33 protein-coding genes (2 of these 33 only partly in view) are annotated in these 42,460 nt (G+C 40.3%); 14 read left to right on the top strand and 19 right to left on the bottom strand.

Features of this window, described 5'->3' with window-relative positions; translation table 11 throughout:
• The 6 genes from IEE83_RS10615 to rbsK all read right to left on the bottom strand — a co-directional run.
• On the bottom strand, positions 1–489 hold the 5' portion of the coding sequence (locus IEE83_RS10615; RefSeq protein ID WP_194120563.1) for an aminopeptidase P family protein. Its footprint begins 900 nt before the window's first position; 489 of the gene's 1,389 nt are visible here — the first part of the coding sequence; its start codon is at positions 487–489; its stop codon lies off the left edge, out of view.
• A 43-nt stretch (positions 490–532) separates the two neighbouring features.
• Positions 533–2,320, bottom strand: a complete 1,788-nt coding sequence (locus tag IEE83_RS10610) for a DUF885 domain-containing protein (RefSeq protein WP_228101763.1) — start codon at positions 2,318–2,320, stop codon at positions 533–535.
• 296 nt (positions 2,321–2,616) lie between these two features.
• Positions 2,617–4,701 carry a sialate O-acetylesterase gene (locus IEE83_RS10605; RefSeq protein WP_194120562.1) on the bottom strand — a complete coding sequence of 695 codons (2,085 nt, stop codon included), beginning with the start codon at positions 4,699–4,701 and terminating at the stop codon, positions 2,617–2,619.
• Positions 4,702–5,022: 321 nt separating this feature from the next.
• Positions 5,023–7,329 carry an NADP-dependent malic enzyme gene (locus IEE83_RS10600; RefSeq protein WP_194120561.1) on the bottom strand — a complete coding sequence of 769 codons (2,307 nt, stop codon included), beginning with the start codon at positions 7,327–7,329 and terminating at the stop codon, positions 5,023–5,025.
• Between the two features lie 180 nt (positions 7,330–7,509).
• A complete protein-coding gene (locus tag IEE83_RS10595; protein WP_194120560.1) occupies positions 7,510–8,448 on the bottom strand; it encodes a nucleoside hydrolase in 939 nt (312 codons plus the stop codon).
• 1 nt (position 8,449) lies between these two features.
• Positions 8,450–9,346 carry a ribokinase gene (rbsK, locus tag IEE83_RS10590; RefSeq protein ID WP_194120559.1) on the bottom strand — a complete coding sequence of 299 codons (897 nt, stop codon included), beginning with the start codon at positions 9,344–9,346 and terminating at the stop codon, positions 8,450–8,452.
• Positions 9,347–9,716: 370 nt separating this feature from the next.
• Here rbsK and IEE83_RS10585 point away from each other — a divergent pair, with 370 nt between their 5' ends.
• Both IEE83_RS10585 and IEE83_RS10580 read left to right on the top strand, forming a co-directional pair.
• A complete protein-coding gene (locus tag IEE83_RS10585; RefSeq protein WP_194120558.1) occupies positions 9,717–12,362 on the top strand; it encodes a DUF7133 domain-containing protein in 2,646 nt (881 codons plus the stop codon).
• A gap of 151 nt (positions 12,363–12,513) precedes the next feature.
• Positions 12,514–14,406 (top strand): CocE/NonD family hydrolase, encoded by a 1,893-nt coding sequence (locus IEE83_RS10580; protein ID WP_194120557.1) that lies wholly within the window; start codon positions 12,514–12,516, stop codon positions 14,404–14,406.
• A 93-nt stretch (positions 14,407–14,499) separates the two neighbouring features.
• Here IEE83_RS10580 and IEE83_RS10575 read toward each other — a convergent pair whose 3' ends face one another.
• Both IEE83_RS10575 and IEE83_RS10570 read right to left on the bottom strand, forming a co-directional pair.
• Positions 14,500–15,423, bottom strand: coding sequence for a S1C family serine protease (locus IEE83_RS10575; RefSeq protein WP_194120556.1), 924 nt, complete (start codon positions 15,421–15,423; stop codon positions 14,500–14,502).
• A 262-nt stretch (positions 15,424–15,685) separates the two neighbouring features.
• Positions 15,686–16,075 carry a hypothetical protein gene (locus tag IEE83_RS10570; RefSeq protein WP_194120555.1) on the bottom strand — a complete coding sequence of 130 codons (390 nt, stop codon included), beginning with the start codon at positions 16,073–16,075 and terminating at the stop codon, positions 15,686–15,688.
• Positions 16,076–16,792: 717 nt separating this feature from the next.
• Here IEE83_RS10570 and IEE83_RS10565 point away from each other — a divergent pair.
• On the top strand, positions 16,793–18,175 hold the full coding sequence (locus IEE83_RS10565) for a glycoside hydrolase family 140 protein (RefSeq protein WP_194120554.1): 1,383 nt from the start codon (positions 16,793–16,795) through the stop codon (positions 18,173–18,175).
• A gap of 37 nt (positions 18,176–18,212) precedes the next feature.
• Here IEE83_RS10565 and IEE83_RS10560 read toward each other — a convergent pair whose 3' ends face one another.
• From IEE83_RS10560 to IEE83_RS10550, 3 genes are all read right to left on the bottom strand, one after another.
• Entirely contained in the window at positions 18,213–18,683 is a 471-nt protein-coding gene (locus IEE83_RS10560; RefSeq protein ID WP_194120553.1) for a GNAT family N-acetyltransferase, read from the bottom strand.
• Positions 18,684–18,747: 64 nt separating this feature from the next.
• The gene (locus tag IEE83_RS10555) at positions 18,748–19,662 is read right to left on the bottom strand and encodes a helix-turn-helix domain-containing protein (protein WP_194120552.1); all 915 of its coding nucleotides are present in this window, start codon (positions 19,660–19,662) and stop codon (positions 18,748–18,750) included.
• 103 nt (positions 19,663–19,765) lie between these two features.
• Positions 19,766–20,605 (bottom strand): class I SAM-dependent methyltransferase, encoded by an 840-nt coding sequence (locus IEE83_RS10550; protein ID WP_194120551.1) that lies wholly within the window; start codon positions 20,603–20,605, stop codon positions 19,766–19,768.
• A 575-nt stretch (positions 20,606–21,180) separates the two neighbouring features.
• Between IEE83_RS10550 and IEE83_RS10545 the strand changes: the two genes are divergently transcribed.
• Both IEE83_RS10545 and IEE83_RS10540 read left to right on the top strand, forming a co-directional pair.
• Positions 21,181–21,987, top strand: coding sequence for a metallophosphoesterase family protein (locus IEE83_RS10545; RefSeq protein WP_194120550.1), 807 nt, complete (start codon positions 21,181–21,183; stop codon positions 21,985–21,987).
• Positions 21,988–21,992: 5 nt separating this feature from the next.
• The gene (locus tag IEE83_RS10540) at positions 21,993–22,589 is read left to right on the top strand and encodes a hypothetical protein (protein ID WP_194120549.1); all 597 of its coding nucleotides are present in this window, start codon (positions 21,993–21,995) and stop codon (positions 22,587–22,589) included.
• Between the two features lie 41 nt (positions 22,590–22,630).
• Here IEE83_RS10540 and IEE83_RS10535 read toward each other — a convergent pair whose 3' ends face one another.
• The 5 genes from IEE83_RS10535 to IEE83_RS10515 form a co-directional block, all read right to left on the bottom strand.
• Positions 22,631–23,614 (bottom strand): amidohydrolase family protein, encoded by a 984-nt coding sequence (locus IEE83_RS10535; protein WP_194120548.1) that lies wholly within the window; start codon positions 23,612–23,614, stop codon positions 22,631–22,633.
• Positions 23,615–23,687: 73 nt separating this feature from the next.
• A complete protein-coding gene (locus IEE83_RS10530) occupies positions 23,688–24,101 on the bottom strand; it encodes a DUF2251 domain-containing protein (protein WP_194120547.1) in 414 nt (137 codons plus the stop codon).
• A gap of 12 nt (positions 24,102–24,113) precedes the next feature.
• Entirely contained in the window at positions 24,114–25,172 is a 1,059-nt protein-coding gene (locus tag IEE83_RS10525; RefSeq protein ID WP_194120546.1) for a PD-(D/E)XK nuclease family protein, read from the bottom strand.
• 41 nt (positions 25,173–25,213) lie between these two features.
• Entirely contained in the window at positions 25,214–26,335 is a 1,122-nt protein-coding gene (locus IEE83_RS10520; RefSeq protein WP_194120545.1) for a hypothetical protein, read from the bottom strand.
• Positions 26,336–26,419: 84 nt separating this feature from the next.
• Positions 26,420–27,454, bottom strand: a complete 1,035-nt coding sequence (locus IEE83_RS10515) for a LacI family DNA-binding transcriptional regulator (protein WP_194120544.1) — start codon at positions 27,452–27,454, stop codon at positions 26,420–26,422.
• 126 nt (positions 27,455–27,580) lie between these two features.
• On the opposite strand from IEE83_RS10515, the gene iolB reads away from it, so the two are divergent.
• The 8 genes from iolB (at position 27,581) to iolE (ending at position 38,064) form a co-directional block, all read left to right on the top strand.
• Complete coding sequence (gene iolB / locus IEE83_RS10510; RefSeq protein WP_194120543.1) at positions 27,581–28,450, top strand: 5-deoxy-glucuronate isomerase; 870 nt, start codon at positions 27,581–27,583, stop codon at positions 28,448–28,450.
• A 59-nt stretch (positions 28,451–28,509) separates the two neighbouring features.
• Entirely contained in the window at positions 28,510–29,517 is a 1,008-nt protein-coding gene (gene iolC, locus IEE83_RS10505) for a 5-dehydro-2-deoxygluconokinase (RefSeq protein ID WP_194120542.1), read from the top strand.
• 155 nt (positions 29,518–29,672) lie between these two features.
• Positions 29,673–31,139 carry a CoA-acylating methylmalonate-semialdehyde dehydrogenase gene (locus tag IEE83_RS10500; protein ID WP_194120541.1) on the top strand — a complete coding sequence of 489 codons (1,467 nt, stop codon included), beginning with the start codon at positions 29,673–29,675 and terminating at the stop codon, positions 31,137–31,139.
• A gap of 146 nt (positions 31,140–31,285) precedes the next feature.
• Positions 31,286–32,314, top strand: a complete 1,029-nt coding sequence (gene iolG / locus IEE83_RS10495) for an inositol 2-dehydrogenase (protein WP_194120540.1) — start codon at positions 31,286–31,288, stop codon at positions 32,312–32,314.
• Positions 32,315–32,339: 25 nt separating this feature from the next.
• A complete protein-coding gene (locus IEE83_RS10490; RefSeq protein WP_194120539.1) occupies positions 32,340–33,950 on the top strand; it encodes a sodium/sugar symporter in 1,611 nt (536 codons plus the stop codon).
• A 43-nt stretch (positions 33,951–33,993) separates the two neighbouring features.
• Positions 33,994–34,935 carry a class II fructose-bisphosphate aldolase gene (locus IEE83_RS10485; RefSeq protein ID WP_194120538.1) on the top strand — a complete coding sequence of 314 codons (942 nt, stop codon included), beginning with the start codon at positions 33,994–33,996 and terminating at the stop codon, positions 34,933–34,935.
• A gap of 262 nt (positions 34,936–35,197) precedes the next feature.
• Positions 35,198–37,063, top strand: coding sequence for a 3D-(3,5/4)-trihydroxycyclohexane-1,2-dione acylhydrolase (decyclizing) (iolD, locus tag IEE83_RS10480; protein ID WP_194120537.1), 1,866 nt, complete (start codon positions 35,198–35,200; stop codon positions 37,061–37,063).
• Positions 37,064–37,161: 98 nt separating this feature from the next.
• Positions 37,162–38,064, top strand: coding sequence for a myo-inosose-2 dehydratase (gene iolE / locus IEE83_RS10475; RefSeq protein WP_194120536.1), 903 nt, complete (start codon positions 37,162–37,164; stop codon positions 38,062–38,064).
• Positions 38,065–38,159: 95 nt separating this feature from the next.
• Here the strand turns inward: iolE and IEE83_RS10470 are convergent, their stop codons facing one another.
• Positions 38,160–39,047, bottom strand: a complete 888-nt coding sequence (locus tag IEE83_RS10470; RefSeq protein WP_194120535.1) for a retropepsin-like aspartic protease — start codon at positions 39,045–39,047, stop codon at positions 38,160–38,162.
• Positions 39,048–39,338: 291 nt separating this feature from the next.
• Between IEE83_RS10470 and IEE83_RS10465 the strand changes: the two genes are divergently transcribed.
• A complete protein-coding gene (locus tag IEE83_RS10465; protein WP_194120534.1) occupies positions 39,339–40,787 on the top strand; it encodes a S41 family peptidase in 1,449 nt (482 codons plus the stop codon).
• A gap of 289 nt (positions 40,788–41,076) precedes the next feature.
• Here the strand turns inward: IEE83_RS10465 and IEE83_RS10460 are convergent, their stop codons facing one another.
• Positions 41,077–41,577 carry a hypothetical protein gene (locus IEE83_RS10460; protein ID WP_194120533.1) on the bottom strand — a complete coding sequence of 167 codons (501 nt, stop codon included), beginning with the start codon at positions 41,575–41,577 and terminating at the stop codon, positions 41,077–41,079.
• Between the two features lie 30 nt (positions 41,578–41,607).
• Positions 41,608–42,460 carry the 3' end of a helix-hairpin-helix domain-containing protein gene (locus IEE83_RS10455; protein WP_194120532.1) on the bottom strand. It continues 857 nt past the right edge of the window, so only the last 853 of its 1,710 coding nucleotides appear in the window; the start codon falls outside the window, past its right edge; it ends in the stop codon at positions 41,608–41,610.

Here is a 42,460-nt window from a genome sequence, read left to right as displayed (position 1 = left end):
CTGAGCAATTACAGCTTTTATAAATGTTATAGAAGCTCTTTCTTGCACCGCAGCATTAGGAATTTCTAAAATATCACTAAGTTTGATAACTGCATCAGATCTGTAAGGTGGCAGATAATGAATGGTTTGTCCTGACGATAACGATTTTTTAATCAAAGTTTTAAGTGAAGCAGATTCAGCCACTTTATTGATTCCGGTTTGGGCCGCGATATCAGTCAACGAAGGTTGTGTTCCCATCCAAACAATGTCATCAATCGTCGGCTCGTTACCTATCAGTATTTCAACATCCTCATCAACATTAATTATTGCAGCCAAACCAGGCTTGTCCAAACCAAAAAAATAAAGAAAAGAGCTGTCCTGGCGGAAATAATATGTGTTGTCCTTATAATTCATGCCCACTTCTTCATTCCCTAAGAATAAAATAAGTCCGTTACCAACAGCCTTTTTTAATTCATTTCTTCTTTCCTTATATATAGCAATATTAAACATTTCCCTTTTCTATTAAATTAGTTATTGTTCAAGTTATTCCATTTTACTTTTCCAGCATCAATTCCTTAATGTACTTAACAGGGGCACTGCCATAACTAAGGAATTTTTCATGAAAAGATTTCAGATCAAACTTATCTCCTAGTTTCGTTTTATAATCCCGGCGCAAGTCTATGATTTCTTTGTATCCAGTATAGTAACTTGTCAGCTGCACATTACTTACACTTACTCTTTTCCATTTACCTTCCGCCTCAGCCTGCTGCTGAAACGCTTCCTTGATTAAAAGATGTAATGCTTCTTCCTTTGTCATATTTCCAGCATGCACGCTGTAATCCAGAATTGTATTACAAACAGTTCGTAAATGCCATTTATACCACATCAGCCACATTTCAGGCTGATTATTTCCAAAACCATTTTCAAGCATCATTTGCTCGGTATAAACAGCCCAGCCTTCAATCATCGCTCCATTTCCTAAAAGCGATTTTATCAGACTCGGCGATTGATTAGCATAAACAAGCTGGGTATAATGCCCCGGAATTGCTTCATGGATATCCAGAATCTGCATTATATAACGATTGTATTCCCGTAGATAACTTTCCGCTTTTTCTTTTGGCCAGTTTGCAATACTTCCCACATTATAATATGTATTTCCACCTTTATCATACGGTCCCGGCGCGCTGATTGAAGCTCCTGCAACACCAGCCATATATGCAGGCTCTTTCCTGACAATAAGAGGTTTTGTCGGATCAAGGGTTATCAGTTTCTTTTCATTGATAAATTTAATCAGGCCGGGAATGATGTCGGAAATTGCTGTCTGAAAATCCTGCTGTTTAGCGTGATTGACCGAAAGCGTATCGATCATTTTCCCAATCAGTTCAAGTGAATCTTTTGGCATTGGCTTATTACCAAAATATTTTGGCCACAATTGTCTGCTTATTACGGCCATTTTTGACTGCACTTCCTCTTTCCTGGCAACGGCTGAATCATAAATCTGCTCTGCTGTGTATGCCGACTGAATATTATGAGCGAATTTTCTGCCGTACAGATCTTTTCCTAATCTGAAACTTCTCGGTTTATCGCTTTTTAATTCTTTAAGCCACTTTGCATAATCTTTTATGGCAGCAACAGCCTTTCCTGATCTTTCAATAATCTGTTTCTTATCGGCAGCATCAAGTTTTGATTTCTTTAACGAGTCCAGAAGATCATTTTCGAATATAGATAATCCGCCCAAATTCTGATCTACTGCCAAACCTAATAACTCGGGTACAGGGTTGGAGATGGTAGTTTTCGCAGCTTTATAGTATTCAGGTACATTGACCAATCGCCCTTTTATACTATTCAATCTTTCTTCCAGCGGTGCGTAATTTTCATTCAAAATAAATGCAAAAGTTCTGCTTACGTTATACGAGGAAGGATCCCATTGATATGATTTTAGTGTATCGGTATTCCACTGACTTTCTTTTAACAAATTTTGAATCAGATAAAAGTCGGTTTGATTTGCAGCGGACAGCTGTTTGGGATTGATTCCAGAAAGAGAATCCAGGTGGTTTTTGGCAAAAATATTTGCAGATTCAATAGATTTCTGATCCGGAATTACCAACACACTATCATATTTATGAAAACCAGCGGTTGTTGCCCAATCCGGATTTTGTTTCCACAATGCTTCAATAAAAGATTCTGAATACTTTTCAAAAACCTTATCGGCTTCGACATCTTTCTCTTCGGAATTCGAACTTTTACATCCTGTAAATAATAATGAAGATAAAAGGAAGGCAGACAACATGAATTTTGTAATGCCAAGTCTTCGCTTTAATGATTGCGGGTCTGATTCCATACAGCTTTTTACAGGAAATTTAAGTTTTTCTTTTATTCCAAAAAGTCAATTCTGAACATCAGCCAGCCTGGTTCAGATTGCCAAATTTAGAATTAAACCCCTGAATTTTCTCCTTGGTAATTAATAAGTTTTTAACCGATTTTATCCAGTACTGAAATATTGGAAATTGCGTAGATCTTAGCCTTTGTTTAAAAAACGAAGCAACTGTAAGCATTCCTGAAAGATTTTGAACGATAATATGTTTGACAATATCAATCAGTCAAATGAAAGAACTTCCACCGTTAACGGAGGTCATCTTATAATACCACAATCTGTCTTGTTACATCAATGCCAGGACCTTTTATCCGCACAATATATTTTCCGGAAGAAAGATTTCTAACCGGAATTTTAACCCGGCTTTTCATATCCTGCTTCTGGAAAGTCATAACTCTTCCCAAAAGATCATAAACTGTGATTTCGGCGCTGCTGATATCGTCACGGGATTCTACATAAATATTATCTCTTGACCCCGGATTTGGGAAAACGACAATATCAGATTCACCTTCTGTAATTACTTCCAGTTCATTTGAAAAAGGAGAATAACATGTCAGCAAGTTTGTACCAATGGCAAAAGTTTCTCTGGCTCGGGCGGAATATGTACCCGTTACATTTGTCCGGACACTGCTGGTTGTGGATGTCGTCAGAATCTGTTCGTCCCGTTTCCAGTCATATGATTCATTCAGGCCAGTTTCATTGATCGTTGCAGTTGCTGTGAAAGGTCCTGATTTTGCAATAACCGGCGTGGGAATTACAGGACGAACGATAAGTGATGAAACGTTGGAATTATCCGAAAGACAACCAAAAACGCTCTGGCTTCTGACAAAATAATTTCCACTTTCGGACACCGTAATGGAGTTTCCGCTGATTAAAGGATCATTGGAACCTTGTTTGTACCAGGTATATTGATCATTTCCTGCATTGATTGAAAAAGTAAAAGAAGAATCAGCACATACCTGTTGGGATCCCGACTGGACAATCGTTGGTGTGGCAGGTTTGATGGATGAACTGATCACCATCTTCTGGCTGAGAAGTGTGTTTCCGTAAGCATCCTTAACCCGGGCTATGTAGGTTCCGGTATTTGAAATATTAATCGTTCTACCACCGCCAATACTATTTAAGTTTCCGTTTACAACTGTATACCAGAAATAATTCAGATAGCCATCCGGTAAAGTGAGCGTAACGGAAGTATTATTTGCTGCGCAGGTACTGGTAATTTTTGGTTCATCTGAAACTGAAACAGGATTGACAGTTGAGAAAAAAGTATCGTTTAAAACGTCATTCCATGCGTTGGCAAGAATTGTTGTTCCCTCAACTCCCTGAAAATGTGTTCCATCTCCTCCACGACTTACATAAAGATTATCCGTTTCCGGGCCAGCATAAGCAACACCAGCAAGATCCTGAATTACAGCATTTTGAGCTGCAATAATTGATGGACTTGTAACTGAAACCTTATTTTGATTTGCAACTCTGGAAGTCCTGGCAATTACCCACGGTATTTTAAAATTAATATCGCTGCTCAACTTGTTGATCAGGTCCTGAAGACCGTTTTTATAATCGTTGAAATTGGTATTCAAAGGATAAGTGTCTGATTCTCCCTGCATCCAGAGAATTGCCCTGGCGCCATATTGTTTGACATAATGCTGCATGGAAAGACGCACATTCGCATACGGCATCTGGGGTGCAAATTGGATTAAACCACTGGCAACGTCCCATGTAGCTTCATTGCGACTGCTTTTATTCCAGTTGAGCATGGCTGTACCTTCCCAGGCTGTATTGACGAAAAGTACAGGAACATTTAATTTGACTGTTAGCAGATCGCCAAGAATTCCCCAACACCAGGTGCCATGTCCTCTAAGCCCCATGGTTATGTTACTATTGTTGAGCTGGGTAAATAAAGGTGGCGGCAGATTATCAAGTGAATTGGTAATTTCATTATTATGATCGATGTAATTGACTCGCTCATCGGTTGCTACCGGGCTTGTGTAATTGATGCCCTGAGCATTCGACTGGCCCGAAATGATAAACACTTCTCCTACACCAACCCGCGAAATCTTGGCAGGATCTCCAATGATCACGCCATTTTTTGAACCTCTGACCTCAATACTGTACCAGCCGCCGGCAATTCGGACAGTGCCACTGAAAACGCCTCCGGTCGGATTGGTTAACAATGTTTTCCATGGAATTTCTGTTCCCTGCGCGGGATTGACAGGTACTACATGCACTTCAATTTTGTCGACAGAAATGGAATAACTACCACTGATTGTAACATTTGCTGATTTATCTAAATCCCGCTGATAAACGGCTCGTTCCAAAGGAGCCGTCACGGTGACCTGTGCCCGCAAATAAAAAGGTAGAAAAATGAATAAAATCCCAGCTTTGCAAAAAGTCCCAAAGCGAATTTTTTCTATAAAGGAGTTTAAAGAATTTTTAAAGTATTTCATGAAGTGTGCAAAAATCAATAGAGTCACTGTGCAATTACTACGACACAAAGTATATAAAAAACGTTGTGGCGATCAATAAAAAACTATTAAGCGGATGAGGGTACTTATGCCTTTTATATAATTACGGATATCACTGCTGATTTGTTGCGCAGGCTAAATATAACCCGATTATAAAAATAATCCTGTCCGGGACAGATCGGGACAGGATCTAATTTATATCTCTTAAATCTTCCCGGGAATTTCGATATCTTTTGATTTACTCTTCATTTGAGCATCAATAACTGCTACAAGTGCCATGTTATAAATACTACGGACCGAACTCCCTAGCTGAAGAACATGAACAGGCTTTTTCAGGCCCAATAAAATCGGGCCAATGGCGTCAGCATTCCCAACTTCCTTCATTAAGTTATATGCAATATTGCCAGCAGCCAAATTTGGGAATATTAAGGTGTTGACATCCTGATTTACGAGCTCGCTAAAAGGATAACTGTCCTGCAAGTTTTTTGGATTGAGCGCCACACTTGCCTGCATTTCACCGTCCACAATTAAAGACGGCATTCGCTTTTTGATAAGCTTTCTGGCGTCCGACATAATTTTGGCCTCAGGAGAATTACTGCTTCCAAAATTGGAATAACTTAACAGTGCAATACGCGGTGTCAGGTTGAAATTTTGAACTTCTCTTGCGGCTAGTGCTGTAATATCTGCAACTTCTTCTGCGGTCGGATTGAAATTCACGGTTGTATCTGCCAGGAATAACGGACCTTTTTTAGTTATCAAAAGGTACATCCCCGCAATTTTTTTCACACCATCTTCTGTTCCTATGATTTGAAGTGCGGGGCGAATCGTGTCAGGATAATTTTTGGTAAGACCCGAAATCATTGCATCAGCATCGCCGGTTTCCACCATCATACAACCGAAATAATTCCTGTCTGTCATGGCTTTTTCTGCCTCGTACTCATTGATACCTTTACGCTGACGTTTATCAAAATAAAGTTTAGAATACCGCTTCCGGTTTTCCGCCTGCGAATCACTTCTTGGATCAATAATCACCATTCCTTCCAGATCAATTCCATTTGCGATAGCCAAAGATTTAATCTTGTTTTCTTCTCCTAAAAGAATCGGGAATGCTGCTTTTTCATCAAAAACCAATTGCGCTGCTTTTAACACTTTCCAGTTGTCCGCATCAGCGAATACCAATCTGCGCGGATCCAGACGCGCTTTGTTTCCGATCACACGAAGCAGCTGATTATCAAGGCCAAGTCTGTGATTCAGTTCCTCCTTATACGCTTCCCAATCCAGAATATGTTTTTTAGCCACGCCACTTTCCATAGCAGCAAGTGCTACTGCCGGTGCAACGGTTGATAATAATCTTGGATCAAGCGGTTTTGGAATGATATAGTTTTTTCCGAAAGAAATCGTCTTTTCGTTATAAGCTAGGTTCACGATGTCCGGCACAGCACTTTTAGCCAAATCAGCCAGTGCTTTTACGGCTGCCAGTTTCATTGCTTCATTAATCCGAGTTGCCCTTACATCAAGCGCACCACGAAAAATAAACGGGAATCCAAGTACATTATTAACCTGATTTGGATAATCACTTCTTCCCGTTGCCATAATTACGTCACTTCTAGCACCGGTTGCGGCTTCATAAGAAATTTCCGGATCAGGATTTGCCATCGCGAAAACAATTGGATTGTCCGCCATACTTTTGATCATATCGGGCGTCACCACATTTCCTACGCTTAGTCCTAAAAACACATCCGCATTTTTCATTGCCGAGGCCAGTGTCATTTCAGGCGTTGCAGAAATCGTATATGGAATTCTGTCTTCGCCAAGGTCTGTCCGGGAAGCATGAAGTACTCCGTCTTTGTCAAACAAAATAAAATTTTCAGGCTTTGCTCCCAGCGAGGTATATAAAAGCACACAGGACATTGCGGCTGCTCCTGCCCCACTAATTACGAATTTCGCAGTTTCAATTTCCTTTTTCTGTAATTCCAGGGCGTTCAACAAAGCAGCGCTGCTGATGATCGCAGTACCATGCTGGTCATCATGCATGACCGGAATTTTCATTTTTTGCCTTAATTGTTTTTCAATATAAAAACATTCAGGCGCTTTGATATCTTCCAGATTGATACCGCCGAAAGTCGGTTCCAGAGCCAAAACGATCTGGATAAATTTGTCGGGATCTGTTTCATTTATTTCAATATCAAAAACATCGATATCAGAGAAAATCTTGAACAAAACGCCCTTACCTTCCATAACCGGTTTACTGGCTTCCGGACCAATATTACCCAAACCAAGAACCGCAGTTCCGTTTGTAATTACGCCAACCAGGTTACCTTTGGCGGTGTATTTATATACTTCCTCAACATCTCTGAAAATTTCCTTGCAAGGCTCTGCCACGCCGGGAGAATACGCAAGAGACAAATCCCGCTGGGTTTTCGCATCTTTTGTAGGAATTACTTCAATTTTCCCCGGTCTTCCTTTGGCATGATAATCCAATGCCTGTTCTTTTCTTAATTGCTCCTTCATAATTAAATTTCAATTCACATCTCAATAAGCCATTTATACCGGCCTTCTTTGATCAGAAAATCTTTTAAACAACTCTTTTAATCTTTTTGATTGCGCAAAAGTATCACACTTTACTCCGAATACCTGTTAATGATTCATTGTTTTACTAATAATCTACCAAATACTTAGCCAAACGGACTGTCAGGGAAGATTTTTTATTGCGGCAGCCAGCATTTCAATGTATTGTTCACGATCAATATCATATACAACTTCCACATTTGGTTCTTTTTGCAGAACAGTGAAATAATCAACAACGGTGGCTCCCGAAGTAAGTTTCCCGTTAGTTTCTACGGCCACATAACATGGTTTTGATTTAAACATATCCGGGTTCAGAAGCCAGGCGATTGCGCAGGGATCATGTAGGGCCGCGCCGCCTTCCAATTCAATACGGTTTTCTCTGTAAAAAATGGAGAAGAATTCCAGCAAACCTGCGGCAGCCAAACCTGTCTTATTTCCAATGGATCTGAAAGTTTCGATATCTTTTTGAAATACAACCGCTTTATGGGTCACATCCAAACCACACATGGTAATTGGTATACCCGAATCATAAACAATTGCTGCCGCTTCCGGATCAGCATAAATATTGAACTCAGCAAGCGGTGTCATGTTGCCGCGGAAAATGCCTCCTCCCATCAGCGAAATCCTTTCGATCTTGTTTTTCAAATTTGGAAATGCCAAAAGGAAAGCTGCAATATTGGTAAGAGGTCCGGTAGGAACAATTGTGATTTTTTCTTCACTTTCTCTCAAAATATTGGCAATTCCTTCAACCGCCAAAATACTTTCGGCTTCTGAAACAGGTGCCGGAAAGACAGCACCATCCAGGCCACTTTCTCCGTGCACATGATCTGAAACCAGTAATTCTCTGAGCAGTGGTTTTTCACATCCACGGTAAACCGGCACTTTCACTTCCATTAGAGAAATCAATCTCAATGCATTAAAAAGCGTTTTGTCCTGCGTCTGGTTTCCTGCCGAAGTTGTTATTGCTTTTACATCAAACCGTCCGCTTCCAAAAGCGAGCATTAACATCAGCGCGTCATCAAGGCCAGGATCGCAATCTATAATTACAGGTATTTTTTTCATTTTAATTAATTTCATGTTGATAAGGAGCAGAACTTTGCGCACCCATCCGGGTGACAGAAATGGCGGAAGCTTTGCAGGCAAACTGGCAAGCGTCAATCCAGTTTTTGCCTTCTGCCAAAGCGCTTACAACAGCTCCATTAAAAATATCACCAGCCGCAGTCGTGTCAACCGCAAGGACCTGAACAGCCGGAATAATTTCTGAAAACTGTTCGTTGAAAAGATAGATACCGTTTTTCCCCAAAGTAATTATGACATTTTCAATTCCTTTATTCTGGAAAAATAAAGCCGCTTTTTTCATTGCCTCCGGAGAATCAGGAAGAATTCCGGTCAAAAGATGCGTTTCCGTTTCGTTTGGAGTAATCAGATAAATGCCGCTCAGCAGACTGTCAGGCAATTCCACTGCCGGAGCCGGATTGAGAACTACTTTAATTTTCAACTCGTTACATTTTGCAACTATATATTGAATTGTTTCAAGCGGGATTTCTAGTTGAAGTAATACAAGATCAATTTGATCAAAAATATTATCTCCCAGATCAGATGGTTTTAAATCCATATTAGCACCAGAGGCTACCACGATCTGATTTTCACCATTTTCATTAACAATAATGGAAGCGACGCCCGATGGAAAATCCTCAGTTTGCAGGATATATTTTGTATCCAAACCTTCCTTTTGAAATTCTTCAAGAGCCTCTTTCCCAAAAATATCCTTGCCGACTTTTGCGACGAATCTTACATCCGCGCCAAGTCGCGCGGCAGCGACTGCCTGATTAGCGCCTTTTCCACCCGGATTCATTAAGAAAGTTTGACCCAAAACGGTTTGACCTGGTTTGGGAAACTCCCCGGTTTTTATAACCATATCTGTATTGGAACTTCCTATGACAAGTATTCTGGCACACATATGCAATTATTTTCTAATAAATGACTCTTTAACATATTCCCAGTCCGAAAACCAAAAAGCTAAGTTATTGATTACGCCAAATATTCAGCGCTGTAATCGGGTCATTTAAAAATTAAAAAATATTGACACTTTTAGATTCTGCATAATATCAATGGACAAGAATTTTAAATCCTGTTTTGACTGCAAACAGAAATTGCGTTGAATAGGAGTTATTTCTTTTCTAATTTCGGCCAAAAATTTAACGTTTTTGGTAAAATGTGTTTTAAAGACACAACTTTGCTGATTCGATAAGTAATAAAAGTTTGTTACTGCTTTTTACATTAGCATTTAATTTTTCTGTTCATACTATTCCCGGATACCCTGTTTCATTATGTTAAAAATTACTTTGAGTCTGTTTTCCGCTTTTCTTATGTTTGCCTGGTATAATCCGCTGCATGAGAATGATGAACCCCGGAAAGCTCCGCAAACGCGTATCGATTCATTACCAAACGCATCCAGCTGGCCAAGTGAGCTGGTTCTTACCAATTTCACAGGACCTGATTTGACTCCAAGTCCTGCTTGTCTTGCTGTTGCTTCAACAGGTGAAGTTTTCGTTGGGGTTGATATGATCGGATCATTAGGAAAAGATCCTGGAAAAGGAAGTATTGTTAAACTGGTTGATAGTGACAATGACGGTAAAGTGGACAAACATACCGTTTTCGCCATGGCCGATGATCCGCGCGGAATTATTGCGATGGGTGACAAAGTTTATGTACTTCATACTGTTTTTTCAAAAGAAAATGGGCTGGCAACAGGAATGGATCTTGTTGTTTTTGAAGATAAAAATAAGGATGGCGTTGCGGATGGGCCATCAAAGCCACTGATCGAACATATCAGTAATCCAAAATTCCTGCAAAGCCGTGGTACTGACCACGCTACGAACGGAATTCGGATGGGTATTGACGGGTGGATTTATATTGCTGTTGGAGATTTCGGTTTCCATGATGCCATTGACCGTTCAGGCAAAAAAATGACAATGCTTGGTGGTGGAATCGTCCGCGTTCGTCCTGATGGTACCGAAATGGAAATTTACACGCACGGTATGCGTAACATATATGACGTCGCAATTGACCCATTTATGAACATTTTTACCCGTGACAATACCAATGACGGTGGTGGATGGAATATTCGTTTCAGCAATCAGATCCAATCCGGCGAATATGGATATCCTGTTCTTTTTCAACATCATACGGACGAAATTATTCCTGCACTGATTGATCTTGGCGGTGGTTCAGGAACTGGTTCTTTATATATGGATGAAGATACCTGGCCTGCAAAATACAATCACGTACCGATGATGGCCGACTGGGGAAGAAGTCAGGCGTATATTCACCGCGTAACGCCAGACGGAGCTACTTACACGCAAAAGGAAGAGGATTTTATAAAATTATCACAGATCACGGATTTAGATGTGGATGCTTCCGGTCGTCTTTACCTTGCTGCCTGGGATGGCGCGGGTTATTCAGGAAGTGCTTCCAAAGGATTTGTCGTTCGCGCGGTACCTAAAAACTGGAAATACAAAGCTTTTCCTGAGGTTAAGAATTTATCAATTAAGGAATTGGTAACCATTTTGAAATCAGGAAGTGCAACGGCGCGTCTGGATGCACAGCAGGAATTGATAACACGTCCGGCCAAACAGGCGACGGAAGCTGCATGGAAACTGGCTTCTGACAAAACGTTGCCGCTTTATACGCGTGTTGCAGGAATTTATGCTTATGAGCAAATCACTGGTGAAGCTGGCGTGGCTAATCTTGTAAAACTTGCTTCTGAAAATGATGTAAAAGAATACGTTTTACGCGCCTTGACAGATCGTAAGGGAAATCTTAAAAACGTCCCGACTGAATTATTTCTTTCTGCAATGAAAGATGCAAATCCACGTGTTCAGCTTGCCGCGGAGATCGGACTTGGCCGTTTGGGACGTCTTGAAGCAGCTCAGGCTTTGCTTGCTGTAAAAGTTCCTGCTTCGTTTGTTCCGCCTGCAAAAGATGTGGAAGGCCCGCATGCAACACCTAATTCCCCTATTATTTTGCCGCACATTGCCGTTCGCTCGCTTGTAAAATTAAATGCAGTGGACGCATCGGTAAAAGCTATCGGAACAGAAAATTCAACCATTGCACTTTGGGCATTGCGTTATATGCATGATCCAAAAGCGGTTGACGGACTTATTGCTGCTTACAAAAAATCAAGCGATCCGGAGTTGAAGAAACAGATTCTTGTGACTTTGGCAAGATTATACAAAAAAGAAGCTGACTACGACGGTTCATGGTGGTGGAGCACCCGTCCGGATTCACATGGACCTTATTATAAAGCGGTTACCTGGGAGTCTTCTCCTGAAATTAAAAATATCCTGACGGAAGAATGGAACAAAGCAGACGCGGCAGGAAAGCAGTTTTATGCTGATTTGAATGCCAGAAACCGTATGGAAATTACAGAATTTGGCGGTGAAGAAGTGGTAGCTGCCAAAGAAGAAGTAAAAGTTGACCTTGACAAAATCAGAAATAAAAAAGGCCAGGTTGGCGAATCTTCGATTGAAGATGTAATGTTGGCGATGGCAAAAATAAACGGAGACCCGGCATTGGGTAAAACTTTATTTACAAGACAAGGTTGTGTTGCCTGCCACAGTTTGACAAAAGGTGAAACGATGAAAGGACCTTTTATGGGACAAATTGGATCGATCATGAACCGTGAACAGATTGCTGAATCTATCCTGAAACCAAACGCGTCGATCTCGCAAGGATTTGCTTCGGTGGTTATTGAAGCAAAAGGCGGAAAATCTTATATGGGTTTCATTACGCAGGAATCCGCTGCGAAAGTGGTCATGAGAGATATTACAGGGCAGCTTTACACGATCAAAACTTCTGACATAGTTTCCCGTAAAGAATTGGAAGATTCGATGATGCCGACCGGACTTGCCAGCGCATTATCCTATGAAGAATTCGCTTCGCTGATTACTTTTCTTTCTCAGCAGAAGAAATAAATTTAAAAATTCGGTTTTGCAAAAAAGCAGATTTTCGCGAATCTGCTTTTTTGTTTTTCAGGTTGATGTAAAAATCTGCCATACCAGCATTTCCTTTTTCACAAAAACTTACTAGCTTGAAGATCACTTCCCATTACTTATCTGTCTTCCTATGAAAAATAAGATTACTTCATTATTAAGTTTTGTTTTAACATTTTTCATTTTTTCCACTTCACTTTTTGCGCAGGACGATGTTCTGAAAAAATTACAGGAAATCGCAATCATTGAGCAAAAAATAATGATGCCGATGCGCGATGGCGTGAGGCTTGCCACGGATGTGTACCGCCCAAAAACGGATAAAAAAGTACCAATCATTTTTTCAAAAACCCCTTACAATTTCAATTCCTGGGGTGACGGAGAATTAAAGCCACGCACCTATCAGGACGCGCTGGATGCAGTGAAACGTGGTTATGCATATGTTGTACAAAATGAAAGAGGAAAATTCTTTTCCGAAGGAAACTGGGAAATACTTGGCCCGCCAACAACAGATGGATATGATGCATTTTCGTGGATGACTGCTCAGCCATGGTCCAATGGAAAAATCGGTACGCTTGGCTGTTCTTCAACAGCAGAATGGCAAATGGCCGTAGCTGCGCTGGATCATCCTTCACATGCCGCAATGGTCCCTATGGGTTTTGGTGCGGGAGTTGGTAAAGTTGGGCCATTTGTGGAGCAGGGAAACTGGTATCGCGGTGGTGCGCAGCAAATGCTTTTTACAACATGGCTATATGGAACTGAAACGGACAATATGGCTCGTCCATTATTCCCCAAAACAGCCACCAGTGAAGATCTGACAAGGATTTCACGTTTTTATGATCTTGCTCCGGAAATGCCCAAAGTGGATTGGGCGCAAGGTTTGAAACATTTGCCGGTACAGGATATTATCCAAAACGTGAATGGTCCAAAAGGTACGTATGAGAAAATGATCGTGAGAAAACCGAACGATCCGGAGTGGTATAGTGGCGGATTATATCACGACAATATGCCTTTTGGCGTGCCGAGTTACTGGTTTGTTTCCTGGTATGATGTGTCAACCGGACCAAATCTGGCGCTTTTTAATCATGTTAGAAAAAACGGGGTTGATCAACAAGTTAAGGACGGGCAATTCTTAGTAATTGCTCCTACGCTTCATTGTGCATACAAACGTGCAACTGAAAACACCGTTGTAGGCGAGCGCAGTATGGGTGATGCGAGACTGGATTATGATGGATTGATCTATGGCTGGTTTGATTACTGGCTGAAAGGCGAGGAAAATAATATGCTCAAAAAAACGCCGCGTGTTCAATACTTCACCATGGGTTCAAACAAATGGCAGCATTCTGAAACCTGGCCACCGGCAAATGTAGAGCCTACAACTTATTATTTTTCAAGCAAAGGAAGCGCAAACAGTTTATACGGAGATGGAAAGTTAATAGCGAAACCGGTTGGAAAAGATGAGAAACCAGATGCATTTGCCTACGATCCGGCATTCCCGGTCCCGTCATACGGTGGAAATGTTTGCTGTACCGGAACGGCTATTCAGGGCGGCTCATGGGATCAGCACCAGATGGAAACGCGTCAGGATATTCTGGTTTACACTACTGAGCCTTTTAAAGATGGCGTAGAATTGACAGGATCAATCGAAACAACGCTTTACGTTTCCTCAGATGTGAAGGATACGGATTTTACTGTGAAGCTGATTGACGTTTATCCTGACGGTCGCGCTTTCAATCTGGATGAAACCATTTTGCGCGCACGTTACCGTGAAGGTTTTGATAAGGAGGTAATGATGGAAAACGGAAAAATTTACAAGCTGACTTTAAGTCCGATGTCAACCAGCAATTTCTTCGAACCGGGACATAGCGTACGAGTAGAAATTTCAAGCAGCAATTTCCCGCGTTTTGACAGAAATATGAATACAGGCGGAAATAATTTTGACGAAACAAAAGGCATCATCGCCCATAACAAAATCCTGCATAACGCCCAGTATCCATCCAAATTGATATTGCCAATAGTTAAAAAATAACTAGTTAAACGCAGAGTTGGGGGAGTTTTTTACCGAGAAATTAAACTCTTTTAACTCTGCGTAAAACTCACCTACCTCTGCGTTGAAACATCATTATTTTTTCTCTGTTGGGACGATCATGAAATTTAGTAGTTCGGTGTGGCGTATTACGGAGATATCTACCATGGAAAGCACTTCACGGTGTGTCAGCTCTTTGAAAAGTTCGTTGCTGCTGCTTACCGGTTTCTTATTAAAAGAAACAATGATATCGCCTTCCAATAACTGCGAGCGTGATGCTGGTGAATTGGCTTCGATGTGTGTAACAAAGATTCCTTTATGATTTGAAAGTTTGTAATGCTGGCGGATTTTCTCATTGATCTGAACATCCTGCAACTGCAATCCAAGATACGCTTTGAAAACTTTACCATCTTTAATAAGCTGTCTGGCAATTTCCTTGGCCGTATTAATGTCAACCGAAAAGCTAAGTCCCTGCGCTCCCTGAATCACAGCCGTGTTAACGCCAACCACTTCCCCGTCTGTATTAATCATAGGCCCACCCGAATTTCCCGGGTTCAGCGCTGCATCCGACTGGATTACATTATCAACAAATCTCCCCGATTGCGTTTGTAACGATCTGCCCAAAGCACTCACTACACCTGTTGTCACGGTATGCTGGTAACCGTAAGGATTTCCTATCGCAATCACAAACTGTCCAATTTGCAACTGACTGGCATCGCCAAGTTTGGCAACGGAGTATCCTTGCGTGTAAATTTTAAGAATAGCAATATCAGTATCCGGATCTTTCCCGATCAACTCGGCTTCTATCTCGTTATTATTCAGCAAGCTTACCATTATCTTCTCTGCACCATCCACCACATGGCAATTGGTGAAGATCAAACCGTCTGAGGAAAAAATGAATCCTGAACCTGAGCCGGCAGGACGAAGTTTTCCTTTATCGGTTTTAAAAACATCTATTTTTACGACTGCGTTTTTCGTTTTATCCACAGCCCCAATGATCATACTCGAAAATGTATCCATGTCTGTAAACTTTTATACAAACAGGAATATCAAAAATTTATCCAGCCTTTATTTTGTGCCAATGTGTCTATTTTAAAGTTTTTATTATGCCAAAAAGCCATATCGAAACTTTTCGAATAATAGATTTAATATAACTTGTCAGAAATCAGAGCAGATTGATCGTGATTAGATTATAAATGAATAAGTCCATCAAAAGCGATTGCTTGTTGATGGACTTATCTCTATTCAGTTGATGAAATGAATTTGTTTTTTGTTGGAACCACTATGCTGACATCAATAGTCTTCTGTTGATATCTGTTAGTCTGATTCCTTTTAATGTTTTCAATCTCTCTTCTATTTTGATATCGTTGCTAAAAACATAACCCGGGCCGAAAAACTGTTTAAATTCTTTGATTGCCATATCAAGTTGTTTCTTTGAAACGCCGCTGTAAACCAATTGCATCAACTGTGCTTTACCTGGTGTAAGGCTTTGCAATTTCCAATATTTTGGATGATTTACTCCGATTGGTGCTCTGAAAAATTTATCGTGTTTTTCTTTAATTAAAAATTCAAAATCAATATTGATTTGCTTGCTGTTGTTTGCAACATTTCCTTTGACAATGATTTTGGCTTCTCTATCTACGGCCAGGACAAATGTTTTCTCGTGTATCATAATAACTTATTTTTTTATCGCTAACCGTAATTCAGTTGATAAAGAACCAGTTAACTTATGTTTAATTAATTCGGTTACATTTTTATGACTAAGATTATGCCAGAAAGATACATTTCGAAAAAAAAATTTATTTTATACTATGAATAAGAAAATAAGTACAATTAAATCTTCTTTAATTCAATAAAATGGGTTGATTTCCTTTGGAGATTTATGATTTTAAAAAATTAAATTGAAGTAAATACCACAGTTTATTCTTGTTAAACTGTCGATATTTCGTCAATTAACTACGAAATGGTGCCTTTAAGCATTTAAGATGATCTTAGTTCAGACCGCAGCTTAATGTATTTTATTAATCTAGTTTCCTCCTTAGTAATCACCGCTTCCTCCGCACCTGCTTCGTCTTTCTACTACTTACGGCTTAGGTCATATCTATAAAGTTTTTGATTCTGTCTTTTAAAACTCCCAGCTTTTGCAGCATATTCTCTTAGTTGCCGCTAGGATTTTATTTTGGGTGACAGAAATCAGAGAAAGCTTGTGCTATATACCAACGGAGCAAAACTATTCGACTTTTGATAAGTTTATCATCGCAACGAAATCATTATCAGACTCATATTTTTTCGGATGCACCATAAAACTATAAGGATAGAGTAATTATTTTCATAAGTAATCTTTGGATTTCAGATACTTTTATTGAAAACCGAACCGGCTGTTATACATATGAAATCTGTTTATTTTAGAATTTTTCTTCTCATATTACTAGCATTTGCAAATCCTTCATTATCGCAATCTTTGCCTGGATTAAAAGTTGAAAAGGGAAAAAGATATATTGAACAGACTAATAATAAACCGTTTTTCTGGCTTGGTGATACGGCGTGGGAGTTGATGCACCGATTGACTTTGCAAGAAGCTGAAACATATTTAAAAACAAGAGCCAAACAAGGATATAATGTTATCCAAACTGTGGCTTTCGCCGATTTTGATGGATTGAAAAAACCGAATCAAAACGGTGATCAGCCCTTATTTAATAATGATCCTTCCAAACCAAATGAAAAATATTTCCAACATGTTGACAAGGTTATTGCGATTGCTGAAAAATTGGGAATTTATATAGCATTGCTACCCGCCTGGGGAGATAAATTCAATAAAAAGTCGGATCCCGGACCTGAAATTTTCACAACTGACAACGCGTCGTTTTACGCAGAATTTCTGGCGAAAAGGTGTAAAAATAAAAATGTCATCTGGATTTTAGGCGGAGATCGCAATCCGGATACCGAGACCCAGCTTTCAATCATTAATGCAATGGCAGCTGCTATTCGCAGGGTTTCAGGCAACAGTCAATTAATTACTTATCATCCCCAGGGACTTAGTCATTCATCGAAATTTTTCCATAATTCTGATTGGCTGCATGTGAATATGTTCCAAAGCGGGCACGATTTGCGCGACCGGAAAAATTATCTGATGCTTAAAAATGATTATGATAAATTACCGGTAAAACCAACTTTTGACGCCGAGCCACGTTATGAAGACCACCCGATAAACTGGAAATCAGAACTGGGTTATTTTAATGATTTTGACGTAAGACAAGCTGCTTACTGGTCTGTATTTTCCGGCGCATGCGGGCATACCTATGGCTGTCATGATGTGTGGCAAATGTATGATCCGGCTCAACATGCGCCTATGGCTTTTGCGAGAACAACCTGGCAGATTGCCATGGATTTACCCGGCGCAAATCAGATGGGGTATTTGAAAAAATTGCTCGGATCGCATCCCTGGTGGGAATTGCAGCCGGATAATGATTTAATCAAAAACGAAAATCCCCAGGATCCAGGTTATCAAATCGCCGCTTTGTCTTCCAATAAAGATTTCCTGATGGCCTACACTCCCTACGGACGTCCGCTAAATATTGACCTTGCCAAAATGAAAGCGAGCAATTTGATTGCGTACTGGTTTAACCCAAGAGATTGTACTTCTATAAAAATTGGTAGTTTTAAAAATTCGGGAACGCAGACATTCAGCCCTTATGCTCAGGGCCCTAGTGCGGACTGGGTGCTGGTGATTGACGATACATCAAAAAAATGGGCAGGTTTTAATTTGAAATAAATCGAATTATTTCTATTTAAAGCAAATGAAAATAGTATTAGCCTTTGCCAACTTCCATATGCATATTAATCAGTTGCTTACAAAATCCAACTTTTTCATAAGCTTTGATTGCAGGTTCATTACCCTCATAAACATCCAGCCTTAATTCCGAAATATTTTGAGAGATTGCCCACTCTTTCAGCCGTTGGATTATTTTGCTGTTGATTCCTTTTCCTCTAAATAACGGATCAACATACATAAATCCCAGATAAGCGTGCAACGGATGTTTCAAAAAATGTTTTGCCTTTTCAATTCGGGCATAACCTGAACCTACAACCTGACCATCAATCTCGGCAACCAGAAGCTCAATATGGGAGGCCCGTATCATTTCTTTAATATCATAATAATGAACAGGATCAGGTTTTATTAACTGGTCGAAAGGACGCTCAGCATTGATTACGCCTTGCTCGAAGCGTAGTAACGTTGGGAGGTCGGAAGTTGTTGCGGGGCGGATTTTAACCTGGAACATGAAGTTATAAATTGAAGGTCCCGACAATATTATTCTTTTTAAACAAGTTTGACAACAATCCAAATTAATTAAACGACTGCCGAAATTCCAAAGGCGAAACTCCTGCTTTGTTTTTAAATAACTTATTGAATGATTGCGGATATTCAAATCCAAGCTGGTAGGCAATTTCGCCAACAGACAAAGATGTGGTTGTCAATATCTCCTTCGCCTTTTCAATCAGTTTGTCATGAATGTGCTGCTGCGTAGTTTGTCCTGTCAGTGACCGGAGCATGTCGCTCAAATAATTGGGAGATACATTTAGTTGTTCTGAAACGAACTGAACCGTTGGCACTCCATTTTCCCGAACATTTTGATTGACGAAATAATCGGACAACAATAACTCCAATCTTGTCAGCAAATCGTGATTTATATTCTTTCGGGTAATAAACTGCCTGTTATAAAACCGGTCACAATAATTAAGTAATAATTCAATATGAGAAATGATAACATTCTGACTGTAAGCATCAATCCTGGAATGATATTCATCCCGGATATTTTTCATAATGCCGGTAACCATCGCCTCTTCCTTCTCCGAAAGATGTAAAGCTTCATTGACCGCATAAGAGAAATAGCCATATTCCCGGATTGTTTTTGCTAGTGGATATCGTTGAATAAAATCGGAATGAAAAACGAGCCACCAGCCGCTCAGCTCTAATTCCGGTGCTATGTCCGTGGAAACGACTTGTCCCGGGGCAAAAAAAGTCATAATACCGTCATCGTAGTCATAATAATTTTGCCCGTATTTCATTTTGCCTTTGAAATTTCGCTTGATTGAAATACAATAAAAATTATATGAAACACTTCTCAGATAATCTTCCGAATAACATTTTATATCTTCAAAATTAATCACGCTTACCAAAGGATGCTCAGGCTTGGGGAGTTCAAGCGTGCGGTGAAGTTCCTGGATAGAAAACATGTTATACGGAGGCTGCATCTTCATGATTCAGTTGCGTCTTTGATGTCTACAAAATTGCATGAAATCTTTAATGAAAAAGTATCCGGATCTCTGACAATTGTATCCAAAAAGTATTTAGGTAACACGCTTACTTCTCAAAAATTAAGATATCCTGAAAGAAAACACCTGGAATTTCTTTCCAGTTGCCGGGGTAATAATTTACCAATTTCAAACCAGATTTTTCCTGAAGAATACGAAGACCTTCTTTTGTTATAGCAATGGCATCTTCGGGATGTTTGGCGGTTTTTAAAGTAAACCAGTTCTCCGATTCATAGGCCGACAAATCGAAAATCCAGCCATTTTGACTTGTAAAGTGGAATCTTCCGTTTTCGTCGCTTCTCTTTCCCAGTGAATTCTCATATTCTTCATCCAGCAGAAAAAAAGTGATCATTGCCTTTCCTCCTTTTTTAAGCACTCTATAAATCTCACCGAAATAGAAAACGGCGTCTTTTTCACTCATGTGCGTCCAAACAGAAAGTGCCGTTACAAGATCCTGTGACTCATCCTTTACTGGCCATGATTTCAGTATTACCGACTGATCACTTGCATAAGTAGGATTGGCTACATCAAGATGTATGAATTTATAATTGATTGATTTATAGTGTTCTTTACAAAAATTAACGTCATCCGTCATGATGTCAATGCCCGTATATTGTCCATTTTCTGAAACAAAAGGTTCAGAAGATATACCCAGCAAACCGGTTCCGCAACCGATATCCAGAATTTTGTTACCCGCTTTTTGTTTGAGGTTTTGATAAATTATGGTTTGAAAAATCCCAATTACATGTGCCCATTCCGCGTATGACAACTTCCCTCCTCTTCTGTTTTTGAAATCAGGAATCAACCGGATATTTCTTGTTCTTCTAATATGCTCTCTGTCTGTGTCACGAAAAAGTTTGTCTATCCAGGGGAATAGTTTGGTCATCATATTTTCTTGGTTTGAGTCTGTAAATATAAGCAGGCCGGATTAACACTAGTAGATTCCAAATTATAACTTTGAACGAATGTAACTTATGGTCATATTACAAATTATACTTACTAATCCTGAATTTCGTTGCGCTTGATAATAAAAGGACTTACTTGAAGATTTATCCTGTATTGTCATGAAATACCTTTCCTACCGCTCATACAATCCGTGAATATTAGCGATCAACTGATGTATAAAACATCGGTTTTATTGTAAATGTATAAATCTCCTATTACATCGAACTCTTGGAAATATCCAAGCACCCTTATTGTATTAATGTATTTGAGCATATCCTTTTTGTTTTTAAAAATAGAAATAGCATCCGTCAGATTTCAATTAAGAGTAAATAAATGTAAAGCGAAATACTACGAATTGTAATTTTAGAGAACTGAATGTTAAATAAATACAAAATAAGACCACATTTTAAATTGTGAATAAAATTGGATTAATAATTTTTATAGGAATTATAGCTGCTCTATAAAGGTTAATTAAGTAACCAACTCACTAGATGATTACTCAATTTAACCCAGAAAACTTTGAAAACTTTTTCGCGACTGACAATATTCCTTTTGGGAATATTGCTCTTTTCCTGCGACGGACTTTTTCAGTATAATCCAAATCAGATTCTTTTAGAAGACGATGAAAAGAATTTGAATATAGAAAATATTGAAAAAATCAAACGTCTTCCTGTCAAAGATACATTGCGCTTTATACTTATGGGCGATACCCAGCGCTGGTATGATGAAACTTTAAAATTCGTAGAAAGCGCAAATAAACAACGTGATATCGACTTTGTTCTGCACGCCGGAGATATTTCAGATTTTGGAATAACAAAAGAGCTGGAATGGATCAATGACATTATGCAAAAACTCAGGTATCCATATCTGACCGTGATTGGGAATCATGATATTGTAGCCAATGGCTCTGATGCTTATGTCCGGATGTTTGGCCCTTTAAATTATTCCTTTGTGTACGGTGATTACAAATTTATATTCATCAACACAAATTCTCTTGAATATGGATTGGATGGCAGCACGCCCGACGTACCCTGGTTAAAAGCCCAGCTAGCCACCAACCCGGATAAAAAACAGACCATTGTCATAGGACATGTTCCTCCTTTCGACGCCGACTTCGACAAAAAACTGGAAAAGGATTATACCGCAACTCTGGCAGCAGATCCAAACTTAAAGTTTACACTTTATGGCCATCAGCACGCTTTTAAAGAAGGTGAGTTTTATAATGATGGTGTCCATTACTACCTGACAACAAGTATGGGTGGACGTGGATATCTTGTACTTACTAGTTGGAGAGGTGGATATAAAGTGGAACGTGTTGAATTTTAATGGCTATGAAAAAAATATTATTACTATTTTTCCTGGCGATTAATTTTATCGCTCTCGCACAAGATGACCAACCGGGTTTACATAGCCGCAAATGGTTTATTCCGGATCATTTGAAGTTGCAGTTTGCAGGGAATATCGGATTTCTGTCTGGTGGCCCTGGCTACGTATCAAAAAATAAAACCCTCGAAACCGATCTGTTATTTGGATTTCTTCCGGAAAAATTTGGCGGAGATGCCTTGGTTACAATTACGGCAAAAACCACTTATTCGCCATGGCGTATTCCACTGAAAAATACATATTACATTCGTCCATTCTCCATTGGCGCCTATTTAAGCTACACTTTCGGACCTCAGTTTGATACCAAATGGCCTTCATACTATCCTTCCGGATATTACTGGTGGGCAACATCCTTCCGCCCAGGTATCTACATTGGAGGAAAAGTAGGACGAGATTTAATAGTTAATAATCGAAGGAAGCAATTTGAACTATTTTACGAACTCGGAAGCTACGACCTGCTAATGATTAGTTATGTACAGAATCGTGAATATTTGAAAATTTCCGATATAGTCAATTTATCCTTTGGTGTAAAAATGGCGTTTTGAAACATTTATATTGCGTTGAAAAGTTTGACATGTCAATCAGGTCAGTCAAGCTTCAACAATTTTTCCGCATTCAAATGTGCAATCTTTTCAATCTGATCTTCCGGCAACGGAATACTTTTAAGGAATCGCAAACCATCTTCATTTTTACTGAAAGGATAATCAACAGAAAATAAAATATTATCAATTCCAAAAGTTTCCAGCGCCGCCATTAATGGTGGAAGCGTGAAAATTCCACTTGTGGTTATGTAAACCTGTTCTTTTAAAGTCTGGCTGATGATACGCTTATTAATTCCGGCATCATTCACCCCGAATCTTTCATCACAACGAGCCATCATGACAGGCAACATTTCTCCCATATGACCAATAATGATTTTCAGTTTTGGATAACGATCCAAAGTTCCGGAAATGATCAACCGTAAAACATGAATCGCCGTTTCAGAATGCCAGCCCCAACCTGCTACCGACAATGCCGTTCCGCCGTCATTCGGCAAACCGCTGTAATAAGCAGCCACGACAGCTTTTGGGGGCAATCCCGGATGAAGATAAACAGGTACATCCAGCTTTTCTGCTCTTTCCAACACAGGTGCAAAAATTGGGTGATCCAGAAACCTCCCCTGAGTCATCCCATTAATCAGTGCTCCTTTAAAATTTAAGGTTTTAACCGTTCGCTCTAATTCTTCCGCCGCCTCTTCGGGGGCAGTCATAGGCAAATGTGCAAAAGCAGCAAAACGGTCCGGATTTACGGCGACTTTTTGTGCCAGTGTATCATTATATTGACGGGCAAAAGCAGTACCGTTTTCAGGATCAAGTAAATCTGCACCGGCCCCTGCAACCGATAAAACCTGCAAGCTAATGCCAGTTTCATCCATCGAAGCCAGTCTTTCGCCGTTGACATCCGCTAGTTTCGGAGCGAGTTTTCCTAATTTTGCAGATTGATCCACACTTTGGTTAGCGAGAATCTTTTCAGGAATGAGTCTGACCATTTCAGGAAAAGTAACATGTTCTTCAAGTGTTATGATTCGCATTTTTAGTCTGGTTTCTGTTGATGAAAAATAGGTATCAGATAAAAATTGAACCAGAAGAATCAGGCCGATTTAATCACCGGGTTGGATCAGGTACCAAATACTTCGCCATCACTTCTTCCGTAAGCTTCCGTTCATTAACCAAAGCCCAGTCACCAGTATTTTCCGGAAAACCGTCTCTGCAATATCCGGCTCTCAGGCCAAAATCAAAGATGGCGTGGTAGTGCTTGTTGATAATCAGAAAGGCAATCCAGCCATCTTCACTCCAACCGATTTGCAGTTCTGTGGGCAATGTTTTTTCAGTAATATCCGCAACATTGTAAATATGCAGCCCATCCAAAACCTCCGGCTGTTCTGATTTATTGATTGCGTAGAAAAAGCCTGTTGTCATATCATCCTCAAAAGCTACACCGAAATTTTGGGTTGGGGAAAAGCTGTGGATGAAGGTATCGTGGCCGATTTTGTAGGTTTGGGTTATGTTTAGTGTCATTTTGATAGCCTCTTATTCTATTATGTTTTTCATTTCATCCTGTACATCCGGCGGATGTTTATTTAGAAATACTTGCAAAGTTTCTTCCAGACGTTTCAAGGTATTGACAAAATCATCGACCTTAAAAAATTCGTCTTCATTTTTTGAAAAAACATTTTGTGTAACGGCTAGGGTAGATGCAGATCCGACTCTAAATTTATTTGGCTTAACTAAGTCTATTCCTTTCACTTGACCTATTATTTTCAGTTCTTCGAAAGTAGAATAAAGCTTCGAAACACTCTTTTCCCACTCAGAAATTTTTAAAACAACTCTAATTCTATCTTCAATATTAAGTGTCTTGTTAACCGTGTTTTCAATTTGGATATAAATATTACAATCTCTTGTTTTAATCCCTTGAAACCATAATGCTAGGAAACCACCGGATTGATTGGAAACATAACCCCATCCGGCGTTAGAAATTTCACTTTCAAGCGACATATAAAATCCTTCGGCAGCTTTCCAATCAGCGGTAATATGTTTTAAAGTTTTAAATGAGTTTGTACTATATTCAAGGAGTACCAGATACTCCACAAAATCTGTAAAAATAGAATTTTTAACATTTACTCCATTTCTACTGAGAGCTTTAAGTATACTACTTCGATCCAAAGGTATGAAATCTTGTTTTTTAACATACTGAAGTGTCGACGAACTCTCATTGCCTGTTTTTAAATAAATAAAAACACATTCGAAGTTTGTTTCTTTGTAGTATAACTTCGCAATATCCGCATACCTTTTTAGCTGACCTGAATGTTCTTTAGTATTTGTCTTATCTTCAATAACAATGCAGTATTCATCATTGACTTCGGCAGAAATATCAATATTTTGCCATTGCTTGCGAACCACAACGTTGTGAATTACATAATCTTCTTTTTTGTTAAGTAGCAAACGCACAAAATCTTTTGCAACTTCATTTAGCTCGTTATCGAATTGCTGGTTGCTACTATCTGCCCATTCTAATAACCATGCAAAAAATGCGTCTTGAGAAAGCTCTTTGGTGGCGTGTGAGAATATATTCGGTTTTAATAACGACATAAATATTAAATAAAATTTAAATAATTTATTTTGTCAATTACCTAGGCCTCCCTTTCGTGTTGCTTACTATTTTTATAAAAGGTACCGATTCGGCCGTTTGACTCAATATGTGTGGTATAATAGTCTCCTTGAAAATAAATGCTTTGTCTTCCATACTTACTAAATCTTTTCCCTGGATTTTCCAAAAAATACTCTTGAATTTCCTTGTCAATTGATTTAATTACATTGCTCATTACCATGAAGACATCTTCTTCTTTCCACTGAAAATTATCCTTTTTCTCAAAATGATTGTTGACCTTCATCTCCTCTACATGTCGCATGTAGACATGTAAGTAGCAATCAATATCCACATATACTGCAATTTTCCCTCTTACATTTAACCGCCTTTCTATAAATCTTTCCACTTTCATAAATAAATCAGTCGCGAAATCGATATTTTCAAAATACCACTTCTTTAAACTGCTTCCGGTCTGCCTTAAGTATTTGTCTAAAATCGATAAATTGGCTCGGGTCATTTTATGTATTAACTCACCCAATCTTGTTAACTCTATTTCATTAATTTCTTCTCTTCTATGTTTTATTTTCAAAAATTCAAATTCAACTTCTTCATCCAATTCGTCATTAGATGCAAAAACTTCATTTTGCTCCTCCTCAGTAATCTTATCACTTTCAAAGTAATACTTTCCTGCTAAATAGAATTGTCTTTCTTTCGGAGAAAGACCGACATTTTCATTTACCAACTTTTTTGTAAATCCATACATCCAGTCGTAGTCGGCACCTTTTTCCATTGTACTAGTCTCAATAGTCAACTTTTTAATTTGTCGCTTCTCAAAAGAATGGAATGTGTTTTTCTCCGGGGCAGAATAAAACATGATATTGATAATATCATCAGAATTTACGCCTTCGTTCAATAATTTTTCTTGGAGTTCTTCAGACAGTTCATTTCCCAGATATTTGGCTTTTAGTAGGCCTGATTGAGTATAAGGATTCTTCAAGACACTTTTGTCCATATCCTCCCTTTCGTATTGCGTATAAATAAATACGACCGTAATCATTGATCCGTAAATATTAAATGAATCACTATCAAACTTAAAAGTTAGCGATGCGGTTTTGTCTTCTCTCCCTACGGTAAGGTAAATTTCTTCTTTTGTATAATTGCTCATTTCAATCACAATAATCTATGTAACAGCTGTAAACAGAAAACTCTATGAACTGCTCCTCTAAAACAACATCACCGTGAAACCCCATCACGAAATCCTCAAAGAAGACTCCCTTATAATCAACTCCGTAGGCAACACAATATTCTCATGCACAAAATCTCCTGACCCATTCAACTGATTCAAAAACAACCGGGAGGCTTCCATTCCAATCTTTCTTCCCGGACGGTGAATTGTAGTAAGGGATGGATAAGTATAAGCTGAAATCGGAGAATTATCAAAACCAACGATACCAATATCTCCCGGGATTTTTAGTCCACGGTCCAGAATAACACGCATCGCTCCTATCGCAACCTGGTCATTGACACCAAAAATCGCATCGGGCGGAGAATCCAGATCCAGTAATCTTTTTGTGGGTACAATCGCACTTTCAACCTGGAAGTTTGTATTGATAATCAGTTCTTCACGAATTGAAACGCCATACTTTTTCAGACAATCCCGGTATCCTTTGAAACGTTGCTCGGAAACTGTCAGACCGTTTGGACCTTTCAGGTGCGCAATGTTTTTATAGCCAATCGTGAGCAGATGCTCGACGGCTGCAAAGGCTCCGTGGTAATCGTCAACTGTCGCCCGGCTAGTTTCAAAATCTTCATATTCCCGGTCGATAAAAATCAGCGGGGTTTTTCTTTGTATTACATTTTCAAGGTGTTCATAATAACCGGCGTCATAGGTTTCCTGAGAAACGGAAAGAAAAATTCCTTCGGTGCGGTTGGATAGTAATTTTGATAAATATTCTTTTTCGAGCAGATAATTTTCGTTTGTTACACAAATATTGAGTGTATACCCTAACGGCTGCAAAACGGTGTGAAGTCCCTCAATTACAGCAGTTTCGTAATAATTTCCTATCGTTGGTACCACTACACCCAGCGTCGCTGTTTTCTTGTTCAACAAACTCAAAGACACTTCGTTACGCTGATATCCAACCTCTTTTGCGTATTCCTGAATATTTTTTCTGGTGTCTTCATTGATTGCCGGATGATCATTGAGCGCTCTGGACACTGTCGATGGAGAACAACGAAAGCGACGGGCAATGTCTTTTATAGTAACCGGGCGAGAGGAATTCATGAGTAGGATAATTACAATTAAATATTTAAAATTTTTTCAAACGTTTGCATTCGATATAAACATATTTACACTTTGTATTTAATTTATACCACGCTATCATTGTGCAAATGTAATAGAAAAGCAACAATGAGCGACCTACTGGTAAAACCAAAAACCGATCAAAAAACCTATCATTCCCTCACAAGTGAACAAGCCGGCTGGACTTATTTAAACTTCGAAGCCAAAGTTCTTGACCTGAACGAACAATATACACTGAACACGGGAGATTACGAATATTGCATCGCGTTATTGGGTGGAAATTTCAAAGTAGAAACCGATCAGGGAGTTTGGGAAACGGGAAACGGGCGTAAAGATGTTTTCAGCGGAATCGGTCATGCGATGTATTTATCCAGAAATACGAAATTTACTTTAACGGCTCAAACAGACAAAACAGACATCGCAATCTGCTGGGTTGCTACCGATGAAGATCATCCACCTTACATGAAACGGCCGGAAGAAGCAGCCATTGAATTCCGTGGCGGAGATAATGCAAACCGCCAGATTAACAGCTTATTGCAGCCAGGATTTGACTGCCACAAAATTGTTTGCGTAGAAGTATATACGCCGTCGGGAAACTGGTCTTCTTTTCCTGCGCATAAACATGACGAGCGTAAGGTAGATGCAGACGGAACGCTGATTGAAGCGAATCTGGAAGAGATTTATTTCTACAAAATTGACAAACCTCAGGGTTACGCTATTCAGCAGGTTTATACAGATGATCGTTCTCTGGACGAAATTGTGCGCGTGCACGATAATGAAGCAGTTTTGGTACCAAAAGGATATCACCCGGTAGCGGCAGCGCATGGCTATAATGTTTATTATCTGAACTTTCTGGCTGGCAGCGATCAGTCGCTCGCCAACACTTCCGACCCGGATCATGACTGGATTTACGGCTCATGGAAAGGTCAGGATCCACGACTTCCGATTGTTACGTTGGAAATGAATAATGCAAAATAAATATCGTCTGAAAAACGAATTAATTCCAGTATCAAGTAACCTGGCTAACATTTTCTTCCATGCCTAAACACGATCTTTTAACCATCGGGCGCTCTTCCATAGACCTGTATTCGGCAAATATTGGAAGTCCGTTTGAAAAAATAAGTGCCTTCAATGCATTTGTAGGCGGTTGTCCGCTGAACATCGCAACCGGCGCACAACGACTTGGTTTAAACACGGCAATCCTTACCGGTATCGGAAATGACCAGGTAGGGAATTTCATCAAACATTTCCTGGATGAAGAAGGAATTGCCACCGAATACATCCCGACGATTGAAGGAACGCGGAGTTCAGCCGTAATTTTGGGTATCGAGCCGCCGGACAAATTCCCGCTGGTATATTACCGTGAAAACTGCGCCGATATTAATCTGACAATCGATCATGTCAATGCAATTCCGTTTGAGGAATTCAAAGCCGTCGCATTTTCAGGTACCGCATTCAGCAAAGATCCAAGCCGTACCTCCATGTTTTACGCTTTGGAAATAGCAAAAAAACATAATCTAAAAACACTTCTGGACATCGATTTCCGCGCCGATCAGTGGGACGATCCCCGCGCTTTCGGAGTAACGTTGCGCGCAGCTTTGAGCAGCTTCACCATGGTTGTAGGAACGGAAGAAGAAATTCTGGCAACCTATCTTACAGACAAAGAACAGCTCCTAATCAAACATCAGCAGATTTCAGCTCCTGAAATTCGTGGTAATATCAATACGGCCATCGAGGAAATCCTGAAATCAGGTGTGGAAACCTTGGTAGTAAAACGCGGAAAAGACGGAGCTTCAATTTTCCAACCGGGAAAAGAAGAAGTGAAAGTTCCAGGATTTCCAGTGGAAGTATTAAACGTATTGGGTGCCGGAGACGCATTCTGCGCCGGTTTCTCCTACGGAATTCTGAATGGATGGGATTTATATAAAAGCGTAAGAATGGGAAACGCCTGCGGCGCCATCATCGTAACAAGAGAAGGCTGCGCGAACTTCATGCCGACTTTCGAAGAAGTGAACGCATTCGTAGAAAGCCGGGGCGGGTTTTAAGGTTACACAGAGGTACACAGAGTTAAAAGGAGGTACACAGAGTTTTTTCTTTTGACTTTGAGATTACTAAATAAAATCTCTGTGTCCCTCTTTTCACCTCTGTGGTACTCTGTGTAATCTACCAAACATAACCAGATTTTAATTAAAATATCATAATGGAGAAATTACAGAATTATATTAATGGACGCTGGGTGGATAGTCATTCCAGTGAATTCACGAATGTTTTAAACCCGGCTTCGCAGGAGATATTAATGCAGGTTCCGACCGGGAATGCGCAGGATGTGGCGGACGCGGCGCAGGCGGCGCATGAAGGCTTTCAGGAATGGAGAAGCACGCCGGTTTCTAAACGTGTGCAATATCTTTTCAAACTTAAAACATTACTGGAAGACAACATCGACGACATCGCTAAAACAATCACGCTGGAATCCGGAAAAACATTTCTGGAAGCGAAAGCGGAAATGGTTCGGGCGATTGAAAATGTTGAAAATGCCTGCGGAATGCCGGCTTTGATGCAGGGTGAATTCTCCGAAGATATTGCCAAAGGAATTGATGAATATATGATTCGTCAGCCGCTTGGCCCTTGCGCCTGTATTGCGCCGTTCAACTTTCCGGGAATGATAACATTCTGGTTTTTGCCATATGCCCTTGCTTGCGGAAACAGCTATATCATCAAACCTTCTGAAAAAGTACCGTTAACGATGACAAAAATCGTCGCTTTGATGGAAAAACTGGATTTGCCAAAAGGTGTTTTGAATCTTGTTCAGGGGGGAAGAGAAGTTGTAGATGCTTTGTTGGAACATCCGGTTATTAAAGGAATCAGTTTTGTCGGTTCTTCTACGGTTGCCAAATATGTTTATTCCAAAGGCGCAGCCCATGGAAAACGTGTTCAGGCGCAGGGTGGAGCAAAAAATCCTGTTATTGTTTTGCCGGATGCTGATATTGATATGACCACGCAAATCGTGATCGACAGTGTTTACGGATGCGCTGGTCAGCGTTGCCTTGCTGCTTCGACGATCATCACGGTTGGCGAACATAAGGATATTACAGAAAGTCTGGTGGAATCTGCGAAAAACCGTAAAACGGGATTCGGACTTGAAAGTGACGTTCAAATGGGTCCGGTGATCAGTGCTGAAAGTAAAAACCGAGTGAATCATTTAATTGATAAAGGTCTGAACGAAGGCGGACGATTGTTAGTCGACGGCAGAAATGCCAAAGTACCAGGTTTTGAAAATGGTAACTTTATCGAACCAACGATTATTGAAGATATTCCACTGGACGGCGAACTGGCTGCGACTGAAATTTTCGGTCCGGTACTAAGCCTTGTCCACATCAACACCATCGAAGAAGCCATTCGTTTTATCAACTCCGGACGTTACGGAAATATGGCTTGCATCTTCACAAGCAGCGGATTAAACGCCCGGAAATTCCGCCACGAAGCAGAAGCGGGAAATATCGGTATCAACATCGGTGTTGCCGCTCCGGTCGCACAATTCCCATTCTCAGGCTGGAAAGACAGTTTCTACGGCGATTTGCACGGTCAAGGAAATCACGCGGTAGAATTTTTCACCCAGACAAAAGTGGTGATTGAGCGGTGGTTGAAGGAGTGGAACCGGAAATTCTGAGTGGGCTTTCAGCAGTCGGCGATCAGCTTTCGGCTTTTTCCCCGGATAATTGAGATTGACACCATAACTATTGAAATAAGAAACTAACCAAGTTCGGATTGGGGAAAGTTAATTGCTAAACGCCAACCGCTAAAACCTAAAAACGCATGTCAAAGAAATTAAAAATCGGGGTGATTGGATTGGGGCGTATCGGGCAGATACACCTGAGCAATCTGCTGCATCACATACCTGGTGCGGAAGTAGTTATTGCGTCGGATCTTTCGCCGGAATCGCACGCTTTTGCTAAGAATCTGGGGGTGGAAGAGGTGACGACAGATGCCTATGACGTTATCAATCATCCGGATGTAGAGGCGGTTATCATCTGCTCTCCTACTCCTTTTCACGTCCCTTACACGGTTGCAGCAGCGAATCAGAAAAAACACGTTTTTTGTGAAAAGCCATTGGATGTAACTCTGGATGCGATTTACGCAGCGCAAAAAGCGGTTAGCGACAATGGCGTTAAATTAATGCTTGGTTTCAACCGTCGTTTTGATGCAAACTTTGCAAATGTTCGTCATATCGTGGCTGACGATAAAATTGGTGATCCGCAGATACTGCGTATCACAAGCCGTGACCCGGGACCACCTCCTATCGAATACTTGAAAACTTCAGGCGGCATTTTCCTTGATATGTCGATCCATGATTTTGACATGGCGCGTTATATTGTAGGCTCAGAAGTAACCGAAGTTTTTGTAAAAGGCGACGCCTTGATTAATCCGGAAATTAAAGAATTCGGAGATATTGATACGGCGGTGATTGTACTGACTTTTGAAAACGGAGCGATTGGTGTGATTGATAACAGCCGAAAAGCAGTCTATGGCTACGATCAGCGACTAGAAATTTTTGGCTCAAAAGGAATGGCCAAAGCTGAGAATAACACTGCTGATAATCTGGTACATTTCGACAGCAATGGCGGTCATATCTCACTTCCGTTGCATTTTTTCCTGGAAAGATATGAAACGGCTTATCGTGTTTGTCTGAAATCATTTGTTAATTGTGTGCTCAATGACACTCCTTCCCCTGTTGACGCGCATGACGGATTGATGGCTACGGCAATTGGAATTGCGGCCATGAAATCGCTGCAAGAAGGAAGGCCGGTGAAGTTGGAAGAAGTTATTAGTCATACATTGGTGTAAGAAGATTATACCCTAAACCAACCCCATGAAACAAGGCCTGCAGTTGCTTGATTACGTCGTATTTTTCATTTATTTTATTGGTGTTTCGTCTTATGGTTTTTGGATTTATAAAAAGAAATCAAGTAACGAATCAAGTTCTACCGATTACTTTTTAGCAGAAGGTTCATTGACATTCTGGGCCATTGGCGCTTCCTTGATCGCTTCCAATATTTCGGCAGAGCATTTTATTGGCATGTCGGGATCAGGATTTGCAATAGGCCTGGCCATAGCATCTTACGAATGGATGGCAGCCGCCACGCTGGTAGTTGTTGCTATTTTCTTTGTGCCGATTTATTTGAAAAACAAGATTTATACCATGCCGCAGTTTCTACGGCAACGGTATAATCCGGTCGTAGCGACGACGATGGCGGTATTCTGGCTTCTTTTATATGTGTTCGTTAACCTGACTTCAATTCTGTATCTCGGAGCGCTTGCTCTGGAAGTTACAGCCGGAATTGACTTTACCTGGGCAATTGGAGCACTGGCCGTTTTTGCGATCATCATCACTGTAGGCGGAATGAAAGTAATTGGTTATACAGATGTAATTCAAGTAGTTGTACTCATTGCAGGAGGTTTAGTGACAACCTATCTTGCCATGGATCTTGTGGCGAAACAGTTTGGAAATCCAAATGTTTTCAGTGCGTTTGGTACGTTGAAAACGCAGGCCGAACCGCATTTTCATATGATCCTGAAAAAAGACAATCCTTACTATAAAGATCTGCCGGGATTATCTGTAATTATTGGTGCGATGTGGATTAATAACCTGAATTATTTTGGTTGTAACCAATACATTATACAGCGTACACTTGGAGCCAGTCTTCCAACCGCCAGAAAAGGACTTTTGTTTGCTGCCGGTTTGAAACTGATCATTCCTATTATCGTAGTAATTCCGGGAATTGCAGCGTATGTGCTTTTTCAAAACGGAATGTTTCAAACCGAAATGCTAGATGCGAATGGCATTGTAAAACCGGATCACGCTTATCCAGTTTTGCTAGATTTGTTACCATCCGGATTAAAAGGAATGGCCTTTGCGGCTTTGACGGCTGCAATCGTGGCTTCACTTGCCGGAAAAGCAAATAGTATTTCCACGATTTTTACGCTGGATATTTACAGAGAATATATCAAACCTGATGCCACAGAAAAGCACCTGATCCGTGTTGGTCGTTATGCTATATGGACTTCCATGGGTATCGCAGCTTTAATCGCTCCGCAACTTCGGGTTCTGGAACAAGCGTATCAGTTTATTCAGGAATATTCAAGTTTCATCACCCCGGGGGTTTTTGCGATTTTCTTTCTGGGTTTTTTCTGGAAAAGAACGACTGGAAATGCAGCTTTGGTAGCGGCTCTTTTAACAATTCCACTTTCAACAGCCTTTAAATTCTGGTATGAAGAAATTCCGTTTTTGAACCGTATGGGAATAATCTTTTTGATTCTAGTTGCTGTGATTGTCGTGGTAACATTACTTGATCCGAAAAGTAAGAATAATCCGAAAGGACTTGAAATTGAACGTTCCATGTTCAAAGTCAGCACCGGATTTATGATCACCTCGATCCTGATTTTTGGTATTCTTGGCGCTCTTTACAGTGTGTTTTGGTAAGATCGAATTGCTGAAATGCTGCGGATTTATTAACTGATTTATTATGCTTTTGACGACCAAACAACTCTTTGATAAATGCTACGGCCGCTACGCAATTCCTGCGGTCAACGTATTTTTCATGGAAGAAATACATGGATTATTTGCCGCAGCGCAAGAAGCGGATGCACCTTTCATCGTGCAAACCACGCCTTTTGCAAGAGATTATGCCAAAGCAGATATGCTGCTTTCTATGATCCAGTCGGCCGCCAGATTATATCCGCAAACGGTTTTTGCTGTTCATGTTGACCACGGCGTTGAAGAGCATATTTGGGATGCCATTGGAAGCGGTGGATACAGTTCGGTGATGATCGATGCATCGCATGATAATTTTGAAAAAAATGTCGCCAGAACGAAGGAAGTTGTGAACAGAGCACATGCGAATGGAATTAGCGTGGAAGCTGAACTTGGTGTTTTGGCGGGTGTCGAGGATGATTTAACTGTGGATGCTGAACATTCTTCATATACCAATCCTCAGCAAGTTGTCGATTTTGTTAATGCCACGGGTTGTGACAGTCTGGCAATTGCCGTTGGGACCAGTCATGGTGCCTATAAATTTTCAGGCGGACAAGGTTTGCAATTCCATATTCTTGAAGAAATTCAAAAACGTTTGCCTGGATTTCCCTTGGTATTACACGGCGGTTCTAACGTAAGCTCAGAGGTTGTTGCGCGAATTAATGCAGCAGGAGGAAATCTTAAAACAGACGCCAAAGGTGTTCAGGAAGAAGAGATTTTGAGAGCAATTCCTTTGGGAATTTGTAAAATTAATATCGCAACCGATACCCGATTATTATGGACGATGGTGAACCGCGAATTTTTCCGGGATCATCCTGACGAATTCGCTCCGACAACACCAGGAAAGATTTTCATGGAAGAATATAAGCGTTTCATGTTAAAGAAATTTGAATTGCTCGGGTGTGTTGGGCAGGCGGATGAGTTTTTGTATTAGATTGATATAGAAGATTTCGGTGGAATTATTACGGTGCGCTGCACCTTTACAATTCAGGATTAACACGGTCTCCCTACAAATATTCAGGTGCTCTGCACCATCAATTAACTAGTGCAGCGCACCTGAATATTTGTAGAATAGAACCGGCTCCGCCCGTGATCCTAAGGTGCAGCGCACCGCAATCCTAAACGATTCCAATCCTAAATTCGATACTCTCCCTAAGCAAACACTTCTTAAAATCATCAAAATATTCCTCAAAACCATGACCAGAAGATTAACCGTAGCCCAGGCTACAATAACATTTCTAAAAAATCAATACATCGAACGCGATGGTATTGAAGAACCCTATTTCGGCGGATGTTTCGGAATATTCGGTCATGGAAACGTGGCTGGATTAGGTCAGGCCTTACAACAAAATCCTGATTTCCGTTATTATCAATGTCGTAATGAGCAATCCATGGTGCATACCGCCGTGGCTTATGCAAAATTAAAAAACCGTCTCGGAGCTTTTGTTTGCACAACCTCCATAGGTCCGGGTGCCACCAACATGATTACAGGCGCCGCGTTGGCGACGATTAATCGTTTGCCTGTTTTGTTATTGCCGGGTGATATTTTTTCAACCCGCGAACCAAATCCGGTTTTACAACAATTGGAAAGTGCTTCCACGCAGGATATTTCTGTGAACGATTGCTTCAAACCCGTATCCAAATACTGGGACAGAATTAACCGTCCGGAGCAGCTGATTTACTCACTACCCGAAGTTATGCGTGTCCTTACTTCACAGGCTGAAATGGGAGCGGTAACACTTTCGATGCCACAGGATGTGCAAACACATGCATATGATTTTCCGGAAGATCTTTTCAGGAAAAGAGTATGGCATGTAGGTCGTCCACGCCCAGACCTGCCAACTTTGAAAAAAGCAGCTGAATGGATTCGTGCTTCTAAAAAACCTGTGATCGTCGCGGGTGGCGGTGCGATTTACAGCGGAGCTGACGGAATTCTTCATGATTTTGCTACAAAAACGGGGATTCCTGTTGGTGAAACCTTTGCCGGAAAAGGCGCTGTTAAATTTGATGAGCCTTACAGCATTGGCGGCCTTGGCGCAACGGGAACAAAATATGCAATCGAAATTTCCAATGAAGCGGACGTGGTGATTGGAATTGGTACTCGTTACAGCGATTTCACCACAGCCTCAAAATCCATATTTAAAAATCCGGATGTTAAATTCATTAACATTAATATAAGTGAATTCGACGCATTCAAACACGCCGCATTACCGGTAATTGGTGATGCAAAAGTGATTCTGGAAGAACTTTCAGATCTGCTTGGCGACTTTGAAGTTGCTGCCGATTACCGCAAAAAAATCTCGGATTACAATCACGCCTGGGATGAGGAAGTTACCCAGATTTATATTGAAGGGAACAGCACCGTCCCTCCTATTGATCAGGCAATTGTGATTGGAACGTTGAATAATTTCATGGGTCGCCGTGACGTGATGATTAACGCTTCCGGAAGTGCGCCGGGAGATTTGCATAAACTTTGGCGTGCAACTGATCCTAAAAATTTCCATCTCGAATATGGTTTCTCCTGCATGGGTTATGAAATCGCTGCCGGATTGGGGGCAAAAATGGCTGATCCAACGCGTGATGTATACGTAATCTGCGGTGATGGCGGTTATTTAATGAACAACCACGAAATCGTCACGTCCATTCAGGAAGGTGTAAAATTTACGATTTTGCTTTTAAACAATAATGGATACGCGAGTATCGGCGGACTTTCTGAAAGCATCGGCAGCGAGCGCTTTGGGACGATGTACAATTATCGTGACGAAAATTCAGGACAATTATCGGGTGATTTCTTACCCGTTGATTTGGCGAAAAATGCAGAGAGTCTGGGGGCTATTGTGATTAAAGCCACGGACAGAACTTCGCTTGAAGCAGCTTTGGAACAATCGAAAATCAATACTACAACAACGGTGATTTATATTGAAACTAGCTTGTATCGTACAGTAAAAGGTTACAATGCATGGTGGGAAGTTCCAATCGCGGAAGTTTCCGAATCTGCATCTGTTCAGAAGGCTTACGACACGTATGTAGAGAATAAAAAAACGCAGCGAATATTTCTGTAATGACTAAATAATCAGGCTCACTGATCTGATTTGCCAGCCACGAATACACGAATTTTCACTAATCGCATTGAATGAATTAATTCCCAAATCTGACTAAGATGAATTTTGAAAATATAAAACTTGGCGTCGCTCCTATCAACTGGACCAACGACGATATGCCGGAACTTGGCGGCGAAAATACATTCGAGCAATGTATCAGCGAGATGGCTTTGGCAGGATTTACCGGCTGTGAAGTTGGAAATAAATTTCCTCGCGACACAGATGTACTGAAAAAAGCACTTGAATTACGTGGCTTACAGATTTGTAATCAGTGGAACAGCTATGAACTGACTACAAAGTCATTGGAGGAAAATATCAAAAATTTTACCGAGCTTCTCGATTTCCTGGAAACCATGGGTGCGAAAGTCATTGGTGGCGGAGAAGTTGGCAACAGCTGTCAGGGACAAATGACGGTACCGGTTTTTGAAGGAAAAGGAATGCTGAACACTGATGAAGAATGGAAATCTTTCACCACCGGTTTAAACGAATTAGGCAAGATCGCCCGTGCGCGTGGAATGAAACTGGCTTTTCATCACCATATGGGAACCTGCATCCAAACCATCGCGGAAACGGATCGTTTGATGGCAGAAACTGATCCGGAAAATGTTTATTTGAATTATGACTGCGGCCACTTTTATTTTGCAGGTGAAGATCCTGTGGAAGCTTTGAAAAAATATATTGGAAGAACGGCCCATATTCATTTAAAAGATATTCGCCCAAATGTTTTGCAACGCGTTCACGACGAAAAATTAAGTTTCCTGACCGCTGTAAAACAAGGGGTTTTCACAGTTCCCGGCGACAAAGAAGGTTGTATTGACTTCCCCTCCTTATTTGACGTTATAAAAGAAAGTGATTATCAGGGCTGGATTGTACTGGAAGCGGAACAGGATCCTGCGGTTGCAAATCCATTGGAATATGCAATTATTGCCCGAAAGTTTTTTAAGGGCTTAACGAATATCTGAGTCTTTCCTTAATAAAAAATGGAGGTCCGGTTTTGAAAACCTGGTCTCCATTTTTTCGTTATTGTCAATGATATTTACTATCAATATCACAGTTTTCACTTCCCAACAATCATTTGTTTCCCTGATACATCAATCGTTATTTGTTTTCCAAACCAGTTCAGTGAAGACGTTCCATCATAAATCAATCCTTCAATAAACAAAACTTTTGGTTCGTTAACATGAATTTGAGGAAAATCTTTTGCTGCTATTTCTGCAACGTTTGTACTGTAAATTGACGTTTCTATATCCTTATTAAATTCACTTTTACGGGTTCTTTTAATAACCTTGCTGGTATCAGAAACATCTACGCCAAGCTCCTGCAAATGTTTGGCATTGATATGGAAAACGTTCGCTCCTGCCCCACTGTCCACCAAAAACTGCAATGTCAATTTTTTATTCACCTGAACAAAAGTGAAAATGTCAAGTGTGATATCTCTTGAACTTTCGATTTGCAAAGGCAAAATATTCCCTTTCGTTTTTCTTATTTTAAAACTCCCCGGCGTTTCAATAATTAATTTTTTCTGATCATAATCAACTGTGAAGGGTTGATTTTTAAAAGACATTAAGGAAATCAATCCATCAAATGGCCCCAACTCCACATCGAAGATCATCATCGTCGGACCAGGATCTTTGAAATCTCCAATCATAATTTGATCTGTTGTATACAAATCCGCCGTAATTTTTTCTCCTGTTGCACGGAAAGCAGTATACTCTCTGTTAAGCTTTTGCACATTAGCCATTTTGCTGGAAAATTTCTTGGTCAACAACGTTAACCCGGCACCGGTGTCCAGGATAAAATTTCCTTCAATGCCGTTCACTATGGCCTTGATTGTAATATGTCCGCTTGGTGCTATCTCGAAGGGAATGCTGGTTTGAGCATGTGCAGAGATACTTGTCATGCCCCAGATTGCAATCAAGATTATTTTAAAACTGATACTTTTCATTTTTAATTCTTTCTTAATGAGAGCTCTATGATTTTTTTACTTTTTCTGCGTTTGTAACGATAACAAATCAGTGCGAAGATAGTCTGATAATCACTTTTGTAACCATTAAATACAAAATTTATAAAAATAGGGGTTGGCCAACTACACATACCTAAAACTTCAAAAAATAAATAATTTATCACGCCACACTTATTTTCATTCCTACGTAATATCAATTGTGCACATCTTAATTTCCAAATCAATCTCACAACTTATGTACGAAGAATTTACTCAATTTTAATCTGACTAAACATGCTAAATTTTAAAAGGATCAGCCAAATTGGGTTTATCGCAATTGCCGCTTTTCTGGCAAGCTGCAAGGATAAGGACGTAACTCCTACAACTTCAACAACGGACACAACTAGTTATAGCGCTGTAAACAGCTGGGTTTACAGTATCATGAACGATGCCTATTTCTGGTATAAAAATATGCCGGCAGAAAGCAGCCTGGATGAAACAATTAATCCAACAGATTTTTTCGAAAAACTGATTTATAACCGCACTACGGTGGACCGGTTTTCGACGATCACGGATGATATCGATGCACTGACAGACGAATTTAATGGTGTCGGGAAAATTTTCGGGATCAGTTATACTTTGTCATATACCGATGATACAAAGACAAATCTTGGTGCATTTTTGAGCTATGTTGTAAAGGGAAGTCCTGCGGAAACGGCTGGTTTGAAACGTGGTGATATCATTATGAAAATAAATGGTACCCAACTTACCGCCGCCAACTATGTATCACTTTTTTCCAGCAACGATACCGAAACTTTCACACTTGGTAAAGTTGTAGGCACTACAATTACGGCCGACGACACTAAAACAATTTCTGTTACCAAAGCTACCGTCAGCGAGGATCCGGTATTATTTTCAACGGTGATTTCAAAGCCGGCCTATAACAAAACCATTGGTTATCTGGTTTATACACAATTTGTGCCCGGAACAACGGCCAGTGCCAGTGTTTATGACAACGAACTTCGTCAGGTATTTGCTGATTTTAAAAGTAAAGGTGTTAATGAACTGGTTCTGGATCTTCGGTTTAACCCCGGTGGATATATCAGTTCCGCTGAAACTCTGGCTTCGCTGATTGGTACAAATGCTTCAAGTTCCAAGATTTTTTACAAGGAGCAGTGGAACGATAAATACATAACCTATTGGCAAAATAAATACGGTGCTAATGCGCTGAATTACAATTTCCTTGACGAAGCAAATAATATTGGATCAAATCTGAGCCGTGTTTTTGTTCTGACTTCCAACGGAACGGCTTCTGCGAGTGAACTCGTAATTAATGGACTGAAACCATATATGAGTGTTGTGACGATTGGCGAACATACTTATGGAAAAAATCTGTTCGGTTCATTGTTTAGTGATGACCAAAATCGCTGGAAATGGGGATTGTACGTGATGCTTGGGCAAACAGCTAATGCCAACGACCAGTCGGATTACGGAACAGTTAACGGAATAACGCCAACTTATACTGTTGAAGATACGACAGTTCCTTATCAGCCTTTTGGTGATGAAAATGAAACATTGCTGAGGAAAGCACTCGACGTAATCGGTATTCCTGCACCAACAAGTACAAGACTCTCGTCAACAACAAAGGTACAATCATTTATCGGTGAAAACCTGCGAGATAATCTGGTCGTTCGGGATAAGCGGATGATTAAAAATACACCGACTTTAAGAATTAATAAGTAACCCTTCTCTTACAATTTGGAGATCAGCCAGCGGCGATCGGCTTTCAGGTCCGGATATCAGATTTCACCGAAAATCAACTGAGGTCCCTGTACAAAGCCGATTGCTAAGCTGATACCAAATACTTAAAGATCCGCCGCAAAGACATTGAGCCGGAAATATCTAAATATGAACGCTCGATGTCTTGGATCTTATCCGGCTATCAGCAATCGGCTTTCGGCAATCAGATTACAATATTTCATTCGTGCCTGACGATAGAAATCATCGTTTACTAACTCCTAAAAGCTAAAAGCTACTTCTGGATTACAACATCTCCGTGTCCACGGAATTCGCAGCCACCGTTTATAAATTTGTAATAAACGCGAACGGTATCAGTTATTCCAAATTGTGAATAATCGATCAGATTGATCTTTGTATATAAAGAATCCTTTGCATAAAGCGTCTTGAAATTTTTGTCAACAATCCGAATTGCTAACCTTACGGAATCAGGCTTGTAAACATGAATTGCAGACGTTCCTTTTGTTGGATTGGGGTAAGCTATAATTTCATAATCCGTTGCCGGACAATCCGTTTTAAGATTACTTTTAAAAAGACTCATTTCCTGCTCCACCCAGGTATCTTTAATATTCCAGTCGTCCGGATCTACGGGACTTAACGGAAGCCCTCTTTCATCCCTGAGCAAAATACCGGAAAATTTGATTTTTTCGGGCTCTCTGACCGGATCCGTGGGATCATTTTGATTACAGGAAAACAAAGAAAGACTTAGAATAACGCTGAGTACAACTTTTTTCATTTTTTAAGTTTACGGTTACGATGAGTAATATTACCCTTTTCTCATTTTTAAATATTCTTCAATTTCAGTCAAAGAAAATGCGTTGAAAGTCATCTCCTTCGTCAGTCCGCCCTTTCTGGCCACGGCTACTCCATAGTGCATGTCATAATAGCCTTCCTTCTTGTGCGCGTCCGGATTGATACTTAACAAAACACCTTTTTCCATACAATAAGCAATCCAACGCCAATCAAGGTCAAGTCGCCATGGCGATGCGTTTATTTCAATAACTACTTTATGCTCGGCGCAAGCATCTATAATCACTTTATGATCAATCGGATAACCTTCTCTGGATAATAATAATCTCCCTGTCGGGTGCCCCAGAATCGTTGTGTAAGGATTTTGTATTGCCTTCAACAAACGTGCTGTTGCTTTTTCCAAAGTCATCGTCAGATTACTATGCACAGAAGCCACCACGTAGTCAAAGCTTGACAAAATCTCATCAGAATAATCCAGAGAACCGTCACCCAGAATATCAGACTCAATTCCCTTTAAAATTTTGAAAGGTTTATCACTTCCCGACAACGCGAAACGTTCGTTTAGTTGGGCAATTTCCTCATGCTGACGAAAAACATCGTCCGGTTTTAATCCGCTTGCATAAGATGCAGTTTGTGAATGATCTGCAATTCCTAAATATTCAAAACCCAGTTCCTGACAAAATAAAGCCATTTGTTCCAGCGTATGCTGTCCGTCCGAATAGGTGCTGTGGTTATGCAAAATTCCTTTTAAATCATCCCAGGTTATCAGCTGATCAGAAGTATGCGTTTCGGCCCAGATAAATTCATCTGCACCCTCCCGCATTTCCGGGACGATAAAAGGCAAACCTGCTTTTTCATAAATCGCTTCC

It is taken from the genome of Dyadobacter subterraneus, assembly GCF_015221875.1.
Classification (GTDB): domain Bacteria; phylum Bacteroidota; class Bacteroidia; order Cytophagales; family Spirosomataceae; genus Dyadobacter; species Dyadobacter subterraneus.
Note: the sequence above shows the minus strand (reverse complement) of the source record. Positions and strands in the feature narration are given on the sequence as shown.

Bases quoted from the DNA above. Each gene is read 5' to 3' on its own strand.
- IEE83_RS10610 (WP_228101763.1), bottom strand. From the start codon at position 2,320: ATGGAATCAGACCCGCAATCATTAAAGCGAAGACTTGGCATTACAAAA.
- IEE83_RS10600 (WP_194120561.1), bottom strand. From the start codon at position 7,329: ATGAAGGAGCAATTAAGAAAAGAACAGGCATTGGATTATCATGCCAAA.
- IEE83_RS10595 (WP_194120560.1), bottom strand. From the start codon at position 8,448: ATGAAAAAAATACCTGTAATTATAGATTGCGATCCTGGCCTTGATGAC.
- rbsK (WP_194120559.1), bottom strand. From the start codon at position 9,346: ATGTGTGCCAGAATACTTGTCATAGGAAGTTCCAATACAGATATGGTT.
- IEE83_RS10585 (WP_194120558.1), top strand. From the start codon at position 9,717: ATGTTAAAAATTACTTTGAGTCTGTTTTCCGCTTTTCTTATGTTTGCC.
- IEE83_RS10580 (WP_194120557.1), top strand. From the start codon at position 12,514: ATGAAAAATAAGATTACTTCATTATTAAGTTTTGTTTTAACATTTTTC.
- IEE83_RS10575 (WP_194120556.1), bottom strand. From the start codon at position 15,423: ATGGATACATTTTCGAGTATGATCATTGGGGCTGTGGATAAAACGAAA.
- IEE83_RS10570 (WP_194120555.1), bottom strand. From the start codon at position 16,075: ATGATACACGAGAAAACATTTGTCCTGGCCGTAGATAGAGAAGCCAAA.
- IEE83_RS10565 (WP_194120554.1), top strand. From the start codon at position 16,793: ATGAAATCTGTTTATTTTAGAATTTTTCTTCTCATATTACTAGCATTT.
- IEE83_RS10560 (WP_194120553.1), bottom strand. From the start codon at position 18,683: ATGTTCCAGGTTAAAATCCGCCCCGCAACAACTTCCGACCTCCCAACG.
- IEE83_RS10555 (WP_194120552.1), bottom strand. From the start codon at position 19,662: ATGAAGATGCAGCCTCCGTATAACATGTTTTCTATCCAGGAACTTCAC.
- IEE83_RS10550 (WP_194120551.1), bottom strand. From the start codon at position 20,605: ATGATGACCAAACTATTCCCCTGGATAGACAAACTTTTTCGTGACACA.
- IEE83_RS10540 (WP_194120549.1), top strand. From the start codon at position 21,993: ATGAAAAAAATATTATTACTATTTTTCCTGGCGATTAATTTTATCGCT.
- IEE83_RS10535 (WP_194120548.1), bottom strand. From the start codon at position 23,614: ATGCGAATCATAACACTTGAAGAACATGTTACTTTTCCTGAAATGGTC.
- IEE83_RS10530 (WP_194120547.1), bottom strand. From the start codon at position 24,101: ATGACACTAAACATAACCCAAACCTACAAAATCGGCCACGATACCTTC.
- IEE83_RS10525 (WP_194120546.1), bottom strand. From the start codon at position 25,172: ATGTCGTTATTAAAACCGAATATATTCTCACACGCCACCAAAGAGCTT.
- IEE83_RS10520 (WP_194120545.1), bottom strand. From the start codon at position 26,335: ATGAGCAATTATACAAAAGAAGAAATTTACCTTACCGTAGGGAGAGAA.
- IEE83_RS10515 (WP_194120544.1), bottom strand. From the start codon at position 27,454: ATGAATTCCTCTCGCCCGGTTACTATAAAAGACATTGCCCGTCGCTTT.
- iolB (WP_194120543.1), top strand. From the start codon at position 27,581: ATGAGCGACCTACTGGTAAAACCAAAAACCGATCAAAAAACCTATCAT.
- iolC (WP_194120542.1), top strand. From the start codon at position 28,510: ATGCCTAAACACGATCTTTTAACCATCGGGCGCTCTTCCATAGACCTG.
- IEE83_RS10500 (WP_194120541.1), top strand. From the start codon at position 29,673: ATGGAGAAATTACAGAATTATATTAATGGACGCTGGGTGGATAGTCAT.
- iolG (WP_194120540.1), top strand. From the start codon at position 31,286: ATGTCAAAGAAATTAAAAATCGGGGTGATTGGATTGGGGCGTATCGGG.
- IEE83_RS10490 (WP_194120539.1), top strand. From the start codon at position 32,340: ATGAAACAAGGCCTGCAGTTGCTTGATTACGTCGTATTTTTCATTTAT.
- IEE83_RS10485 (WP_194120538.1), top strand. From the start codon at position 33,994: ATGCTTTTGACGACCAAACAACTCTTTGATAAATGCTACGGCCGCTAC.
- iolD (WP_194120537.1), top strand. From the start codon at position 35,198: ATGACCAGAAGATTAACCGTAGCCCAGGCTACAATAACATTTCTAAAA.
- iolE (WP_194120536.1), top strand. From the start codon at position 37,162: ATGAATTTTGAAAATATAAAACTTGGCGTCGCTCCTATCAACTGGACC.
- IEE83_RS10470 (WP_194120535.1), bottom strand. From the start codon at position 39,047: ATGAAAAGTATCAGTTTTAAAATAATCTTGATTGCAATCTGGGGCATG.
- IEE83_RS10465 (WP_194120534.1), top strand. From the start codon at position 39,339: ATGCTAAATTTTAAAAGGATCAGCCAAATTGGGTTTATCGCAATTGCC.
- IEE83_RS10460 (WP_194120533.1), bottom strand. From the start codon at position 41,577: ATGAAAAAAGTTGTACTCAGCGTTATTCTAAGTCTTTCTTTGTTTTCC.